This is a genomic window from Microvirga splendida (assembly GCF_016427565.1).
Taxonomy (GTDB): Bacteria; Pseudomonadota; Alphaproteobacteria; order Rhizobiales; family Beijerinckiaceae; genus Microvirga; species Microvirga splendida.
On record NZ_JAELXT010000025.1, the window covers coordinates 1 to 57,671 of the forward strand.

48 protein-coding genes and 1 pseudogene (1 of these 49 running past the window's edge) are annotated in these 57,671 nt (G+C 61.6%); 21 read left to right on the forward strand and 28 right to left on the reverse strand.

Annotated elements, in window-relative coordinates:
• Nucleotides 1–221: 221 nt before the first annotated feature.
• From JAO75_RS18615 to JAO75_RS18630, 4 genes and pseudogenes are all read right to left on the reverse strand, one after another.
• Nucleotides 222–470: pseudogene (locus tag JAO75_RS18615) on the reverse strand (aldehyde dehydrogenase family protein); the annotation flags it as partial.
• Between the two features lie 486 nt (nt 471–956).
• Nucleotides 957–2,138, reverse strand: a complete 1,182-nt coding sequence (locus tag JAO75_RS18620; RefSeq protein ID WP_199050643.1) for an NnrS family protein — start codon at nt 2,136–2,138, stop codon at nt 957–959.
• Nucleotides 2,138–3,583, reverse strand: a complete 1,446-nt coding sequence (gene ccoG / locus JAO75_RS18625) for a cytochrome c oxidase accessory protein CcoG (protein WP_199050644.1) — start codon at nt 3,581–3,583, stop codon at nt 2,138–2,140. Before ccoG ends, JAO75_RS18620 begins: the two co-directional genes overlap by 1 nt.
• Nucleotides 3,584–3,652: 69 nt before the next feature.
• Nucleotides 3,653–4,108, reverse strand: coding sequence for a pseudoazurin (locus tag JAO75_RS18630; protein WP_199050645.1), 456 nt, complete (start codon nt 4,106–4,108; stop codon nt 3,653–3,655).
• Between the two features lie 274 nt (nt 4,109–4,382).
• Here JAO75_RS18630 and JAO75_RS18635 point away from each other — a divergent pair, with 274 nt between their 5' ends.
• The gene (locus tag JAO75_RS18635; RefSeq protein WP_199050646.1) at nt 4,383–5,081 is read left to right on the forward strand and encodes a Crp/Fnr family transcriptional regulator; all 699 of its coding nucleotides are present in this window, start codon (nt 4,383–4,385) and stop codon (nt 5,079–5,081) included.
• An 8-nt stretch (nt 5,082–5,089) separates the two neighbouring features.
• On the opposite strand, the gene JAO75_RS18640 is transcribed toward JAO75_RS18635, so the two are convergent.
• Nucleotides 5,090–5,341: a DUF1858 domain-containing protein gene (locus JAO75_RS18640; RefSeq protein WP_199050695.1), complete on the reverse strand. Its 252-nt coding sequence runs from the start codon at nt 5,339–5,341 to the stop codon at nt 5,090–5,092.
• Between the two features lie 275 nt (nt 5,342–5,616).
• On the opposite strand from JAO75_RS18640, the gene JAO75_RS18645 reads away from it, so the two are divergent.
• Nucleotides 5,617–5,865: a DUF2249 domain-containing protein gene (locus JAO75_RS18645; protein ID WP_199050647.1), complete on the forward strand. Its 249-nt coding sequence runs from the start codon at nt 5,617–5,619 to the stop codon at nt 5,863–5,865.
• A gap of 84 nt (nt 5,866–5,949) precedes the next feature.
• Here the strand turns inward: JAO75_RS18645 and JAO75_RS18650 are convergent, their stop codons facing one another.
• Nucleotides 5,950–6,105, reverse strand: coding sequence for a hypothetical protein (locus tag JAO75_RS18650; protein ID WP_199050648.1), 156 nt, complete (start codon nt 6,103–6,105; stop codon nt 5,950–5,952).
• A 538-nt stretch (nt 6,106–6,643) separates the two neighbouring features.
• Between JAO75_RS18650 and JAO75_RS18655 the strand changes: the two genes are divergently transcribed.
• The 5 genes from JAO75_RS18655 (at nt 6,644) to nirK (ending at nt 12,589) form a co-directional block, all read left to right on the forward strand.
• On the forward strand, nt 6,644–7,096 hold the full coding sequence (locus JAO75_RS18655; RefSeq protein ID WP_199050649.1) for a c-type cytochrome: 453 nt from the start codon (nt 6,644–6,646) through the stop codon (nt 7,094–7,096).
• Nucleotides 7,097–7,111: 15 nt separating this feature from the next.
• Nucleotides 7,112–8,458 (forward strand): cbb3-type cytochrome c oxidase subunit I, encoded by a 1,347-nt coding sequence (locus JAO75_RS18660; protein ID WP_199050650.1) that lies wholly within the window; start codon nt 7,112–7,114, stop codon nt 8,456–8,458.
• Between the two features lie 69 nt (nt 8,459–8,527).
• Nucleotides 8,528–9,340 (forward strand): CbbQ/NirQ/NorQ/GpvN family protein, encoded by an 813-nt coding sequence (locus JAO75_RS18665; protein ID WP_199050651.1) that lies wholly within the window; start codon nt 8,528–8,530, stop codon nt 9,338–9,340.
• Between the two features lie 14 nt (nt 9,341–9,354).
• Nucleotides 9,355–11,268, forward strand: a complete 1,914-nt coding sequence (locus JAO75_RS18670) for a nitric oxide reductase activation protein NorD (protein ID WP_199050652.1) — start codon at nt 9,355–9,357, stop codon at nt 11,266–11,268.
• A 217-nt stretch (nt 11,269–11,485) separates the two neighbouring features.
• Nucleotides 11,486–12,589, forward strand: coding sequence for a copper-containing nitrite reductase (nirK, locus tag JAO75_RS18675; RefSeq protein ID WP_246742597.1), 1,104 nt, complete (start codon nt 11,486–11,488; stop codon nt 12,587–12,589).
• A gap of 65 nt (nt 12,590–12,654) precedes the next feature.
• Here nirK and JAO75_RS18680 read toward each other — a convergent pair whose 3' ends face one another.
• From JAO75_RS18680 to JAO75_RS18715, 8 genes are read right to left on the reverse strand one after another with little or no spacing between them, the layout of a single operon-like run.
• On the reverse strand, nt 12,655–13,914 hold the full coding sequence (locus tag JAO75_RS18680; protein ID WP_199050654.1) for a molybdopterin molybdotransferase MoeA: 1,260 nt from the start codon (nt 13,912–13,914) through the stop codon (nt 12,655–12,657).
• A gap of 5 nt (nt 13,915–13,919) precedes the next feature.
• Nucleotides 13,920–14,468 carry a DUF4142 domain-containing protein gene (locus JAO75_RS18685; RefSeq protein ID WP_199050655.1) on the reverse strand — a complete coding sequence of 183 codons (549 nt, stop codon included), beginning with the start codon at nt 14,466–14,468 and terminating at the stop codon, nt 13,920–13,922.
• Nucleotides 14,469–14,472: 4 nt separating this feature from the next.
• Nucleotides 14,473–15,090: a NapC/NirT family cytochrome c gene (locus tag JAO75_RS18690; RefSeq protein WP_199050656.1), complete on the reverse strand. Its 618-nt coding sequence runs from the start codon at nt 15,088–15,090 to the stop codon at nt 14,473–14,475.
• Nucleotides 15,090–15,563, reverse strand: coding sequence for a nitrate reductase cytochrome c-type subunit (locus JAO75_RS18695; protein ID WP_199050657.1), 474 nt, complete (start codon nt 15,561–15,563; stop codon nt 15,090–15,092). Before JAO75_RS18695 ends, JAO75_RS18690 begins: the two co-directional genes overlap by 1 nt.
• Entirely contained in the window at nt 15,560–18,079 is a 2,520-nt protein-coding gene (gene napA / locus JAO75_RS18700; RefSeq protein WP_199050658.1) for a periplasmic nitrate reductase subunit alpha, read from the reverse strand. The genes JAO75_RS18695 and napA overlap by 4 nt, the downstream gene beginning before the upstream one ends.
• A 4-nt stretch (nt 18,080–18,083) precedes the next feature.
• Nucleotides 18,084–18,341, reverse strand: coding sequence for a chaperone NapD (locus tag JAO75_RS18705; protein ID WP_199050659.1), 258 nt, complete (start codon nt 18,339–18,341; stop codon nt 18,084–18,086).
• The gene (locus tag JAO75_RS25395; RefSeq protein ID WP_199050660.1) at nt 18,338–18,637 is read right to left on the reverse strand and encodes a 4Fe-4S dicluster domain-containing protein; all 300 of its coding nucleotides are present in this window, start codon (nt 18,635–18,637) and stop codon (nt 18,338–18,340) included. The genes JAO75_RS18705 and JAO75_RS25395 overlap by 4 nt, the downstream gene beginning before the upstream one ends.
• 13 nt (nt 18,638–18,650) lie before the next feature.
• The gene (locus JAO75_RS18715) at nt 18,651–18,815 is read right to left on the reverse strand and encodes a periplasmic nitrate reductase, NapE protein (protein ID WP_036350881.1); all 165 of its coding nucleotides are present in this window, start codon (nt 18,813–18,815) and stop codon (nt 18,651–18,653) included.
• A gap of 256 nt (nt 18,816–19,071) precedes the next feature.
• On the opposite strand from JAO75_RS18715, the gene JAO75_RS18720 reads away from it, so the two are divergent.
• From JAO75_RS18720 to JAO75_RS18740, 5 genes are all read left to right on the forward strand, one after another.
• Nucleotides 19,072–19,473, forward strand: coding sequence for a hypothetical protein (locus JAO75_RS18720; RefSeq protein WP_199050661.1), 402 nt, complete (start codon nt 19,072–19,074; stop codon nt 19,471–19,473).
• Nucleotides 19,474–20,466: 993 nt separating this feature from the next.
• A complete protein-coding gene (locus JAO75_RS18725) occupies nt 20,467–21,993 on the forward strand; it encodes a DUF4153 domain-containing protein (RefSeq protein WP_199050662.1) in 1,527 nt (508 codons plus the stop codon).
• Between the two features lie 9 nt (nt 21,994–22,002).
• Nucleotides 22,003–22,704: a response regulator gene (locus JAO75_RS18730; protein ID WP_199050663.1), complete on the forward strand. Its 702-nt coding sequence runs from the start codon at nt 22,003–22,005 to the stop codon at nt 22,702–22,704.
• On the forward strand, nt 22,701–24,287 hold the full coding sequence (locus JAO75_RS18735) for an ATP-binding protein (protein WP_199050664.1): 1,587 nt from the start codon (nt 22,701–22,703) through the stop codon (nt 24,285–24,287). The genes JAO75_RS18730 and JAO75_RS18735 overlap by 4 nt, the downstream gene beginning before the upstream one ends.
• 1,651 nt (nt 24,288–25,938) lie before the next feature.
• Nucleotides 25,939–27,528, forward strand: coding sequence for an ABC transporter substrate-binding protein (locus JAO75_RS18740; protein ID WP_199050665.1), 1,590 nt, complete (start codon nt 25,939–25,941; stop codon nt 27,526–27,528).
• A gap of 457 nt (nt 27,529–27,985) precedes the next feature.
• Here JAO75_RS18740 and JAO75_RS18745 read toward each other — a convergent pair whose 3' ends face one another.
• A complete protein-coding gene (locus tag JAO75_RS18745) occupies nt 27,986–28,912 on the reverse strand; it encodes a nucleoside hydrolase (protein WP_246742598.1) in 927 nt (308 codons plus the stop codon).
• Between the two features lie 101 nt (nt 28,913–29,013).
• On the opposite strand from JAO75_RS18745, the gene JAO75_RS18750 reads away from it, so the two are divergent.
• Entirely contained in the window at nt 29,014–30,888 is a 1,875-nt protein-coding gene (locus JAO75_RS18750) for an adenine deaminase C-terminal domain-containing protein (RefSeq protein ID WP_199050667.1), read from the forward strand.
• A gap of 3 nt (nt 30,889–30,891) precedes the next feature.
• Here JAO75_RS18750 and JAO75_RS18755 read toward each other — a convergent pair whose 3' ends face one another.
• The 6 genes from JAO75_RS18755 to JAO75_RS18780 all read right to left on the reverse strand — a co-directional run bounded on the left by JAO75_RS18755 (nt 30,892) and on the right by JAO75_RS18780 (nt 36,852).
• Nucleotides 30,892–32,217 (reverse strand): amidohydrolase family protein, encoded by a 1,326-nt coding sequence (locus tag JAO75_RS18755; protein WP_199050668.1) that lies wholly within the window; start codon nt 32,215–32,217, stop codon nt 30,892–30,894.
• Complete coding sequence (locus JAO75_RS18760; RefSeq protein WP_199050669.1) at nt 32,217–33,284, reverse strand: ATP-binding cassette domain-containing protein; 1,068 nt, start codon at nt 33,282–33,284, stop codon at nt 32,217–32,219. The genes JAO75_RS18755 and JAO75_RS18760 overlap by 1 nt, the downstream gene beginning before the upstream one ends.
• 6 nt (nt 33,285–33,290) lie before the next feature.
• The gene (locus JAO75_RS18765; RefSeq protein WP_425523204.1) at nt 33,291–34,082 is read right to left on the reverse strand and encodes an ABC transporter permease; all 792 of its coding nucleotides are present in this window, start codon (nt 34,080–34,082) and stop codon (nt 33,291–33,293) included.
• Nucleotides 34,079–34,927 (reverse strand): ABC transporter permease, encoded by an 849-nt coding sequence (locus JAO75_RS18770; RefSeq protein WP_199050671.1) that lies wholly within the window; start codon nt 34,925–34,927, stop codon nt 34,079–34,081. Before JAO75_RS18770 ends, JAO75_RS18765 begins: the two co-directional genes overlap by 4 nt.
• A 10-nt stretch (nt 34,928–34,937) precedes the next feature.
• On the reverse strand, nt 34,938–35,978 hold the full coding sequence (locus JAO75_RS18775) for an ABC transporter substrate-binding protein (RefSeq protein WP_199050672.1): 1,041 nt from the start codon (nt 35,976–35,978) through the stop codon (nt 34,938–34,940).
• 160 nt (nt 35,979–36,138) lie between these two features.
• Nucleotides 36,139–36,852 carry a phosphoribosyltransferase gene (locus tag JAO75_RS18780; RefSeq protein ID WP_199050673.1) on the reverse strand — a complete coding sequence of 238 codons (714 nt, stop codon included), beginning with the start codon at nt 36,850–36,852 and terminating at the stop codon, nt 36,139–36,141.
• Between the two features lie 98 nt (nt 36,853–36,950).
• Between JAO75_RS18780 and JAO75_RS18785 the strand changes: the two genes are divergently transcribed.
• Nucleotides 36,951–38,120 carry a M20 aminoacylase family protein gene (locus JAO75_RS18785; protein ID WP_199050674.1) on the forward strand — a complete coding sequence of 390 codons (1,170 nt, stop codon included), beginning with the start codon at nt 36,951–36,953 and terminating at the stop codon, nt 38,118–38,120.
• A 195-nt stretch (nt 38,121–38,315) separates the two neighbouring features.
• Here JAO75_RS18785 and JAO75_RS18790 read toward each other — a convergent pair whose 3' ends face one another.
• Genes JAO75_RS18790 through JAO75_RS18800 form a run of 3 tightly spaced genes read right to left on the reverse strand, consistent with a single transcriptional unit; the run spans nt 38,316 to nt 42,877 of the window.
• Nucleotides 38,316–39,233, reverse strand: coding sequence for a DMT family transporter (locus JAO75_RS18790; protein WP_199050675.1), 918 nt, complete (start codon nt 39,231–39,233; stop codon nt 38,316–38,318).
• Between the two features lie 4 nt (nt 39,234–39,237).
• On the reverse strand, nt 39,238–41,634 hold the full coding sequence (locus JAO75_RS18795) for a PIG-L family deacetylase (protein ID WP_425523205.1): 2,397 nt from the start codon (nt 41,632–41,634) through the stop codon (nt 39,238–39,240).
• Nucleotides 41,624–42,877 (reverse strand): ROK family transcriptional regulator, encoded by a 1,254-nt coding sequence (locus tag JAO75_RS18800; RefSeq protein ID WP_199050676.1) that lies wholly within the window; start codon nt 42,875–42,877, stop codon nt 41,624–41,626. Before JAO75_RS18800 ends, JAO75_RS18795 begins: the two co-directional genes overlap by 11 nt.
• Before the next feature lie 164 nt (nt 42,878–43,041).
• Here JAO75_RS18800 and JAO75_RS18805 point away from each other — a divergent pair, with 164 nt between their 5' ends.
• From JAO75_RS18805 to JAO75_RS18830, 6 genes are read left to right on the forward strand one after another with little or no spacing between them, the layout of a single operon-like run.
• Nucleotides 43,042–44,295, forward strand: a complete 1,254-nt coding sequence (locus tag JAO75_RS18805; protein WP_199050677.1) for a sugar ABC transporter substrate-binding protein — start codon at nt 43,042–43,044, stop codon at nt 44,293–44,295.
• Nucleotides 44,296–44,319: 24 nt separating this feature from the next.
• Complete coding sequence (locus JAO75_RS18810; protein WP_036352394.1) at nt 44,320–45,246, forward strand: carbohydrate ABC transporter permease; 927 nt, start codon at nt 44,320–44,322, stop codon at nt 45,244–45,246.
• Entirely contained in the window at nt 45,246–46,097 is an 852-nt protein-coding gene (locus JAO75_RS18815) for a carbohydrate ABC transporter permease (RefSeq protein ID WP_199050678.1), read from the forward strand. Before JAO75_RS18810 ends, JAO75_RS18815 begins: the two co-directional genes overlap by 1 nt.
• Before the next feature lie 4 nt (nt 46,098–46,101).
• Nucleotides 46,102–47,610, forward strand: a complete 1,509-nt coding sequence (gene argH / locus JAO75_RS18820; RefSeq protein WP_199050679.1) for an argininosuccinate lyase — start codon at nt 46,102–46,104, stop codon at nt 47,608–47,610.
• The gene (locus JAO75_RS18825) at nt 47,610–48,680 is read left to right on the forward strand and encodes an ABC transporter ATP-binding protein (RefSeq protein ID WP_199050680.1); all 1,071 of its coding nucleotides are present in this window, start codon (nt 47,610–47,612) and stop codon (nt 48,678–48,680) included. The genes argH and JAO75_RS18825 overlap by 1 nt, the downstream gene beginning before the upstream one ends.
• A complete protein-coding gene (locus JAO75_RS18830; RefSeq protein ID WP_199050681.1) occupies nt 48,677–49,573 on the forward strand; it encodes a carbohydrate kinase family protein in 897 nt (298 codons plus the stop codon). The genes JAO75_RS18825 and JAO75_RS18830 overlap by 4 nt, the downstream gene beginning before the upstream one ends.
• Nucleotides 49,574–49,953: 380 nt before the next feature.
• Here JAO75_RS18830 and JAO75_RS18835 read toward each other — a convergent pair whose 3' ends face one another.
• From JAO75_RS18835 to JAO75_RS18845, 3 genes are all read right to left on the reverse strand, one after another.
• Complete coding sequence (locus tag JAO75_RS18835; protein ID WP_199050682.1) at nt 49,954–52,140, reverse strand: CHASE2 domain-containing protein; 2,187 nt, start codon at nt 52,138–52,140, stop codon at nt 49,954–49,956.
• Nucleotides 52,141–52,277: 137 nt separating this feature from the next.
• A complete protein-coding gene (locus JAO75_RS18840; RefSeq protein ID WP_210340322.1) occupies nt 52,278–54,992 on the reverse strand; it encodes an Ig-like domain-containing protein in 2,715 nt (904 codons plus the stop codon).
• A 708-nt stretch (nt 54,993–55,700) separates the two neighbouring features.
• Nucleotides 55,701–56,006, reverse strand: coding sequence for an ArsR/SmtB family transcription factor (locus JAO75_RS18845; RefSeq protein ID WP_246742599.1), 306 nt, complete (start codon nt 56,004–56,006; stop codon nt 55,701–55,703).
• 295 nt (nt 56,007–56,301) lie between these two features.
• On the opposite strand from JAO75_RS18845, the gene JAO75_RS18850 reads away from it, so the two are divergent.
• Nucleotides 56,302–57,318, forward strand: coding sequence for an LLM class flavin-dependent oxidoreductase (locus tag JAO75_RS18850; RefSeq protein WP_199050684.1), 1,017 nt, complete (start codon nt 56,302–56,304; stop codon nt 57,316–57,318).
• A 19-nt stretch (nt 57,319–57,337) separates the two neighbouring features.
• Here the strand turns inward: JAO75_RS18850 and JAO75_RS18855 are convergent, their stop codons facing one another.
• A protein-coding gene (locus tag JAO75_RS18855) for a 1-phosphofructokinase family hexose kinase (RefSeq protein ID WP_199050685.1) crosses the window boundary here: on the reverse strand, nt 57,338–57,671 show its end. The gene runs 596 nt beyond the window's last position; the window shows 334 of its 930 coding nt (coding positions 597–930); its start codon lies beyond the right edge, outside the window; it ends in the stop codon at nt 57,338–57,340.

Below are 57,671 nucleotides of genomic sequence, written 5' to 3' on the forward strand. Positions count from 1 at the left end.
TGGGCTGCTCCTGTGCCGCTGGCTGCTCGAAGCAGCCATGCTACCTCACCGCTGGGTGGGAGCCGTCCACAGCATCAGGAGCTGACCTTGCGAGCCAACCTGAGTGGCATCCCTGCTGTAGTAGATCTGCACGGAATTATTCGCCCTCTCCAAGTCACCATCCTCTGATCCAGAGCCATTAGAATACATCCCGGAGGGATTCGGCAGGGTCTACCTCATCCTTCCTGCGTCGCCCGCATCCGGTTGCTCACATCCGTGAACAGGGCCGGGGCCAGGTAGAACCTCGGCGCATCATGCTTCAGCAGTTCGCCGCCCGCTACCAGCTTGGCGCCCTCCTCCTGGCCGATGCGGATGTATTTCAGGCCTTGATCGAGCTGGCCTTGGTCCACCACCGGGCCGATGTGAGTGCCGCTCTTGAGGGCATCGTCCACCACCAGCCCCTGCATAGCGGCCACGAGGCGGTCGTGGAGGCTCTTCCGTTACGACAAGCCGTGGGTCTAGGAACATCCCCAGTTCCAGCAATACATCGGCATTGGGACAGTACAAGCCGCAGAGCAAACGGGCATACTCATGATCGAGATGCAGCCGGCAGGGGACGGTGGTCGGACGGCGTAGCAAGGTGATCGTGAAGATCTGCATCACCGCCGATTGGGCGCGTCCAACCCATGCCATATCGAGCGAGAGCATCTCCATGAGGCGCCGCAACTCCGTCGCAGCATCTGGGCCGTAAGCTGCCAAGCCGGATAGCGTACTTCCGCAATTCCGACATCACAGGCGAGTGCTTGCCGCTGCTCCATACCAAGGGCATTCAGTTCATGCGCCTGTGCCCACTTCGAACGTCATCGTCTGGCGTCTACCGCTAAACCCATGGTGACCTCCATGCTACTGGACCAACATGACGAATACCCCTGCGCATGATCTTGCTTCAGCGCAAGTTGGTGACACTCTCCTCTATGTCAGGCGGCCACCCGTGGGCAGGTGAACACGTTCCAGTAGGCGAGCGCGAAGCCCACGAAAGCACCAGCCCATGCTATCCCGGCCGCATGCAGGAGCGCATCGCTCCAGCTCGGATGGATGGCCGCGCAAATGCGAGCCAGAGCAGCCGCAACCGCCAGCCCGTAGAGAACCTGCACAGACGCATTTGCAGTGAGCGCCCTGCCTGTATGACCGAGACTTGCCCGGGACATGACCGCCAAGGTCATCACGCCCATCGCACCGCCCGTCCAGGCATGAATCCCTCCAGCGGCCGAGAGAAGGCCAAGAGAGGCAAGTCCGGTCAGCAAGAACCCCAGCGGTACGAACATGTAGGCGACGTGCAGGATCAGGACGAGCCGATCCCGCCAAGTGCGTTCGCCTGCCCAACGGGCCATTCGCATTACCTGGAGCAGTCCGGCGGCAATCAAGGCTACTCCAGTTAAGCCGTGGTCCGGTACAGCAACCCACGCAAGCAGGGCGACACCGGCGGTGACAATAGAAACGACATCGAAGCGTCCGAACGGTGCCGGCAGGCGGCCCGGGTTCTCCCGGGCGAGCCAGTTGCGCGTGAAGCTTGGGATGATGCGGCCGCCGATCAGCATGATCAGCATCATGATGGCTGCGATCCCGAGGCGGGTGCCGTAATCTGCAACCCCGAGAAGATGCGCCTCGACATGGAAGAGGATGTTGCCGGCAACGATGAACCCCAATGCGATCAGCACCTTGAGGTTGCGCCAGTTCCTTCCCTTCACGATCTCGCGGGCCATCGCCGCGCCGACAAGCAGCAGGAATGCGTTATCAATGAGCGCTGCGGCCTCCCAGCCGATCAAATCGGAAATGGTCACAGCCACACGCCCGGCCGCCCAGACGAGCACCAGGGCGAGCAGCGGCCGCCCCTGGAGCGGCATGCGTCCAGTCCAGTTCGGGACAGCCGTCAGAAGGAAGCCCGTGATAATGGCGGGCAGGTATCCATAGAGCATCTCGTGGATGTGCCAATCGCGTGGTGCGAAGGCAGTCGAGAACTCCAGTTCCCCGTAGAACGCTGGCACCCAGGCCAGAATCGCAAGGCCGGCATAGAGGGAGCCCAAGAGAAAGAACGGCCGAAAACCGTATGAGAGCAGCGCTGGACCGTTGTAGTCCCGCAGGCGTGGGATCGGAGCCATCATTGGCCTCCTTCGACTGGAATGAACACATCCTGCGTCGACACGGCGCCACCCGATGCGACGTCGGTTGCAGTGAAAGCAATAGGCTGCCTGTCGCCCGCAGGAGCCGTCACGAGCACACGTAATTCGCGCGTCGTGTCGGAGGCGACGCTTACCAGACCATCCTCGCCGACCACCTCGACGCTTGCGGATTGCAACCCGGTCACGACGAGGATGAACGACCGCTCCCTGTCCGCCTTGTTGTAGAGCCGGACTGCGTAGCCGTTCCGAGTCCGTCCGTCTGAGAGCCTCACGGCAACCGGATTGCGGTCGTGGATGACAGTGACCTTGGCATCGCTCCTCATCGACAGGCTGATGCCCATGACGCCGACGAGCGCCACCACAGATAGTCCGAGACCAATCGTCTTCGGCCTGATCACGCGATTGCGTGCAGGTTCCTTCTGGCGTTCCCGCTCGATGTTGGACCACGCCACGTAGTCGATGAGCCCACGCGGGCGGCCGAGCTTCTCCATGGTCGCGTCGCAAGCATCCACGCACAAGCCGCAGTTGATGCAGGCGAAATTGGGCCCCTCGCGGATGTCGATCCCGATCGGGCAGACGTTCACGCATTGCATGCAATCAACGCAATCTCCGGCAGGTTCGCCCTTCGCCCTCAGCTCCAATGCCTTCTTGGCGGAGGCACGGGGCTCACCTCGATGGTCGCGATAGTTGACGGTCAATGCCTCGGGATCCCAGATCGCGCCTTGGAGGCGTGGCCACGGACACATCCAAGTGCAGACCTGCTCGCGGGCGAAGCCGGCCAGGGTGTAGGTAGTGCAGGTCAGGATGCCCACCCACGCATAGGCGAGCATGGAGGCACGTCCAGTCGCGAGATCTACCAGAAGTGCCGGCGCGTCCGTGAAGTAGAGCACAAAGGCTCCCCCGGTGAGCATGGCAATGAGGAGCCAGATCGCGTGCTTGAGGCCGATCTCGAGGATGCGCCTCGGCGTGAGCGGCGCGCCATGCTTCTTCAGGCGTTCCCTGCGGTCACCCTCGACGAGGCGCTCGACGAGCAGGAACAGGTCGGTCCAGACGGTCTGCGGGCAGAAGTAGCCGCACCAGACACGGCCCGCAACGGCATTGAGCCAGATAAGGATCAGGGTCGCCAGGATCAGCAGGCCAGTGAGGTAGTAGACCTCCTGCGGCCAGATTTCGACGAAAAAGAAATAAAGACGCCCGCGCTCGAAATCGAGGAGCACGGCTTGGTCGGGCTGGCCGGGGCCGCGTGACCACCGGATGAACGGCAATACGTAGTAGATGGCCAGACAGCAGGCCAGCGCAATCCACTTTAGGCGGCGATAGCGGCCAGCGACGGATTGAGGGACGACCCGCTCCGCGATGACGCCGCGCTTCGGCTTGCGCAGATGGGCGCGCTCGGGCTTGAAGCTGATGTCAAGAGTGGCCATCGGATGTCCCGGGACATGGGCACCGCCGCAACAGGAGCATCGCGGCGGCGCAAAGCTGGAGGCCGGGTGTTACTTGGCGGCGGTCTTGGTCGCAGCAAGCTTGTCGAAGAGATTTGCGAAGACCTGCTTGGCCTTGCCGGGGTGCGTGGCTGCCTTGGCCTGGTCCGCGTTGGCCGCATCGCCGACCACGATCATCCCGACCATGCCCATGCCATAGTGCGGCTTGCACTTGTAGCCATACACACCGGGCTTATCGAAGGTGACCGAGACCTCCTCGTTCATCTTGCCGACGAAGGTCTTTCCGCCTTCAGGCACCATCGTGTCGATCGTTTCGACATTGTGCCCTTTGTCCGATGCCAAGAACTTGACCGTATCCCCAGGATTGATCTTTACGAACGCAGGCTCGAACACCATGACACCCTCGGTGCCCTTGTTGAGCATCTTCACCTCAATCTCGGCAGCTCCGGCGACACCTGCAAATCCGAGGACTGCCACGAGAGCTCCAAGTACGATAACCTTCCGCATGATACTTCTCCTGATGTGATATCCGGGAGCCTCACCGGCTCTTGAAGAGGAGTCATACGCCCGGTCGGACACGACTTGTTTGATCCAACACAAACTGGCGGGCGTTCTTCGTCCGAGCGTCAGGATCTGTGTTCGATTCTGCTGGATGGACAGGATTGCTTGAGGCATATCAATTCAATTCCACCGTCCTCCCTGTAGAGGTATCGTGCTCCGAAACCGCCGATGGCCGGAATGCCGTCGAGGGGATTCTTAGGCAAGAGATGGAACCCGCAGGATGCCGAACCTCGATAAGTCACTGGTGGCCGATCTCCCGATATTCGAGGGGATGAATCCGGATGATCTCAGCGACATTATCCGGGAAGCTCAATCCATCCGCTATCCGAAGGGTTCGAGCGTCTTCCAGCAGGACGAAGAAGCGAACTCGTTCTTCATCCTTCTCCACGGACACCTGCGGGTCATGAAGGTCACGCCGGATGGGCAGCAGGTCGTGGTCCGCTTCGTGGCACCAGGGGAGATCTTCGGGATTGCCATGGCCATGGGACGAAAGACCTACCCGGCAACCGCTCTCGCGGTGGTCGACAGCGTTGCTCTTGTTTGGTCTGCTGCGGCTTGGCCCCGCCTCGTCGCGAAGCACCCATCTCTCGCCGTGAACACGATCCAGACCGTCGGAAGCCGCCTTCAGGACGCACACACCCGTGTCGTCGAGATGTCGACCGAGCAGGTCGAGAGACGCGTTGCCCATGCTCTCCTGCGTCTTGCCCAACAGGCGGGTCGAAAGGGCGAGGACGGAATCAAGATCGACTTTCCGATCTCCCGACAGGACGTCGCTGAAATGACGGGGACAACCCTGCACACGGTCAGCCGCCTGCTGAGCGCGTGGGAGGACCAGGGACTGGTCGAGAGCGGACGCCAGAGGATCTCGATCCGAAACCCCCACAAGCTGTTCATGCTTGCCGAAGCTCCATCCCACTGACGTCCAGTTCAGACGGGCCAGCGGGCCGCAACGGCCTTCTCGCATTCTGTCAAGGGAGCGGCTTGCTCCCTGATAATGGCGTCCAGCTCCCTGAGGAACTGCGCCTGATCAACGCCATGTTCACGGCAGGCATCTGCAACGGTATGGAAGCAGGTGATCGGGCACCCCACGCAGTGCATCCGGTGGTTCAAGAAGGCCCGAATCGTCATGGGCCAGCGCCGCATTACATCGTCGACAAGTTGGCTTGATTCAACGGGCATCATGGTATCCACGCTGGTGGCTCGATTGAACATGTGCCCATCCTGTCGGTTTTCCGCGGCGCTTCTTTGCGCGGCATCAACTAGGTGAACAATACCGACATGTCGGCGATTTAATTTGAGATGGGGCAAAGAAGCTGCACCGGCGATACGCGATGGTCCCAGCCGTCGAGAACGTGCGGGGCTTTCCCTGTACTCATGCCGGGTCGCGGTGGTCCCGGAGCCTATCACGCACCGCGGCCGGCACCTGCCCTGCCGACTAATGGAGTGCTAACCCGATGTGCGACTGCAACGTCACCGAGACCGTCATCGATCTCCGCCATATCATGCCGCGGATGCGCCATGGCTTGATCTTCAGCACCTTCGATCAATTGGACGAGGGCGAAAGCTTCGTTCTCGTGAACGATCATGATCCGCGACCGCTCCTCTACCAGTTCGGCACCAACTATCCGGGTGCGTTCGATTGGGACTATATCATGAAAGGGCCTGATCTCTGGCGGATACGCATCAGCCGTGAGGCAGCCTGAGACATCCTGAATTGCAGCGACACGAGCGAGGGGACCTCCCCCCTCGCCGCCCAAACTTCAATTGTTCTTTTTTTTGTGCACTCACTACTGCGTCAGGAATAGGGTGAGCGCGATGGCCACTGACACGGTCACGGCAGCGATCGCCCCGCTCAGGCGCAAGACGCCCATCCTGTGAAGCATCACCGCGAAGATCACGATGAGCGGCGTCGCCATCACCAGTCCGACCTGTGCATCCGTCATGATCGAATTCTCCTGTCCATAAGCCTCACCTCTCTATTCTCTATGGACCGGAATGCAGATGGCTTGTTTGCGGCAGCGCAACGAGAATGCGTGACCTTGGCATAATGATCGTCTCGTTAAGTATGGAAAGGAAGCCACGTCCGCAGCGGAATCGTGCTGGTGGCGGCAGTCGCCAAGGGATGGTGGACGCTGATGGACTTTTTCAAGCTCCGCGATGCTCCGCCCGGCTGGCGGATCGCGCTGTCGTTGTGGCTCATCCTGATCGCCGTCTCGACTTGAATCGCCACGGCCGTCCCTCTGTTGCACGGCTGACGGAGGCACTCCCCTCAGGAGCTTGTGCCAGAGCAAAGAACGCTCCGTCCGGTCCGGTACGTTGCTGACTGTCCGCTCCGCGCGGCCTGCGACTTCACTGCGAGGCGTCAGCCATGTTCACCCTCAGCGATCAAACGGCCCGTTCCCGGAGCCCGCCACGGCACTTCCGATATCGCGGCTCGAACCGCATCTCCTCCCTCTCTGACCGATCAAGAAGGATCGCGTGATGGCTGAAGTCCTCACCAAATCGGCGGCAAGAAACGTGTTCTACGGAGGCTCGTTCTTCTTCTTCGCCATCTTTGTGGGCCTGACCGCCCACAGCCACTACTACATGAACACCACGTCGACGGACACGTCGACGCTCAATGACTCCGTCGCCCGCGGCAAGCACGTGTGGGAGAGGAACTCCTGCATCAACTGTCACTCCATCCTTGGCGAAGGAGCCTACTTTGCCCCTGAGCTCGGCAACGTCTGGGTTCGCTACGGCGGCAAGGAAGATCCGGCCGGAGCGCGGGAAACGCTCAAGGCCTGGATGGCCGCGCAACCGACGGGCATCGAGGGCAGACGGCAGATGCCGCAGTTCAACCTGACCGATCAGGAACTCAACGACCTTGCCGACTTCCTGGAATGGACCAGCCGCATCAAGACCCAAAGCTGGCCGCCGAACAACGCCGGCTGAGAGGGGAATGTCATCATGAAATACCAAACGCAAAAAGTGGCCCTGCTCTATTTCTATGGAGCACTGGCCCTGTTCATCGCCCAGGTTCTGTTCGGCGTTCTTGCCGGCACGATCTACGTCCTGCCCAACACCCTTTCCGAGCTTCTGCCCTTCAACGTGGTCAGGATGATCCACACGAACGCGCTGATCGTGTGGCTGCTGATCGGGTTCATGGGAGCAACCTACTACCTGGTCCCGGAGGAAACCGAAACGGAGCTCTTCAGCCCTTTCCTCGCCAAGCTCCAGTTCTGGATGTTCTTCATCGCGGCCGCAATTGCGGTGGTCGGATACATGTTCAAGATCCATGAGGGCCGCGAATTCTTGGAGCAGCCCTTCATCATCAAGGTTGGCATTGTCGTCGTCTGCCTGATGTTCCTGTTCAACATCACCATGACGGTGCTCAGGGGCCGCAAGACGGTTGTCACCAACATCCTGCTCTTCGGGCTGTGGGGCGTGGCGATCTTCTTCCTGTTCTCCTTCTACAACCCGTCGAACCTGGCTGTGGACAAGATGTACTGGTGGTACATCGTGCATCTCTGGGTCGAGGGAGTGTGGGAACTGATCATGGCATCCGTCCTCGCCTTCCTGATGATCAAGCTCAACGGCATTGACCGTGAAGTCGTGGAGAAGTGGCTCTATGTCATCGTCGGCATGGCGCTGTTCTCCGGCATCCTCGGCACGGGCCATCACTTCTACTGGATCGGTGCGCCCGGCTACTGGCAGTGGATCGGCTCCCTCTTCTCCACCCTCGAAGTCGCTCCATTCTTCACCATGGTGATCTTCACCGTCCAGATGACCTGGAAGGCCGGCCGCAAGCATCCGAACCGCGCGGCTCTGCTGTGGTCCATCGGCTGCTCCGTGATGGCCTTTTTCGGCGCGGGCGTCTGGGGCTTCCTGCACACTCTGTCGTCGGTGAACTACTACACCCACGGCACGCAGGTGACCGCCGCTCATGGGCACCTCGCCTTCTTCGGTGCCTATGTGATGCTCAACCTCGCCATGATGGCCTATGCCATGCCGCAGATCCTCGGCCGTGCCCCGTACAACCAGATGCTCAGCATCGTCAGTTTCTGGATCATGTGCACGGCCATGTCCGTCATGACCTTCGCGCTCACCTTCGCGGGCGTCATCCAGGTCCATCTGCAGCGCGTGCTCGGGGAGTCGTACATGGACGTTCAGGATCAGCTTGCACTGTTCTACTGGGTCCGCCTCGGTTCGGGCGTGTTCGTGCTGATCTCCGCGATCATGTTCGTCTACGCGGTCTTCGTTCCCGGACGCGAGAAGTCCCTGCGCCTCACGCAAGGTCTCCAACCAGCAGAGTGATCCATTCCGGGGGCGGCCCCGTTGGGTCGCCCCAATCTTCCAATGACTCCACTTCGAAAGATTGAACCAATGAAACCTCTTCTCCAAGCAGTTCCCGATCCCACTGTCGAAATTCCATACTACGTTCCGGCCGGGAACGAGTGTGCCCTTTTTGAGCTGGCTTGGCGCAAGCGACTGCCGCTGCTCCTGAAAGGCCCGACCGGCTGCGGCAAGACCAGATTCGTGGCTCATATGGCCTCAAGGCTCGGCCTGCCGCTTCATACCGTCTCCTGTCATGACGATCTCACCGCTGCCGACCTTACCGGCCGCTACCTCCTGAAGGGCGGCGATACGGTGTGGGCGGATGGTCCCCTCACCCGTGCCGTCCGTGAGGGCGGCATCTGCTATCTCGACGAGATCGTAGAGGCCCGTAAGGACGTGACCGTCGTGCTGCACCCTCTCACCGACGACCGGCGCATCCTGCCGCTCGACCGCACTGGCGAGGAGTTGCAGGCGCCCGACAGCTTCATGCTCGTCGTCTCCTATAATCCCGGCTACCAGACCCTTCTCAAATCCCTGAAGCCGTCGACACGCCAACGTTTCGTGGCGATCGAGTTCGACTTCCTGCCCATCGAGCATGAGATCGCCGTGGTCACGGCGGAAAGCGGGCTACCTGCGGACCGCGTTCGTCCGCTTCTCCTGCTGGCTCGTCGCCTCCGGGCGCTCAAAGGCCAGGATCTGGAGGAAGGCGTTTCCACCAGGCTGCTGGTTTACTGTGCCGCACTGATCGTTGCCGGAGTATCGCCAGAAGAGGCCATCACCGCAACGATGATTGAACCGCTGACCGACGATCTAGACGTCAAGCAGGCCCTCATCGAGGTTGCCCGCGCGACGCTTGCCTGAACCGGAGACCCGCCATGCTCGACTTCCTCGAACTCGAAGAGACCGTCGGCCAGCTATGGCATCGGCTCGTCGGACGCGCGGTGACCTACCCGCACCACCCCGAGCATGGCGTTTCGCTCGACGATGTCCGCAACTCGCTTGCCGTCTTCTTTCGCGGCCTCGGCGGTGAGGTTGGGGTGCAGTTGGCCGGCACGGCGGCACGTGCCTCATCCCACCGTCTGAATCTGCGTCAGCGGATCGGTCTCGCCGAGGAGCGACTGGAGCAGCCGGGGCGCGACACCGCCACCCTGTTCCTGCCGCCTCGGATCGATCTCTTCCCATCGAGCGTGCTCAATCGCTCCCTGTACTTATGGCTAGTGGCCTATCTCGCCCATGTCTCGCTAGAGCCAATCGCAGAGCAGGACCCTCTGCGCCGGGACCTTCTGGTCCTCAGGCGTGTGCAGGAGACCGTCAATGCCGTTCTGACGACGTGCCCCGGGCTAGTCGCCCCCTACAGAGAGCTTTGCACCGCAATGCGCGACGTGCGGCCGCAACGCCCGCTGCCCACGATCGAAAGCAAGGTTGAAAGCGTCGTTCTATCGCTTCTCGGAGATGTCACGGCGGTGCCACCTCCCCTTTGGAACTCGGCTGCAGGCGACGCGGCTCTGCCCCGGCGAGCCCCGGCAGGCTACCAGCCTTTCCTGCCCATCCCGCTCTGGGGCGACACCTGGACCCGGGAGACAGGAGCGCCGAACCGTAACAGCGACGAGCCGGCAGGGCCCAGCGACCTCGCCGCATCTGACACGCGCAAGCGCTTCGCCGGGCGGCGTGAGGCGGATCAGGCCCAACGCAGCGATCCGTTCATCCTGAACCGCTTCGAGAAGATCCTGGCGATGGCGGAGATGGTCAACGTCAACCGACCCTCCGACGACGAGGAGGACGAGAACGCCGAGAAGGCCCTGGACGAGATGGAGGAGATCCCTCTCTCCAAGCACAAGGGAAAGCCAGCCACAAAGCTCAAGTTCGACCTCGACCTTCCACCGGAGGCGGTGGATACGACCGCGCTCACCGCCGACCTGACCTATCCGGAGTGGGACTACACCCGAAAGGCCTATCTCCCGAACCACTGCCGGGTGCTAGCCGCACGTGCCTCGGAACAGGGAGAGACCTGGGAGCGTGACGATGAGGCTCGTCGGATGATCCGGCGCGTCCGCCGCCAGTTCGAAGCCTTGCGGCCCAAACATGAGATCCTGCGGGCACAGCCGGATGGTGAGGAACTCGACATTGACGCCTTGGTGCGTGCGCGCAGTGATCTGCTCGCCGGCGGCTCAGGCTCTGATCGCGTTCACCTCGCCAGCAAGCGTCAGGCCCACGATCTTGCTGTGACTCTGCTGGTCGACGTCTCGCTTTCGACAGATGCATGGATCGACAACCGGCGGGTTCTCGACGTGGAGAAGGAGGCTCTTCTGGTGCTGGCGCACGGACTGGCGGCCTGCGGCGATTCCCATTCCATTCTAACCTTCACGTCGCGGCGCCGCTCCTGGGTGCGTGTGGAGACCGTAAAGGAGTTCGAAGAACCAATGGGTGAGACGGTGGTTCGGCGCATATCGGCGCTGAAACCCGGCTACTACACCCGCATCGGTACAGGGGTCCGCTATGCCGTAGCGAAACTCTGCGAGCGTCCGAACCGCCAGAAGCTTCTTCTGGTGCTCACTGACGGCAAACCCAATGACATCGACTACTACGAGGGCCGCTACGGCATTGAGGATACCCGGCGCGCCGTGATGGAGGCGCGCCGTGCAGGCGTCACGGTTTTCGGTGTAACGGTCGACCGTGAGGCGCAGTCCTATTTCCCCACTATCTTTGGCTGCGGTGGATACGCCATAGTCGGACAGGTCGCGAAGCTGCCCACCGCCCTCCCTGCGATCTACCGCCAGCTCGTTCGTTGATGATCAGTCTCCGAAAATATTCAAGGCAAGCTCAGGAGATATGAGCTTGCCTTTATGCGCTTTGCTGGGCCTAGACCTCTCGCCACCTACGTACTTCTCCGTATCAGTACTCTTGTTTGCGCCGCAGCAAATAAGCCAAGCGGGATCCGCCGTACAACATCTTCATCCGATGACGGACCACAACGATCCGCCAGGCGGTCCCAAACAGGAGATGACGATGAAGACCATGACACTCTCGGGACGCCGGCCGCTGCTCGCGACCGCTGCCGTTCTTGCGCTTGGCGCAGCGGCCCTGCTGTCTCAGCCCCTGCCTGCCAATGCCGGTGACAAGCTCGCTGCAGCCACCCCGCATGTCCATACGAAGACGGATGCGACCGCAGGCCCTGTAAACATCGTGCGTCTGCCTACCGACCTTCCTGGCCCCATCGGAAAGCGTGGCCCACAGCGGGTCAAGGTCGATCTGGAAACCACAGAGGTGACAGGTCAGCTGGCTGATGGCACGACCTATCATTACTGGACCTTCAACAACAAAGTTCCAGGCCCCTTCGTCCGCGTCCGCGTCGGCGACACGGTTGAAGTCACGATGAAGAATGCCGAAGACAGCCTGATGATGCACAACGTTGACTTCCATGCGGTCACCGGCCCGGGTGGTGGCGCGAAGGCTACTGAGGCGGCTCCCGGTGAGACACGCGGCTTCGAGTTCAAGGCCTTGAACCCTGGCCTCTATGTGTACCACTGCGCCACTCCCACGGTCGCTCAGCACATTGCCAACGGCATGTATGGCATGATCCTGGTGGAGCCGGAGGAAGGGCTGCCGAAGGTCGATCACGAGTTCTACGTCATGCAGGGCGAGATCTACACCGAGCAGGCCTATGGCACCCCCGGCCATGTGGAGGAAAGCATCGATAAGCTCCTCAGCGAGCGCCCTGAGTACTTCATCTTCAACGGCAGCACCGATGCTCTGAAGAAGAACCCGCTCAAGGCCAAAGTTGGCGAGACCGTCCGAATCTACTTCGGCGTGGGCGGCCCGAACTACACCTCGTCCTTCCACGTGATCGGCGAGATCTTCGACAAGGCCTATCCCATGGCATCGCTCAGCTCGCCGATGAAGGACGTCCAGACGATCACCACTCCTCCCGGTGGTGCCAGCGTGGTGGACTTCAAGGTCGAGGTGCCCGGCAACTACATCCTGGTCGATCATGCCCTGAGCCGCGTTGAGCGCGGACTGGCCGGCATCCTCCAGGTCGAGGGCCCGCAGAACGAGGCGATCTTCAAGGACTACAACCCGCAGAAGTCGGCTCAGTCGACGAGTGGCCACTAAAACAGATAACAATAGCGGCCACATCCCTGGCCCGGGCGCAAGCCCGGGCCACAGCTTTATCGGCATTAGACGGAAAAGCCATCCCGGAAGGGATGGAACATCAATTCGTCCCCCTCGGCCACGGGTGCATGAAGCGGTTCGATGCGCACGAGCCCATCTGCGGCGGCAAGCGGTTTGAGCCGAGCCGACCCACCGCGACCAAGGATCTCGACCGCTGTTCCACGATCGGTTTGAACAACGCGGGCGGGTGCGAACTCGGTCCGTCCAAGTCGCCGATTGAAGGCATGCATCAGCGGAAGCCGCATGCCCGAGAGAGGACGTGCCTGCCGCCCGTCCAAAATGGCCAATACGGCACTTCCGAGGAGCAGCCACGAGACAAGAGCAGCCACCGGGTTTCCAGGCAGGCCAAGATAGGTCGTCCGTTCAATAGCCCCGACCACACCAGGCTTGCCCGGCTTGAGGGCAATCCTGAGGGTTTCACCTCTGCCCCCAGCCGCTAGGAGCGCAGTCATCGAATGATCCTCGTCACCAACCGAGACGCCGCCGGTCGTGACGATGAGGTCGCAGCGGCGGGCAAGGTCCGACAGGGCTCCGGCAATCAGTTGCGGATCATCTCGTACGATTCCTCCATCCAGGACATCGGCCCCTGACTGACGCGCAAGAGCGATAATCATCGGGCGGTTGGAGTCGAAGAACGAGGCTTCGGTCAGCCGCTCCCCTTGGGAGCGAAGCTCGTTGCCGGTCGAGAGGATCCCGATCCGCACCCTGCGGCGAACGCAAGTCCGCTCGTAGCCTTGCGCGGCGAGCAGCGCGACATGACGTGCATCGATGCGCTCGCCCGGCTGAAGCAGCACCTCACCGGCTTGCACATCCTCACCGCACCGGCGGATGTTGTCCCCGGATCTGACCATCCGGGTCAGGACAATCCTGCCGCTGCCGCTGACGACATTCTCCTGCATCACCACGGCATCGGCACCTTGTGGGATCCTCGCGCCCGTCAGAATGCGCAAGGCATTTCCCTGTGGCAGGGGCTGTTCCTCGTCGCCGGCGGCCATGCGCCCGGCAATGGCCAGGGTGGCGCCTGACGGCAACCCGTCACCTGCCGTCAGGGCGTACCCGTCCATAGCTGATTGATGGAATGGCGGCAGCGGCAGGACCGACTTCACCGGCAGCGCCAACGTCCGGCCGAGGGCATGGCTGAGGGAAACCTCTTCATGCTCCTGAATGGCGGAGGCATATGCCGCCGCTCGGGAGCAGGCCTGCTCGATCGAGATCAGACCATCGGGGGAGTCGCAGGAAAGGGCTCTGAGGGATTCAGTCACCATCCCGCTCAAGGCGCGACTGCCTCGTACATTCTCTGGGCTCCCTCACGCTGCCTCTGCAATTCGGGAAGCACCTGGTCGGCGAATGACCTGATCTCCTGGTGCGGGCTCTGGCTCGCGGCTCGGTAAATCGTCAGCTCCTGCTCGAGGGCTTGCACCTGGATTTCTGCGTAGCGTCGGCTCAGGGCGAGGTAGTCGAGCGGCTCCAGGTTCTCGATGATGACCTGATGCTCGAACTCCTTCACGGGAGGGAGCAGCATGCCGCGCTCCTTCGCGAAGGTCTCGATCCGCTGAAGAAGACCCTGGCGGAACTCGGTTGCCGCTGCTGCGTAGCTCTTGACCTCGGGTCTCGTCTCGCGACTGGCGGCCAGCTTGCCGGCCTGTCCCTGGAGGGTGGCCGAGCTGTAGGCGAGCCGCAGGAATTCTTCCGGTCCGATCGGGCGTGTTTCGGTTGGGCTGCCTCGGTCGCCCTGCACTTGTGCCAAACTGGATGTGGCTATTCCCGTGAGCAACGCCCCGAGAGCAAATGTCGCTATGAGAATTCTCCGAGTGCTCATGAGATTACTGCCATCCAGGGACGCCGGACATGTCCGGCAGGCGATGCGCAATGCCCTTGTGGCAGTCGATGCAGGTTCTCTCGCCGGAGAACAGGAAACGCTCGTGCGCCGACGCCGCGCGTGGGTTCTGCTTCGTGAGATCCATCGACTCATCACTGTGGCAATTGCGGCATTCCAAGGAGTCGTTCGCTTTCATGCGCTCCCATTCACGCTCGGCCAGATGCTTTCGCATGGACAGGAACTTCTCACGCGTGTCGATGGAGCCAAAGATGTGACCCCAAACTTCTTTGGATGCCTGCATCTTACGGGCGATCTTGTTCGTCCATTCGTGAGGAACGTGGCAATCGGGGCATGTAGCCCGTACTCCGGAACGGTTGGTGAAGTGAATGGTGCCCTTCAGTTCCTCGAAGACGTTTGCCTGCATCTCATGACAGCCTACGCAGAACTTCTCCGTGTTCGTGTACTCGAGTGCGGTGTTGAAGCCGCCCCAGAATATGACACCGGCGACAAATCCGCCAAGAGTGAGAAAGCCGAGGCTCAGGTAGGCCGGCGGACTCAGCGCCGTCTTAACCCAGCGGTTTCCCCGGAACCGGCCCCAGGTTCGCGTGATCCAAGCCGACATCAGTGCCTCCCCCGCGCGGGCTGCCGCTCCGGCTCGGTGATGGCATCCATGTCCCTGAAAACGTTATCGACAAGAGGCTTTGCGTTCGTCTGGGGCACGTGACAGGCGACGCAGACATAGCGCCGTGGCGCCAATCCTCCCAGGGTGTTGCCGGCCCGGTCCTGGTAGTGCGTCACGCTGATCATCGGAGCCTGACTCTGCTCTGTGAACTTACGCGCATGGCACGACATGCACTTGTTCGCGTTCAAGTCGACGGCGTAGCCCTCGATAGAATGCGGAATGACAGGGGGCTGGTCGGGATAATTGCGGCCCACGCGCATGTCATCGGTTACCTGCCGCTGCATCGGCGGGGCAGGCGTTTCCTTCGTGAACGGCTCCGGTCCTCGCAGGCGCGGGGCGTCCTGCGCAAGGATCGCACCTGCCGCCAAGAGCGGGCCGGCGCCGACCAGCACTGCAAATATCCCCCGCCTCATTGCTGACCTCCCACATCGGCGCTCGCGACCGCCAACACCTTGACGGCGCACTTCTTGAAATCGGTCTGCTTCGAGATCGGGTCCGTCGCGTCCAGCGTGACCTTGTTGATGAGCTGGCTGGCGTCGAAGAACGGGACGAAGATCAGTCCCGGCGGCACGCGGTTGCGCCCACGTGTCTCGATGCGGCTGCGGATTTCACCACGCCGTGAGACGACCTTGACCTCCTGCCCTCGCCTGAGACCGCGCTTGGCAGCATCGTCCGGATGCATGAACACGACGGCACCCGAGAAGGCCTTGTAGAGTTCGGGAACGCGCAAGGTCATGGAGCCTGAGTGCCAATGCTCGAGGACCCGCCCGGTCACGAGCCACATATCGTACTCGGGATCAGGAGATTCGGCCGGAGGTTCGTAGGGCGCCGCGACAAGGTTCGCCTTCTTGTCTGGATTGCCGTAGAATTGAACGCCTGTACCCTTCTCGACATAAGGATCGAAGCCCTCTCGGTAGCGCCAGCGCGTCTCCTTTCCGTCGACGACCGGCCAACGGAGCCCGCGCACCTCGTGGTAGACGTCGAACGGAGCGAGATCGTGCCCATGGCCACGTCCGAAAGCGGCGTACTCCTCGAACAAACCCTTCTGAACGTAGAAGCCGAAATGCCTTGCCTCCCGGTTCTCGTAATCGGGGTCAATCTCCGCAAGAGGGAACTGGTTGACCTGTCCGTTAGCGAAGAGAACGTCGAAAAGGGTCTTGCCGCGGTACTCGGGAGCCTTGGCGAGAAGATCGGCTGGCCACACCTCATCCGTGGTAAAGCGCTTGGAGAACTCCATCAGTTGCCAGAGGTCTGAGCGAGCATCGCCCGGTGCATTCACCAGTTGGTGCCAGAAGTGCGTGCGCCGCTCGGCATTGCCATAGGCGCCTTCCTTTTCTACCCACATGGCAGCCGGAAGAATGAGGTCCGCGGCCATTGCTGTGACGGTGGGGTAGGCATCGGTAACAACGATGAAATTGGCCGGGTTCCGGTATCCCGGATAGGTTTCATGCTCTGTGTTCGGCGCCGTCTGGAGATTGTTGTTGCACATGATCCAGTAGGCGTTGAGCTTTCCGTCATTCAGCATGCGGTCCTGCTGTACGGCGTGATAGCCCGGCTTTGCCGGCAGAAGTCCTTCCGGGAGCTTCCAAATCTTCTCCGCGTATTTCCGGTGCTCCGGATTCGCCACCTGCATGTCCGCGGGAAGCCGATGAGAGAACGTCCCGACCTCTCGGGCCGTTCCGCAGGCGGAAGGTTGGCCGGTTAGGGAAAATGGACCATTGCCTGGCTCCGAGATCTTTCCCGTCATCAGATGCAGGTTGTAGATCATATTATTGGCCCACACGCCTCGGACGTGCTGGTTGAAGCCCATGGTCCACAGCGACATGACTTTGATCTTCGGGTCGGCATAGAGCTTGGCGAGGGCTTCCAGCTGTTCCTTAGAAACGCCGGACAGCTCCGACACCCGCTCGGCCGTGTACTCGCTCATGAGTTTCGCATAGGCCTCGAAGGTCGAAGGATGAGAGACCTGCGGATTCTGTGCATTCTGCGCCCGCTGCTCCAGCGTATGATCGGGCCGCAGGCCGTAGCCAATATCGGTGTTGGCCATACGAATGTTGACGTGCTTGTCTATGAACTCCCGGTTTACGGCCCCCGTCTGAATGAGATAGTTCGCGATATAGTTCATGATCGCGAGATCGGTCCCCGGCTTGAAGATAGAGACCATGTCGGACAGATCCGTAGTTCTGTGCTCATAGGTCGACAAGGTTGCGATCCGCACATGCGGATGGCTGAGACGCCGATCCGTCACGCGCGTCCACAGGATTGGATGCATCTCAGCCATGTTCGAGCCCCACAGCACAAAGGCGTCGGCGTGCTCGAAATCGTCGTAGCAGCCCATCGGCTCGTCCATGCCGAAGGTGCGGATGAATGCAACGGCGGCAGATGCCATGCAGTGGCGCGCATTCGGGTCGAGATTGTTGGAGCGCCACCCTGCACGCATAAGCTTGGATGCCGCGTAGCCTTCCCAGATGGTCCACTGGCCAGAGCCGAACATGCCCACAGCTTCGGGGCCTTTCTCCTTCAGCACCCGCTTCCACTGTTTGGCCATCTCGTCGAAGGCCCGGTCCCACGAAACCGGCTGGAACTCGCCATCCTTGGCGAATTCGCCGTTCTTCATCCGCAGAAGGGGCTGTGTAAGCCGATCGCCTCCATACATGATCTTGGACAGGAAGTAGCCCTTCACGCAGTTGAGGCCGCGGTTGACCTCCGCCTGCATATCGCCATGCGTGGCAACGACGCGCCCATCCTTCACGCCGACCATCACGCCACATCCGGTGCCGCAGAAGCGGCACGGCGCCTTGGACCACTGAAGCCGGATGTCCTCGCCCGTCGCAATGTTTTGAGCCTCGGCAGGAAGGGAGACGCCTGCTGCCGCGGCCGCGGCGGCCGCGGCCTGGGTTTTCAGGAGGGTACGGCGTGTGACGTCCATGGGTCTACTCCCGCTCTTGGACTGGCTCGAAGTGGTGGAAGACGAGGGTTGCGGCGAGGACGCCATCGAGAAGCTGGATAGTGTTGATGCGCTCAACGACCTGACCCTCAGTGTCGGTCTCGAGGGTGACGATCAGCTTGCCAGTATCGGCGCCGCCGTGAACCTCCGCACCCTCGAGCGAGCGTATGCCTTCGATGATCGCCTGGACCCGATCGGAACGGCTGTGAACGACCAGACTGGAGATGTGGCACTCGCCGCTCATGAGCCCCCCTCGATAGTGGATAGTTCGATGGCATTGGCAGGACAGGCCTGACAGCAGTCTCCGCAACCGGTGCATCCATCAGTCATGATCCTGGGACGAGCGCCGCCGATGACGAGTTCGAAACGCACGGCACCGGACGGGCATGCGTCGCGGCAGCTCATGCATGCTATTCCCTGAAAGGCGAAACAGGATTGCCCGATTACGGCCACGGGCGGGGACTCGGCTGACTCCGGCGGTTGGACGAACCTGCCGAGCAAGAAGCTGCGCCGCATGAGGTCAGGAGGGGTTTCGGCCATCGTCGGGCTCCCGTCAGACCGGACCGGGCGGTCCCGTGAACAGGTAGTACATCCAGACGATGAACCCCCATCCCGCGACGACGCCAACGGCGATGAAGGGCCAGATCAGGACGGCAAGAATGAGAAATGTGAGCGCCTCACGCCTCTTATTGCCCGCTTCCAATGGTTCTGATTTCATTCTTGGCGACTTCTCAGAAGGAAACCTGGATGATTTCTAAACTGTAAGAATACAGCGAAGTTCCCCTCCGGGATTTGATCCATGTCAAAGCCCATCCTCTTCCGGCAGGATCCAGCCGGAACCCGAGATGCGGGAAAATCCGGGCTGCGATTGCCGCCAAGATAACTTTGATGCACCGGATTTGGCATCCGCCAACACAAGCGTGCATCAATGCTCCTGAGGCGATTTGACATACAAAAGCCTGGCTACGGCCTTGATGTCCGCGACCACCAAGCGCAGCGGCGTCCGATCTGTCGTTGCGCCTCCCAGGCCCGAGCGCCCGGCTCACCATGTGCAGGGTGCAGCCGATCAGGTCGGTGAGACCCTAGCGGCTCATCGGAAACGGGACATCGACGGCTTCATCAGTCCTGCGCCCGAAAGTCTCGACGAGCCTCAGGATCGCGCGTGCGCGGCTCGACGAGCTCGCTCGACAGATCCCGCGAGCAATCCTCCATCTCACGCAGCCGCCTGGGTCCTCCTCGTCGAAGGGTACAACGAGATGGCGGTGGCCCAGGACTTCGCGACCCTGACACGGCAGAGCGGAGCCGGCCCGGCGATTGCGGGCGATCTCTACCTGCTCGGCCACGTCGGACAGCGGGAGGAGGCGGGCCCCACATGAAACGGGTCGCTGACCCGTCACCATGGTGCCGGGACACGCCGTGTGGCTTCCTCTGGGATAGCTCCGCGATAAACAATCTCTGGTGGTTGGCCCGTTGAAGCTACCCTACCCTAATCTGGATCAGGTCCCTTTACAGTCTCGCATCGTCTTCTGCCATGACGTTCGCGCCCTCAAAGATCGAACCCTCTTAGCTTCGTACGTTGGCGGAAAGAACACCGCCTTTATCAGATGACGTCCCAGCACGGCATGCAGCGCCATATATTTGTCCGCTAAGGGTCAGAGGGTGGCAAAGAGCAGCAGCACCAAAGGTCCGCTCTGCACTTCATTGCGGATGTAAATAAGCCCGGTGGAACTCCGCCTTGGCTGGTTAATCATCTGCCCTGCAGCCAGTCGGCTACGAATCATTCTCTGCCTGTAGACAGAGAATTATTTGCTGAATTATATAAATTACGTCGATAACTTAGCAGTCCATAAGTTTATCAACCGTACTGAAGTTTGTATCTCGCCCGTTCCGCCGATCGCTAAGTATCTGATAAAAAATAGACTTTCTTAGCTTCTGACACTCTTCACAAGTGCCGGTATTTATTAAGGCATTGCGATATACCTATTCTCTGTGCCGCCGATATAAAATGGTCGTAGAGGCAATTTCGCCTCCGATTTTGAGCCTCTTCTCCGCCCCAAAAGCACCCAGTCCGGTTGAGGGACTAGCGGCTCCTTCTGCACAGAATCTGCAGAACAATCCTTAAATCCTGCACGATGCTTGTGATCGCTGTGCAAAGTGGTCTGCCAGCTTTACCGCCATGAACTCACCCATCCAATCACCTCCCGGTTTGCCCACGCGCCTTCTTAACGATGGCTGGTGGCTCTCTCAAGAGGATAACAAACGACAGCCGTCATCCTTCTCTTTCCTGAAAGGCAGAAGGACCGGACTGAAGGAAACAGGAACCCGGATGGGATCGCAGTTCACTCCTCGCAAGAACAGGCTGATCTCCCATGACCGCTGTCTTTAGACCTCTGGCCATCCTGGCCCATTCCACATTCGGTACAAAGCTGGCTCTCGCCTTCACGATCACCGCATTCGGCGACTGGCTTTTCTACGATCACGACGTCGGCGTATCGCTGGCCATGTTCCTGGTCGTCCTTGCCGGGGGTGCATGCCTCATGAGCCCAGTTCGTAAACGTCGAACTCTGCTGGCAGCTGCCACCCTCCTGACCTTTGCGCTGCTGCCGCTCCTCGAAGACACGGGAACGATCTCCATCCTCTTCGGGATCTTGGGAACGGCTCTGGCCGCTATTGTCATGACGGGCGGAGCTTCCAGGGGATGGAACACTCTGGCAGCGTCGACCCAAAGGTTGCTCCTCACTGGTGCGTTCCAAATCATCCCCGATTTTGTCGAGGCAAGGCAGGAGGCCCAGCGCGAAGGACGACAATGGATGCGGCTGGATGCAATGGTGAGTTGGATCGTTCCTGTCCTATGCTGCGCCGTTTTCATTGCCCTGTTCGCTTCGGCCAACCCGCTGATCGAGCAATGGCTGGCCATCTTCGATGTGTCTCGGCAGAGTTGGGAATTCGATGTCGTACGGTTGGCCGCCTGGATTATTCTTCTTGCTGTCGCCTGGCCTTTCCTGTCCGTGCGTCTGTGCGAGAAGCCGCTGATCAAGCGAGGCCTGCTGAAGGTCGACGCTCCCAGTATCAAAGGCAGCAACCTCCTTTTCGGGCCGGCAGCCATTTTGCGGTCGCTGGTTATCTTCAATGTGCTCTTCGCCGTGCAATCCGGCCTCGACGCTGTGTACCTGTGGAGCGGAGCAGCACTGCCTGAAGGCATGACCTATGCCACATACGCCCATCGTGGGGCCTATCCCCTGATCATCACCGCGCTCCTGGCCGCCGGCTTCGTGCTGGCCGCCATGCGCCCCGGTGGATCGGGCGAGCAGTCGCCCATCATTCGGCAGCTGGTTTATCTCTGGGTTGCGCAGAACGTCCTGCTTGTGACCTCCTCCATCCTGCGCCTCGAATTGTATGTGGCCACCTACTCTTTGACCCTGCTCCGCATGGCGGCTTTCATTTGGATGCTGCTCGTGGCCGTAGGTCTCATCCTCATCATGGCCCGCATCGCCCTGCGGCGATCCAATGGCTGGCTCGTGGGCGCCAATGTGCTTTCCCTCGCTCTCACTCTCTATGTCTGCAGCTTCGTGAACTTCGCGGCCGTGATCGCAAATCACAATCTGTCCTACAGACGCGAGACGATGCCAGGCGCCACATCGATAGACGCTTACTACATCCGAACACTCGGCCCGCACGTCATCCCCGCGGTCGACCGCTACATCGCCCGCAAGCACCTCACAGCGTCGGACCACCTCGTTCAATGGCGCAACCGCATCGCCGTCGCTCATGGCGAGCAGATGAATGATTGGCGCGCCTGGACGTTCCGTGACCTGCGCCTGCAACACTATCTCGCCGGACGAATGGATGGTAAAGCAGCAACCTCTACGACGTTCGAACAGACCATCATCCCATAGGAGACAGGAGTGGCGCACCGGATCCTTGTCGTCGATGACGACCCGCACATCCGCGAGGTGATCTGCTTTGCTCTCGAAAAGGGCGGCATGGCAACCTCGATTGCCCGAGATGGCAGGGAAGCGGTCAACCGCTTTCGGGAGAGCAATCCCGACCTGATCGTCCTCGATATCGGCATGCCCGAGATGGACGGGCTGGAGGTCTGCCGCCAAATCCGGAAGACCTCCAATGTCCCGATCCTGTTTCTCTCCGCCCGCGATGAAGAGATTGACCGCATTCTCGGCCTGGAGATCGGGGGCGACGATTACGTTACAAAGCCTTTCAGCCCCAGGGAGCTCGTGACCCGCGTCAACGTCATCCTCAGGCGCAGGGTCGCGAGGGAAGCGCCGGCACCTGAAACCAAGCTCCTGGCTCAGGGAGTCTTATCGATGGACGCTCTTCGCCATGCCGTTACTTTCAACGGCTCCCCCGTTACGCTTACTGCAATCGAGTTCACGATCCTGAAGAGCTTCCTCACCCGGCCTGGAATCGTGCTGACCCGTGAGCAGATCATGAATGCTGCCTACGACACTCAGATTTATGTATCCAACCGGACAATCGACAGTCACATTCGCAATATCCGAGTGAAGTTCGCGGCAGCAGGGTGCGCGAGCATCATCGATACCGTTCACGGAGTCGGCTTCAGGTTGGGCCCATGCGAGGCTGCCATATGACGGACAAGGTCGTAGCCAAGTGGCGACCAACCCTCGGGATGATCGTGTTTGCCGTCCTTGTGACGGTGCTGGCGCTTCCCCTTGTCAGCCTGTTCTTCTTTCGGCTTTATGAGAACGAGCTCGTCCGTCAAACCGAAGCCGAGCTGATTGCCCAAAGTGCCGCGCTCGCCGCGATCTTCGCTCAGGAGGTTGAAAAGACACCTGACGCAAACCTGTTGCTTGGTGCATCCGCTCCCCCGGTGCGCTCAGAGCACAATGGATTCAACCGTTTCCTGCAGCCATCTCTCGATCTGACCAGCGATAATGTACTGGATCCAAGGCCGGATGCCGTTCCGGCGCTCAGACCGCCGGTGGCTCCTATAATGACGATCGGTGAACGCCTGCAGGGCATCGTGCAGCAGACGCAATCCATAACCTTGGCAGGCTTCCGTCTACTCGACCCACAAGGTGTGATCATTGCGGGCCGTGAAGAAGTAGGTTTGTCCCTAGGCCACGTCGAGGAGGTAAAGGAAGCTCTTCAGGGACGTTACAAGGCGGTTCTGCGCACACGCATCTCCAACGAGCCGCCTCCACCGCTTTACTCATTAAGCCGAGGCACGAGCGTGCGGATCTTCGCCGCCATGCCTGTTATCGTGCAGGATCGCGTGGCAGGCGTGATCTATGCGTCACGCACGCCGAACAACATCATCAAGCATATATACGATCAGCAACGGAAGCTGATCCTCGCAGGACTGTCGGTTCTGGGAGCAACATTGATCATCGGCCTGATTTTCTCCCGAGCCATCACAAGGCCACTCCATGCCTTGGTCGCACGGACGATTGAAGTGGGCCATGGCAGGCGTGAAGCATTGCAGCCGCTCGCTCATCATGGAACCCGGGAGATCGCGCTTTTGTCCCAGAGCTTCATCGACATGGCCCGGCGCCTTTATGATCGCTCGGATTATATCGCGACGTTTGCAGCTCATGTGACGCACGAACTCAAGACCCCCCTGACTTCGATCCAGGGTGCGGCGGAACTTCTGCGGGATGACGCAGCTGCTGTGGCAAGCTCAATGACGCCTTCTGAGCGAATCCGTTTCCTCGACAACATCATTGCCGATACCTCTCGCCTGACCCTTATGCTTCACCGTCTCCGTGAACTAGCCCGTGCCGAAACTCCGAGCATCGGTGGGCAATCAGATCTCACGTCAGTTATCCCTGAACTTAAGAGGCAGTCTCCTAATTTAAATATTGAGGTTGGTGGATATATTGACTACTGCGTTCCAATATCTGCCGAGAACCTACTCATCATTTTCTCCCATCTTGTGGATAATTCCATTTGCCATCATGCAGGCACAATCAAGATATCTGCATTCGCAGATAACGATGAGGTTGCGATTACTGTAAGTGACGATGGCGATGGAATATCTACAGCCAATCGGGCAATGATTTTTGAGGCATTTTTTACGACGCGCCGTGAATCAGGAGGAACAGGGATGGGGCTTGGCATTGTCCAAGCCATGTTAGAGGCACACCACGGCGCAATCAGGCTCTTGCCTTCCGAAAAAGGAGCTACATTTGAAATCCGGCTGCCGGAAGCATAAGCCTGCGGATGTCTCCCGAGTACAAATTCATTCACTGCTTCCCGGACCAGTATCCAGTTTCTCAAACTATAGTCGAGATAGTGCGCTATAGACTATCCATCCCGCCCATACTGACGGGCGCTTTCAACTTTTTTGACCCGCCTGACTGCTGCCGAGCTCCTCGTGCAGGAGGTTGGCATTGACGATCCGGCCTACATTGACCTTGAGGCGATCGCATACTAACGCAACGCAACCGTGAAGATCCGCCGGCTCGACAGCTGCGGGGCGCAGATCTTAGGTTTCCGGGATCGGGCTGTCATCTCGGCCGATGATCGCTTGGGGCTGCGCCGGCACGGTTCTCGCTGGCCCATGAACTGGGGTATTGGCAGCACCATCGGGGGCGCAGCTTTCTCTGCCGTCCGGAGGGTATCGGCCAGAAACGAGAGCGGAATGCGCTCGATCCCGGGTGGGTCGCCGACCAGTACGCTGCTAACCTTTTAATGCCTCATTACCTGTTCTGGCCTCGCGTCCGGTAGCTGAAGCGCATCAGCTTCGAGACAGCAGAGACCTTGGCTGATGAGTTCAACGTCAGCCTCACTGCAATCGCTATCTGTCTTATTGAAACAGGCCTTGAACCTGCAATCCTGGTTTGCCACAGAGGACCGAGATGGGCGTGGTTCGTGAGCGCGCCGGACGTGGAACGTAAGTGGTTTCCTAAGGACGAACTGGATTCTGCCTCCTGTGCTCTTACTGCCCTCTTAGGCAAGCCGGTCCAGAGTCAGATGAGTTTAGTTCCTGCGGACACCTGGTTCGAGGGCTGGCACGCTGAGCGCGGCAACGTCCATGAGCAGTAGATCAGAACGGCGGAAGGTCAGGTGCTCTCCCGATCGTCTTTCTCGATCACCGGCCTCTGAAAGAGCCGGAGCGTACACGGTCGCGATGGTAATGCACAGGCTTTACCTCTTCGGAATCTGACCAGCTCCGACTCGCCGGGGCAACGTTCAAATCCACCGCAGGCATCCACTCGATCCGACCTAAGCGTTGAGTAGTTCAGGGTTCATCCAAACTGCTCAGCTGGGTTCAGTGCGCTTTATCCCAAGTACACTATGGCCTCTATTCTGAGAGAACCATACGGTAGACGATCTTGCTTCAAATCCAAAGATGGGGCGTCCGGGAAAGATCCTGAAGCAGACCTTCGAAAGAAGTCCGCTAAGTGTCAATCTGAGATCTTCAGGGCGTGGAGGCTGTTGCGCGCTCTATTCCGTCAATCGCTTGCGGCACGCCCTTGGGCAGGGCCGCGGTTGAAGCAAGTTGCAGAGCGCAGACGCAACAGCTCTCGATTCAACTCATGACTCCCGCGTCCGAGCGCTTTTCGGTACTTTGAATTGCTCGCAGCTCGGTGCGGCGGGTACTGATAACCACCCCTTACCGTTGCCAGCGGGCGTTTCTCCGCTTTGGCCCTTTATGTAACGTAGTTCAGCCTATTCTCCGTCTTGATCCTGCTACGGGTGCTTGCGTGTGTTTGGGAGCCGATCCTGTTCCGGGCTCGAACTCCCCTCCCCTGCTGGACGCTGCCCGGAATTCCTGCCACGCTGACCCGTCCGGCTCCGGGCCGGACCGAACGAGAGCGCCGCCATCACATCAGGCGGAGCCGCCAGTGGAGAACAGCCTTATGATCCGAAACACCGTCCTCATCCCCGTCTCGATCATCTTTGCAGCCCTATCTACGCCCGCCTTGGCCGCTTCCCTGCGCTACGCCAACCAAGGCGATCTGAAGTCCCTGGACCCCTATACGCTCAACGAGACCACCACCAACGCCCACCTGGGGCATGTCTATGAGGGTCTGACGCGGCGCGGGAAGGACCTCGCGGTTCAGCCGAGCCTCGCCGAGCGTTGGGAGATTAGCGACGACGGCCTGACTTGGCGCTTCTTCCTGCGCAAAGGCGTCAAGTTCCACAACGGCAACGATTTCACCGCGGACGACGTGATCTTCTCGGCCACCCGGGTGCGGGCGCAGGGCTCGAACTTCACGACCCGCGTGCCGACCAGTGCCGAGCTTGTGAAGATCGATGACCATACGGTTGACGTGAAGCTCAAGTCTCCGAACCCGATCCTGAACTCCCAGTGGGACACCTGGTACATCATGGACAAGGAATGGGCGGAGGCGAACAACGCCACCGCTCCGACGCCGGCGGCTGCCACAACGCCGAGCTTTGCGGCGCTGAACGCCAACGGTACGGGGCCGTTCAAGATCGAAAGCCATCAGGCTGGCGTGAAGACGGTCTTCAAGCCGAACCCGAACTGGTGGGACAAGCCGGAGCACAACCTGGATGAGATCGTCTTCACGCCCATCGCAAGTGACGCCACCCGCGTCGCAGCGCTCCTGTCGGGCGAGGTTGATGTCATCGAACCGGTCCCGGTGCAGGATATCGCGCGCGTCAATTCTTCGCCCAATGCCCAGGTACTCACAGGGCCCGAACTCCGGACGATCTTTATCAACATGGACTCGGCCCGCGACGAGCTTCTGTTCTCGAACGTGAAGGGCAAGAACCCATTCAAGGACGTGCGGGTTCGGGAGGCGTTCTTCAAGGCGATTGATGTTGACCTGATCCGCGACCGCGTCATGCGGGGATTGTCGGCCCCTTCGGCACTAATGATCGCACCGGAGCTCTTCGTCCACGCAAAGGACTTCGAGCGCCCGAAATATGACCTTGAGGGTGCCAAGAAGCTTCTTTCCGACGCTGGCTACCCGAACGGGTTCGAGGTCGGCATGGACTGCCCCAACGACCGTTACGTCAATGACGAAGCGATCTGTCAGGCCGTCGTCAGCATGCTGGCTCGCGCAGGTGTCAAGGTGAACCTGACGGCACAGCCTAAGGCCCTCTACTTTGGGAAAGCCGGCAAGTCGGGCGGCTACACCACCTCGGTCTCTCTGCTCGGCTGGACCCCTGGCACCTTCGACAGCCACAATGTTCTTCATGACGTGATGGGCTGCCGAGACGTTCCTGGATCGAGCCGGGGCGAGACCAACTATGGCGGGTACTGCAACAAGGAACTTGATGCTGTGACCGACCAGATCCTGGTAGAAACGGATCCGGAGAAGCGCAATCAACTGATCAAGAAGGCTTTTGAAATCGCCACTAAAGACTACGGCCATATCCCGCTGCACCAGCAGGCGCTCGCCTGGGGCGTGTCGAAGAAGGTCAAGCTCGTTCAGCGGGCCGACAACCAGCTCCTGTTCTACTGGGCAAAGAAGGAATAACGATTCACGAATAGGGATCGTTGTTCCTGTAATTGCGGCGCGACGGGCTGGCCCATGCTAGTGCCGTCATGAGCATGCAGCCGTCCTTGGCCAATCCTAGGCCTAGGACGGTCCTTTTTCGTGGTACGGCTAACGTTCTGTCGTGACCTGTGCGAGTTCTCTCTCCCGCCGCTCGCTTGTTTTGTCGAACAGGTTCTGAACCGCAGCCATGCCTGTCAGCTTGAAGGACCGCTGATTTGGCAGTGAGTGCTCTGGCGCAGACCTGGGATCGGAGCGCTGTCCATCTTCGCGACAAAAGTCTGGTATGGGTCATTTTCTGAAGTTCCCTGCCCTGCGCGGACGTCCGCTTACGCCGCGCGAGCAGACATCGCCACATTTCTAAGGATGGACCAAGGATCGGACATCCTGACTCGACTACGGAAGGTATGCGGGCTCCAGGTCCATTCTTTCCGATGCCTTAAATCTTGAATTTGTCCCCGGCCTGAGCAGCAGTTAACTGTCTTTCTAGAAGTTCCAGGGCAGCTGGAGCATCGACTCTCAAAGCCACTCGAACAGAGGTACTCCCTGCCGCAACCGCCAGTTCTCCAGCGTGCTCATTGCCAGCGGTACTGACGCTTAGTTCCAGATTCTCGCAGTGGAAGAGTTCCGGCGAGAGTGCAAAGAGCATTACGCATGGATCATGCAGCGGACGGCTCTCCCGGTTAGTAGTGGACTCGAAATAGGACTCGATGAGCTTGCCGGCCATGGAGGCAAAGGACTTCTCGCTGGACGCCAGGATTCCCGAGAACTCGCGCGTGGCGCGTACGCGCCGGGTGACATCGAGGGGGATCAGCACAAGCGGCAGACCGGATGTGACAACCACTGCCGCCGCTTCGGGGTCCGCCCAAAGGTTGAATTCAGAGCGCGGCCCGACATTGCCCCGCTCATAAATGGCTCCCCCCATGGCAATGACGCGCCCGACGCGCTTCGCCGCCTCCGGTGATGCCAGGATGAGACGGGCAATGTTCGTTAGCGGCCCCAGGGCTAGCACGTCCACGGTTCCAACTGGCTGGTCGAGCAGGAACTCAGCCAGCCATTCCACTGCATTCCGGCCTTCAGGGGGGCGTGCAGGGTCAGGCAAGGCAACCCCGCCGATGCCGTCTTCACCGTGAAGGTTCAGCGGCTCGGGTCCAACCCGCGACAGTGGCGCGGCTGCCCCTTGAAACACCGAAATATCCTCGCGGCCTGCAAACGCAAGAAGGCGGCCCGCATTGCGCGTTGTGGCTTCGATACCGATGTTACCCGCCACGGTCGTGACCCCGGCGATGGTGAATTCTGGCGAAGAGAGCGCCAGGAGAATGCCGATGGCATCGTCGATGCCGGGATCGGTGTCGATGACGGTCATGCGGGGTTTTGCGAGGGGCATGATGGGGGTAAAAACCTTGTGAGTCCGAGCATCCGGTTATCGGACAGAGCGCTCCATTTGACCATAGCCGCAGGTGCCTCGTGACACATTCAGCCCCGCTCCCGGACGATCTTCTGGTGAATGCTGCCGATGAGGTGAAGATCCGGCAGGACCTCCTTCTGGTACCCCTGGGCAGGCGGCCCGCGGACCTGCTCCTGCGCGTCGGGCGCCTGCTCGACGTTCACACCCGCACATGGCTTGACGATCAGGAGATCGCAATCCGCGGTCGGCGCATTGCCTGGACGGGACCTGCGGGCACGTTTCCCGGAGCGACGCTTGCGCGGGAAGATCGCTCGAACCTCGCGGCGGTCCCGGGCTTCGGCGAGGTGCACAAGCACATCGAAAGCTCTCACATTACGCCGGAATACGAGGCTGCCCTCGTTCTGCCGCACGGCAACACCTGGACCTGCGAGGCAAGCCACGAGTTCTCGAATGTGGATGGTACACACAATCTGGAGTTCTGGCTGACGGCCCGCCGCCACGGCTCGCCCATGAAGATCTTCCCGCTGCCCGGATCGGCCGTGCCGCCCACCGCCTATGAATGGGGCGGCGGCTATTATGGCTATGACGAGCAGGCGGATTTCCTCAAGCAGAGCCTCATGGTCGCTGGCCTCGACGAGGTGATGGACTGGCCTGCGGTCTGGAATCCAGAGAACCCCTCGCACCAACGGCTCTGGGGCATGATCCAGGCGACGTTCGAAAACCGCGGCGTCGTCGAAGGTCACGGTGCCGGTCTGCGAGACCTCGACTCGATCAACGCGTTCGCGGCGGCAGGTCTCGCCTCCGATCACGAAGGCTGGACCGCCGAGGAGGTGTGGGAGAAGCTGCGCCACGGCATCTTCATCGAGATCAGGCCCCATTCCATGCCGGAGATCATCGCGGGGCTCCTTGGGCACGGCCTGTCGGACTGGTCTCAAGTCGCCTTCGCCACAGACGACCGCAGCGCCTCGGACACGCTGAAGATGGGTGCGACCGACCACAATGTCCGCCTCGCTATCCAGTCCGGTCTCTCGCCGGAGATCGCGATCCAGTGCGTCACCATCAACCCGGCGCGTCACATGCGTCTCACTTCCTGGGTCGGCAGCATCGCCCCGGGGCGGTTCGCTGACCTCGTGCTGCTCGACGATGTAGAAACCCTCTCCATTGCCGAGGTCTGGGCCGATGGCCGGCAAGTCTCTCGGGGAAGGGAATATTGCGGCTCTCTGCCATCTATCAACTGGCCCGAATGGGCGTCCAAGACGGTCAATATCCAGCGCAGGATCGAGCCCTCGGATTTCGCCATAACGGCCGAACCCGGCCGAGTCACGATGAAGGCCGCTCTTCTGCGGCCCTTCCATTGGCATGACGAGTTCATCACGATGGAGTTGCCAGTCGATAACGGCGAGATCCAGCGCGACCCGGCCCGAAGCGTCACCAAGTTCGCCATTGTCGACCGATTCTCAGGCGAGGCGAAAATCTCCCGCATGTTCTGGCTCGGCTGCGGACCGAAAACACCGGACACGGCCGTTGGCTGCACGGTGGCCCACGACAAGCACAATCTCTGGATCGTCGGCTCGTCCGATGAAGCCATGGCGATGGTCGCCAACCGGGTGGCGGAGATCGGCGGTGGCTGGGTTCTCGTCAGCGGCGGCAAGGTTCTGGCCGAGGTGCGCTACGAAATCGGCGGGCTCATGACCCAAAGACCGGCGGAAGAGCTCGACGCCGACATGCAGAAGCTCTATGCGGCGGCCGATGAAATCGACTGGCTCTACGAACCGACCTTTTCGCCGCGTTGGTATCCAGGCTTTCCCGAGCGGCTGCAATTCGCGACCCTGACCTGCGCGCCTTGGCGCTGGGTTCTGGCCGCGCCCTGCGAGGCCGCTCCTCAGGGCTTCGTGAACGTGGCGACCGGGCAGACACACCCGGTCGTCTGGTGATGCTCAACCGGCCGCGTCGATCCGGGCCATTTCGGCCTTGAACGCAGCGGCGATCTGGCCTGCATCGCGCAGGATCTTCTTGCGCTCCAGGCTCTCCACGTTGCGGCCCCGCATGATCCAGCGGCCGCCGACCATCACATCCTGCACGTCCACCGGCATGGCGGAGAACACCAGGGTCGCGTAGATGTCATAGACGGGCTGCATGCGTGGCGCCGACAGGTCTATCCGGATGAGATCCGCCTGCTTGCCCGGCTCGAGCGAGCCGATGCGGCTGTCGAGACCCAGCACCTGCGCGCCTTCCAGCGTCGCCATGCGGATCACCTGGGCGGCCGGCATGGGCTTGCGGCTGTGGCCGAGGAGCTTCTGGAACATGGAGACAGGCCCAAACTGGCTGAACAGGTCCAGCGTGTTGCCGCTCATCGGGCCATCGGTGGCGATCCCCACCTTGATGCCTGCCGCCCGCATGGCCTCGATGGGTGCGATGCCGCGCCCGGCCTTGGCATTCGAGCGGGCATTGTGGGCGACGCGCACATCCGCCTTCGCCATACGCTCGATCTCGAAGGGGTCGATGTGCAGGCAATGGGCGGCGATCAAGCCAGGGATCAGCAGCCCCGCCTTTTCGACGACCTCAACGGGCCGCATGCCATGGTTCTTGCGGCACCATTCCATCTCGCTGTCCATCTCGGCGAGATGAAGTTGCACCGGGACCTGAGAGTGAGCCTCAGCCCAGCGAGCGACGCGTGCCATCACGTCGATATCGGTCGAGTAAGGCGCGTGGGGCGCAATCGAAGGAGTGATCCGGTCGTGTCCCGAAAACTCGGAGACAAGCTCCTCAACCAAGGCGAAGCCCTCATCGATCGTCTTGTGGTCAGGCGGATCGAAGGTGGCCAGCGTCTGGCCGACCACGCCGCGCAGGCCTGCCTGCTCGAGAGCCCGCCCCACTTCGGTCTCGTAATAGTACATGTCGGCGATGGTTGTGACGCCAGCCTCGATGGACTCCAGCGCGCCGAGGAGCGTGCCCACCCGCACCATCTCGGGCGTGACGAACTTGCGCTCCATCGGCAGCACATAACGGAACAGCCGGTCGTCCACGTCCTCGCCGAGGCCGCGGAACAGCGTCATGGCCAAATGGGCGTGGGGATTGACCATGCCGGGCATGATCACATCCCCGCCCGCATCGACGATCTCGGCCCCATCCACCTGCGGCGGCTCGCCGGCGCCGAGCGCCCGGATCGTGCCGCCCTCGACGTGGATCCACCCATTCTCGATGACGCTCATGCTCGCGTCGATGGGGAGCAGGCAGGCGTTCCTGATGAGGATTGATGCCATCACCGGGTTCCCTCACTGGCCAGAATGGTGCATTGCTCCGGCATGGGGACCAGCTTTACGCCCGTGCCGGCCTCAAGCGGATTCGTGAGGCTGCCGTTGGCGATGAGCTGACCGGCCGCCGTTTCGCACTGGTACTGATAAGCGCGGCCGAGATAGGTCCTGAGCCCCAGCCGGGCTGGAAGTCCTTCAGCGGCAGGATCCGTCGACACCATCAGGCCGTCCGGCCGCGTGGCGAGCAGGAAGGTGTCGGGGATCGCCCCGTAGGCGGCCTGCGACAGCCGCAGGGTCATTCCGGCGGTCTCGGCGGTGACCGTATCGCCTTCGCGTGCGACGACCTTGAACGGGATGATGTTCTCGAAGCCGACGAAGCGGGCCACGAAGGTGTTGGCAGGGCGCCGGTAGAGCACCTCGGGTCGGTCGAACTGCATGAGCCGCCCGGCATTCATGATGGCGACTCGATCCGAGATCGAGAAGGCCTCCTCCTGGTCGTGCGTGACATAGACCGAGGTGGTGCCGTTCGACCGCTGCAACTGGCGGATCTCCACTCGCATGTCGACCCGGAGCTTCGCATCGAGATTCGAGAGCGGCTCGTCGAACATCAGCAGCGGCGGCTCGATAACAAGCGCTCGCGCCAGGGCAACACGCTGCTTCTGGCCACCGGAGAGAGCGCCGGGCGCTCGATCCGCAAGAGCCGAAAGCCCCACGCGTTCCAGCATGGCCATGGCCCGCTTGCGGCGTTCGGAGGATCCAAGGCCCCTCTGCTTCAGCCCGAAGGCCACATTGTCGAGCACCGAGAGATGGGGAAACAGGGCGTAGTTCTGGAAAACGAGGCCGATGTCACGCTTGTGGGTCGGCAGGCGTGTGAGGTCGCGGCCGCCGAGCTGGATCGAGCCCGTGGTCGGCGTCAGAAAGCCTGCGATCAGGCGCAGAGTGGTGGTTTTCCCGCAGCCGCTGGCCCCGAGAAGCGAAACAAGCTCACCGGCCTGGACCGAGAGCGAGAGGTCTTCGAGAACCTTGGTCGTTCCGTAATGGGCGGAGACGGCTTGAAGATCGAGAGGCTGTGTCACGGAAAGCTACTTCGCAAGAAAGGTGAGGCCGAGGGTTCGCTCCACGACGGCCATGACGGCCACGGTGAGGAACATCAAAAGCACGGAGACGGACGCGACCGTCGGGTCGAAGAACTGCTCCACATGAGCGAGGATCTGGATCGGCAGGGTGCTGATCCCCGGCCCCGTCAGGAAGAGTGATACCGACACATCGTTGAGCGAGGTGATGAAGGCGAGGATGAAGGCCGCGATCACCCCTGCCCTGATATTCGGCAGCACAATGGTGAAGAACGTCTTCACAGGCGAACTGCCGAGGCTGATCGCGGCCTCCTCGACGGAGAAGTCGAACGAGGCGAGGCTCGCGCTGATCACACGGACGACATACGGCAGCACGATGAGCGTATGGCCGATGAGAAGGGACAGGAAGATCGGCGCACCGGTTCCGACCGTAAACGATTTGAGCAGGGCGAAACCGAATACGATCTCGGGCACAAGGATCGGCAGCACGAACAGCGTCCCGAGCCATTTCGGGAGCTCGATCCGGAAGCGGTTGAGCGCATAGGCTGCAGGAATCCCGATCAGGAGAGCAATCATCGTTCCAAGGAAGGCGATCTGAAGGCTCGTTATGATGGTCCGCCGGAAAGCGCTGATCTCGAAGATGTTTTCGAACCAGCGCAGGGACAGCCCCTGCGGTGGGAAGGTGAGATACGTGGTGTCGCTCAGTGCCGCGCCGACCACGATGACCAGCGGCAGCATCAGGAACAGATAGACCAGCGCCGTAACGACGATGAGGAAGGGATGAGGTCTGTCGGACATCACGTGGCCATGGGATTGATACGGCGGGCGATGTGGCTCATCGCGAGAACGATGGTGATGGTGATCACCGTCATGATGGCCGCGATGGTCGACGCACCAACCCAGTCGAAGGACACCATTGCGCGCTGATGGAGCAGCGTGGCGAGCACGGTCTGGCGCTCACCGCCGAGCAGCTGCGGCGTGGCATAGGCCGTGAAGCTGCCGGTAAAGACCAGCACGGCGCCGACGATCAGCCCGGGCACGGCCAGTGGGAGAAGCACCTGCCAGAAGGTGGCGAGCGGCGATGCCCCAAGCGACGAGGAGGCCTGCAGCACGTCCCTGGGGATGTTCTCCAGTACGCCGACGAGGGAGAGCACCATGAGCGGCACGAAAAGGTAGACCATGCCGACGATGACCGCGCCTTGCGTGTAGAGCATCTCGAGCGGCTCACTCGTGATGCCGAGCGCGAGCAGGGTCTGGTTCAGGATGCCGTTGCGGCCCAGGATGATGAGCCAGGCAAAGGCACGCACCACCACGCCGGTCAGCAGCGGGAACACGGCGGCGACGATGAGCAGGCTTTTCAGCTTGCCCGGTGCGCGTGACACCACATAGGCGGTCATGAAGCCGAAGATCAGGGAGGTGATCGTCGTCAGCGCGGCGATCTGGAGCGTCCGGAATAGGACAGTCGTGCGAAAGCCGCTGTTGAAATAGGAGATATATGGGGCAAAGACCCCGCGCGGATCCATGAAGGTGCCGGCGATCACGGCTCCAATCGGCACGAGCAGGAACCCGATGACCGCGAGAGTGGCGGGCGCGGAGAGCGCCCACCCGGTTGCGCCGTTGCGGCGCCGGAAAAGTCCTGAGGTCATGATGGCTAGATTACTTCCCGAAGACCTCGCTCCAGGCATCGATCCAGTCGCTCTTGGCCGCATTGAGCTTTTCGTAGTCGAGGCGTTTGAGCGACGAGATCATCTGGGGTCCGTAGGTCCAGCGGGCCGCCTCCTCGGGCTTCAGCTGCACCGCGGTGGCGACGGGAGCATCCACGCCCCGCTCGGCCAGCGTCTGCTGGATCTTGGGGTCGAGAATGAAGTTGATGAACTGATGCGCCAAGTCCGGATTCGCCGCGCCCTTGGCGATGTTCACCGTGTTGAGCGTGGCGTAGTCGCCCTCCTTCAGCTCGGCCCAGCGGGCGGTCGGCACAGCCGCCTGGATCTGAGCCAGAGTGAAGTCCTGCGCCATGGCGACCGAGACCTCGCCGGTCGAGAACAGGTTCACGAGCTCGGAACCGGTGTTGTAGTTCTTCACCACGTTGGGCTTCAGCTGCTCGAGGGCTTTGAAGGCTGCGCTCTCATCCTTGTAAGAGTCGACGCCTGCCTTGTTGGCTGCGACCAGAACGGTCATCGGCCCGGCCGTCGTGGTGATGCCGGGAAGCGAGACCTGACGCTTCAGGTCCTCGCGCCACAGGTCGTTCCAGGAGGTGATCGGCGGCTTGACCTTGGCGCTGTCGTAGATAATGCCGACGCGGCCGATGGTATAGGCCGGGCCGAACTGGCCCTGAGGCGCGCGGGCCAGCTCATAGATGCCGTTGAGGTTGGGAAGCTTGGAGCGGTCGACCGGCTGGAACAGGCCTTCCTGGATGCCGATCTGAGAATAGCTGTCGGTGAGATAGACCACATCGACGCCGCTGCCGCCGCGGATCTTGATCTTGTTCAGGCGGTCGGCGTTGTTGCCCGTCTCGAAGACCAGATCGCAGCCGCATTGGGCGCGAAACGGCTTAAGGACGATCTCTTCAAGCTTGTCGCCGTTGAAGCCCCACCAGGAGATCGTGAGGGTCTTGTTCTGAGCCATGGCCGGGGCCGCACTCAGCGCCGCCAGAACAAAGGCCATGCTCGCAACCGGTTTGTACCAACGCGCTACCATCTCGGGATCTCCTACGTTCCAATGTTTCGCCAACGAGGGGCCTGGTGCCGTTCCCATGACGCGGACGACTCCTCGCCCTGGCGCCATAGGCATTAACACAACCCTGCCCTCGGGAAAGCCCCGCTCTTCCGGGACAATGCCTACGTTACAGCCATTCTGCTCAAAAAGCTCGCAGATCGGGCGACAGCTCCACGGGTGCCCAGCCCCCGGCAGCATTCCGCTTGAGACGTGGCGTGCGCAGCACCCCGATGACGCGATCCGGCCAGCGCGGATCGACAGCCGCGAGCTTCTCCCGCCAGGCATCCGTCTGGAGCATCGCCGCGCCGATGACGACGGGCCTGATCCCACACGAGGCGAGGAGTTCCAGTGCTGCCACGATCGACCTTCCGCTGCTGATCACGTCGTCAACAAGCAGGACCCGCCTATTCTCGATGACAGGCAGCATGCGTGGATCGAGGTAGAGGCGCTTGACCTGCTCCGGGCTCGTGATGGAGGTCATGGGCACCGACAGGTCTTCTCGGTACCAGAACTTGCGGGAGGTCCCGAGCGGGACATAGCGGCTGTGCCCGAGCTTCCTGGCCGTGCCGCTTGCAAGGGTCAGACCCAATGTCGGAAGGCCCACGACCACCTCCGGTTCAAAGACGCGGACCTTTTCGGCGAGGCTGGCGCAGAGCGCCTCCTCCACGGCGAAACCTGCCTGGTTGATGATGAGGGAGGCCAGCGCATGCTCGCCATCGGCGAGTTCGCGGATCGGAAGGCGCAACTGCCTTCCGTCCTCGAACTCGGCCGGGAAGAAGCCGCAATGCCCCTCGGCGGGCTGACGCTCGAAGGTCTCGGGCGGATGGATCTCCTGCCAGAAATCGTGGGGCTGCATCGCTCGTCTCTGTCCGCCTGCTGGAAGAAGGGTGATTGTGACCTGATCGCCACCGCGCTATCGAACGAGCCGAAACGGCACTTCAGGACGACAGCGCGATGCCCCCTCATGACCTCATCCAGGCGGATCTATCATTCCTGCGCAACCTTCGCCAGGACTTACATGCGCATCCGGAGCTGGGTTTCGAGGAGGAAAGGACGAGCAGCATCGTCGCCACCCTGCTGGAGGAAGCCGGTCTTCGGGTGCATCGCGGCTTAGGGAAGACGGGAGTCGTCGGCACGCTCCGGATCGGCAACGGCACGCGTACCATCGGCCTGCGCGCGGACATGGATGCCCTGGCCATGCCGGAGCAGGCGGAGCGGCCCTATAAGTCGAAACTTGCCGGCAAGATGCATGCCTGCGGACATGACGGGCACACGACCCTGCTGCTCGGAGCGGCTCGCCACCTCGCGAAAACGCGCAACTTTTCCGGCACGGTGCATTTCATCTTCCAACCTGCGGAGGAAGGCCGGGGCGGCGCGAAGAAGATGATCGAGGACGGCTTGTTGGATCTTTTCCCCTGCGATGCGGTCTATGGGCTGCACAACATGCCGGGACTGGCCGTGGACGAGATGGCCGTCACCGCAGGTCCGCAGCTCGCTTCGTCGGACAGCTGGTTCGTGACCTTCAAGGGCGTCGGCACTCATGGCGCCAAGCCCCATCTCGGCAAGGACCCGATCACGGCAAGCGGTTACTTCCTCTCCGCCCTGCAGACGATCGTGGGGCGCGTGGTGAACCCGCTGCAGCCCGCGGTGGTGAGCGCCTGCTCGGTGCAGGCGGGCGATCCGCGGGCGCTCAACGTCATTCCGGATGTGGTTGAAATCGGCGGCACGGCGCGAGCCTATTCCGCCCAGGTGCGCGACCAGCTCGAAGCTGAAATCGAGCGGCTCGCCAGGGGCGTGGCTTCCATGTTCGGTATCGAGGTGACCTACGAATTCCGCCGGCGCATCCCGCCGGTGATCAATCACCCGGACGCGACGGCCCGAGCGCTGAAGGCGGCGCAGGCCGCCTGCGGCTCAAAGGTCGTGACGAACTTCGAGCCCTCGACGGCCGGCGACGATTTCGCCTTCTTCGCTGAGGCGGCTCCAGGAGCGTATGTGTGGCTCGGAAACGGCCCCGCCGTCGACGGAGCGCTCCACCACAACACGGCTTACGACTTCAACGACGAAGCCATTCCAACCGGCGTCGCCTTCTGGGTGGCCCTCGTCGAGCAGGAACTCGGAGCATGATTTCCAGGATTTAAGATAGCAGTTCAGTCAAACGGATTTTTGTGTCCAAAAGGTCATAATCACTGGAAGGTGCGGAGTGACCGCTTTGGATCAACCGAAGAAGAAGAGAGCACCAAATGAAGGTTCGCTCGCGCCATGGATGCGGAAATTCGATCTACTTCCGCCTCGTGCCAAAGGTGACATTGTGCTGGTGTCTTAGACGCCGGACCGGGCCTTCCCTCTACTTCTAATCTTAAGCCACTGCTCGACGGGTGTTGCGAGGATCGTGGTTAGGACGACGACGGCTGCGCCGAGACACAGCGACAATGATGGAACCTCGTCAAAGTAGACCCAGCCCGCAAAACCCGAGAAGATGATGGACAGGTATCCGATGGGCGCCAGAAGCCGCGCCTCCTGCTTCTGATAAGCCTGGAGCCAGCAATATTGCCCGACCTGGGCTAGGATCCCGATCAGGATGATGCTCGGTGCCTCGGTCCATGGAATTGGCACCCAGACGAGGGCTGCCGGAATCGATGTCAGGAGTGTGAGGCCCACCGTGTAGAAGAGCATCAGAACGACCGTGTCCTCGCCAGCGAGGCGACGTGTCTGCACCACGGAGAGCGCGCCGAAGAACACGGAGCCGAAAGCAGCGAGCAGGCCGATGTTCCATGGAATCTCGTCCGGCCGCAGCATGGCAACAACGCCGACGAAACCTAAGGCCGTGAGCGCGTAGCGGATTCGGCTCACCCTCTCCCCGAGCAGAACTGCCGCCATGGCCAGCAGGATCAGGGGGCGGGTATAGCCAATAGCGGTGACGAGGGCGAGCGGGAGCGCCGCGAAGGCCGCGAAGTTGCAGGTCAGCGCCGTGGAGTTGAAGGCGACGCGCACCAGATGGCCGCGGATGTTCGACAGGTTCGCCAGCTTAGCACGATGGTGCCACATGAGCGGAGCCACGGCTAGGAACCCAACAAGAGAACGCAGGAAGACGAGCTGAACCGCCGGATAGGTGTCGCCCTTCGCCTTGACCATGGCCTGCATGATCGTGACCAGGCTCATGTCGAGCAGCAGCCACCCCGCGCTGCTCCACAGGGAGACTGCGGAGCCGGCGGATCGGCTTTCGGCTTCGACCGCCATAGGCTCAGGCAGGCTGAACGAGGTTTGCGAGCAGGCGGAACGCGCCGGGAACCAGCTTGTCCAGCTGATGGTGCAGCACGAGCGATACGTGCGTGTGTCGCCCGCCCCCGATCCGGGCGGAGATCAGGGAGCCCCTGAGCGGGTTCTCGCCCGGATCGTTCAGGGCCAGCAGTTCCTCGTAGACGGCATCGTACTCCGCCGCGAAGTAGAGGCCCCTCTCCTTGTCCCAGCCCTGCCAGTCACCAGCTTCGATACGGTTCGGGGAGGTCAGCAGCGGATGCTCCGGCTTCAGAACAGTGACGGGAGCGGCGGGATCGGTCACGCGCCAGCGCAGCGAGGGCGATCCGATGACGAGGCGGCGCGGCGGCGTCGTGGCAGGGTCCCACGCATCGGTGGGGCGGTGGTAGAGCGTCACCAGATGCCCTCCCTCTTCCACGAAGCGGTGCAGCCGCGCGGTCGCACTCTGAAGGTCGCGCCTGAGGCCGAAGGCGAAGATGCCGACGACGATGGTCGTGAAGGCGGAAAGCGAGCCCGCCTTCAGTTCGGCCTCCCCGAGATCCGTCACGTCGAGGCCGAGACGGCGCAGATGGGCGCCGACATTGTCGCTCCCGCCGCCCACATAGCCGATCCGGGCTCCCGCCGGGAGGGCAACGTCGAGCGAGAGGACCTTCAGCTCCGCCGGCGCGGCGATCGATGTCGGCCGAATGTGCGGATAGGCAATGGTCCGCACCGAACTCGCCGGCCTGCCGTTCACGATAGGAACGAGCGTTGCAATACCAGCGCCGCCCTCACGGGGTGGCACGGCAACCCAGTCGCTTCCCTCCTGGCGAACTGTCCAGCCCGCCGGTACCTGCCAATCCATCGGCTCGACTCCCACCGCTCTCACCCGGATACCGGAGGCAGGTTCTCCCGTCTTGATGAGTGCCACCGCAGGATCGAGAGAAAGGGAGTGACACGGTCTGATCTTCAGGGGCTCTTCCGGATCGAGATCGACCTCGATCCTGCGTTCTCCGACCTTTCCCGAGATGCGAAGGCCTGCCTCGCCGTTGCCGCCCAGCGGATCGAAGGACTCGGGATAGTTCCCGGTATGAGGCGCCGCTTCAGCAATCGCAATCTCATAATGCACGAGCCCTGGCTGGTCGTGCGTCGCGGTGGCGTCGACACCTGCCGGAAGGCGGGGCGCCGCCGTGACGTCGGAAAGCTCGCGCGTATCGATATGCACCTGCATGGCCAGACGCGCGCCTGGATGCGCCGATCCGGTGAACACGGCCCGGGCCGTGTTGACGCTGGCTTCGAACAGAGCCACATCGATTTTCCGCAGCTTCCGGTCCAGGCGATGGCCCACTTGGCGCAGCGCCTCCTCGCCCAATCCTTTTCGAGCCTCTTCGATCCGACGCGCCGCACCGTTCAACGCTTCGACAATTCGGGAGCGGTTCGGGAAGGCCGCGATGGCGGCCTCGATCTGCGCCTGCGCGTCCCGCAGGGCCGTGGCCTCTGATCCAGTCACGCCCGGCATAGCCGCGATGTCAGCCAGCGTTGCGGGCATGTGATCGCGAATGTCATTCTCGGGCCCGGCTCCGCCGCCGGCCCGGACCTTCAGGTGCAGGCTCCACCGATCAACCGGCTTGTCCCGCCACACCCCCATGCCCTGGGAGGCGTGCGCGGCCCGCGACCATTCGCCGAGCTGCTTATAGGCAAGGCCCGTAACCTCGTCGGGGCCGGCAGCCTCAAGGCTCAGCGTCGCAGGCGGCGGGGGCACCTCGTCGTCATAGGCGTAACCTGCGCCCGACCATGCCGGGAGGTAATACTTGGACACCTGCCAGGGCCGAAGGCCCGACGCGGCATGCTCCGGAAAGGCTGACGGATCGGCCGCGAGAGCAAGCGCCGTCTCAGCTGCGCGGGTCATGGCGCGGTGGTGACCGTGCTGGCCCGGCACGTCCAGGAAGGTCGGGATGACGATGTCCGGACGGTAGCGGCGGTAAGCGCGCACGAGGCGCTCGACGATGCGCTCCTCGCCCCAGCGACGGAGCGTGTCGTCTCCGTTCTTCGAGAATCCGAAATCGTGAACCGGGTCGTCGGGACCATGGCCGAGCCACGCCACATCCGCATCCATGCGGCGCGCGGCCTCCTCCATCTCAGCCGTACGCAGCACGCCGAGAACGCCGCCCCGCTCGGGTCCGAGCGCATTCTGCCCTCCCTCACCCCGGGTGGAGCAGGCCACCACGACCCGCATGCCGTAGGCGAAGCGCAAGGCTGCCAGCATCCCGTTGATCTCGTCATCCGGATGCGCACCGGTGTTCATGACCGTCAGAACGGAAGACAGCCGGCTGAGGGCTCGATGCAGGCGCACGAGAGCCGGCTGATGGACAGCGTGGGCCAAACGGCTGTGATCATCCAGCAAATGCGATCTCCTCGTTTGTCGTTTCGCGGGCGGCTGCCTGAGCGGTGTCGAGCCGAGGCGTCATGGCTTCGAGGATCGGCAGCGCTGCGGCGCCGAGTGCCGCCGTGAACCGCCCCGTGCGGCCGTGGATCAGGCGTGCTTCGTTCCGGTTCCTGCGGCGCGCAACGGACAGGGGCAGCGGCTGCATGGCTTTCGTGAGATCCTCCAGCAGACCTGGTGGCAAAGCACCGCCAATGACGACGGCCTCGGGGTCGAAGAGATTTTCGAGCATCGCAACCTGAGGCGCGAGATAACCGGCCGCCTCAGCGACCCATTCCGCGATGATCGGGTGCCGCTCGCGGTGTAACTGCTCCAGGCGCGTGTAGTCGACCCCCAGAATTCCTGCCGCGGAGAGTTTTTCGGCAAGAGCCTGCACGGAGGCATAGGCCTCAAGACAGCCGTGCTGGCCGCACGAGCAAAGGCGTCCGCCTCTTTCGATCAGCACATGCCCGATCTCGCCGGCATTGCCGTTAGCGCCCCGGTAAGGGCGCCCGTCGATCAGGATGCCGAGGCCGAGCCCTTGCCCGAAATAGATCAGGCAGAAGTTCTTGAGATCCTTGGCTGCACCGTGAAGGCGCTCCCCAACGGCTGCGGCGGTGGCATCGTTCTCGAGAGTGACGGGCGCTGCGAGCATTTGGCCGATGGTGGCCACTGCATCGAACTCTGCCCACCCTGACAGGGTCGTGGGGCCGACGGAGGTCATCCCCTCCACGTTGAACGGACCCGGCATCACCACTCCGACCCCGAGAAGCTGCGGCACGGGGGATTTCAGCTGAGCCTGTGCTGCGGCGATCTCGGCCTTGATGACGGGCAGCACCGTATCAGGATCGTTGCGCGGGATTGAGACCGTGCGCTGCGCCCGGACGCGCCCCCCGATGTCAACCAGGAGCGTAGAGATATGGTCGGCCGCGATCTCGATGCCAGCCGTCATCCCGCCGTTCGGATTGACCGCGAACTGGATCGGCGGCAGTCCGCGCCCCGCCCTGAGCCGCCCGGTCTTGATGAGAAGGCCATCGGCGACGAGGTCATCGACGATGTTCGAGACGGCTTGAGTGCTCAGATGCGCATGGCGCGAGATTTCGGTGCGCCCGACTGGACCAAGCTGGCGAACGACATCGAGCACCACGCGGCGGTTATGGGAGCGGTTGCGCTCCGGATTGCTGCCGATCGTCGAGCGTACCCCGGCCTTGGATTTTCTCGGCATCTCCAAACTCCAGGCGGCAACAATGACCCGCAGAATGGAATAACTCAAGTGAATTATCTTATTGACAGCTCGCAAACTCTAAGGGAGCCTTGAGGTTGGATCGGCCACGAAGGCCGGCACCAGAGATGGATCGGCGCCCAGCGCCAGCAAGAACGGAGAGGGACATGCGTTTAGGTCATATGCTCGCGAGCGTTGCCTTGGGCTTCGCCACCCTGGCCTCCACCGGCGCCAAGGCGGTCGAGATCGAGTACTGGCAATATGTGTTCGACACCCGCGTCAAGGCGATGAACCAGCTCATTGCCAAGTTCCAGGAGGCGAACCCGGACATCAAGGTCAAGCAGACCACTTTCCCCTATGCCGATTACCAGACCAAGGTGGCGGCCGCGATTCTGGCGGGCCAGGGACCCGACGTCGTGCAGCTGTTCTATGGCTGGACCGACAATTTCATCGCCGGCAAGATGATCCGCCCCTTGCGCGCAGAAGCCTTCCCGGCCGCTGAGATCGAGCGCGATTTCTTCCCGATCGTGAGCGCCATGAAGCGCGGCAACGACTATTACGGCCTGCCGACCGCCGTGCGCTCGCTGGCCCTCTTCTACAACAAGAAGGCTTTCAAGGACGCGGGCCTCGATCCCAACAACCCACCGAAGACGCTCGAAGAGCTCGTGGCCGCCGCTGAAAAAACCGTGAAGCGCGACGGCAGTGGCAACATCATCTCCGCCGGCATGACGCTCGACATGGGCGGGCAGGACCATCAATGGTGGCGCGAGGTGCTGATCCGTCAGTTCGGCGGCGTTCCTTACACGGAGAACGACACCAAGGTTGCCTATAACGATGAGGCTGGTCTGAAGGCGCTCACCTTCTACACGGACCTGCAGAAGAAGCACAAGGTCGGCCAAGCCGGATTCATGGATGAGGGACAGGCCGCCTTCCGCGCAGGCCTTGCCGCCATGACCATTGACGGCACCTTCCGCCTCGGCTCCTTCGGCACGATCAAGGCCTTCGATTGGGGCGTGACCGAGCTCCCCGCCAACGCCCAAGGCGTACGAAGCAACTATGCGAGCTACTTCGCCAACGCCATCACCACGAAGGCGGAAGGCGAGAAGCTGGCGGCGGCAGAGAAGTTCCTGAAATACGTCTCCTCCCCCGAGGCCATGAAAGTCTGGATGGAGGTCGTGGGCGAGCTCCCGGCCCGCCGTGAAGTGGCCCTGACGCCTGAGAATATTGCGCATCCGGTCTACGGCCCATTCCTCAAAGGCCTGGAATATGCGCATACCACTCTGTTCAAGGACGAGGCGGCCCAGCGTCAGGTGGCCATCGACATGGCCAATCGCGTCCTGATCGGCGGCGAGGATCCCAAGACCTCCCTGGCCAAGGCCGCGGAGGCCGAACAGGCGATCATCGACCGCGCCAAGCGCTAATCCACGCTCGCGAGGAAGCAGCGCATGTCCGCCGTCTCACATCGGGAGGCCGCCTCCGGCGGCCTCTGGTCGAGGATGAGCCTCGGCCAGAAGCAGGTGATCTGGGCGTGGAGCTTTCTCGCGGTTCCCCTCGTCTTCTATGTGGTCATCCGCTTCTGGCCGACGTTCCAGGCCTTCTACCTGTCGGCGACGGACTGGACCATCACCAAGCCCGCCGCCTTCGTCGGATTGGAGAACTACTGGAGGCTGTTTGAGGATCCGCTGTTCTGGCAGGTATTCCGCAACACCTTCATGTATTTGATCCTCGGCACCCCGATCAGCCTGCTGATCTCCTTCGTGGTGGCCTATTACCTCGACCGCGTGCGGTTCATGCACTCCTTCATCCGCGCGCTCTACTTCCTGCCCTTCCTCACCACCGCGGCGGCGATGGCTTGGGTCTGGCGCTGGTTCTACCAGCCCGTTCCCATCGGGGTGATCAACGATGTTCTCTCCAGCTTCGGCATCCCACAGCAGCCGTTCCTGCGCTCCACCTCTCAGGCACTGCCGGCCGTACTTGCGCCCGCGGTCTGGGCAGGCCTCGGCTTCCAGATCATCATCTTCCTCGCGGGGCTCAGGGCTATTCCCGTCACCTATTACGAAGCCGCGCGCATCGACGGCCTTTCGGAAGGCGCGATCCTGCGCAGGATCACGCTGCCGCTGCTCAAGCCGACCCTGGTGTTCCTGGTTGTTTTCTCGTCCATCGGCTTCCTGCGCATCTTCGATCAAGTCTACAACATCAACACGAACGATCCCGGCGGGCCGCTGAACTCCACAAAGCCCCTGGTGCTGATGATCTATCAAACCGCCTTCAGCTCCTACGAGATGGGATATGCGGCTGCGCAGACCGTGGTGCTGTTCGTGATCCTTCTCGTGATCTCCCTCGTCCAGTTGCGCCTCATGAGAGACCGCTGATGAAAGCCGCCGCATCCTCACAGGGCCTTGCGATGCCACATATCCGGCCAGGCCGGATCCTTGCCTGGACGCTCCTGTTCATCGGCGGCGTCGTCATGGTGACGCCCCTGCTCTTCATGCTCTCGACCTCACTAAAGGACGCCTCGCAGGTCTATGACCTGCGCGTGATCCCCGAGGCGCCGACTCTCGACAACTACATCGAGATCCTCGGGGACGGGCGCTTCACCCGCTGGCTCATCAACTCGACCATCGTGGCGGTGATCGTCACCCTGTCGAACGTGTTTTTCGACAGCCTCGTCGGCTACACGTTGGCGAAGTTCCGCTTCCGCGGCCGTTACGTCGTCTTCATCGCGATCCTGTCCACCTTGATGATCCCGACCGAGATGCTGGTCCTGCCCTGGTATCTCATGGCAAGCCAGTTCGGCTGGCTCGACAGCTACTGGGGAATCATGTTCCCCGGCATGATGACGGCGTTCGGCACATTTCTGATGAAGCAGTTTTTCGAAGGCGTGCCGGACGACTTCTTGGAGGCGGCGAGGATCGACGGGCTCAACGAGTTCACCATCTGGTGGAAGATCGCCATGCCGCTCGTCACCCCTGCCCTCTCGGCGCTCGCCATCTTCACCTTCCTCGGCAATTGGACGGCGTTCTTCTGGCCTCTCATCGTGACCACGAGCGCCGAACTCTACACTCTGCCCGTCGGGCTCTCCAGCTTCGCGGTCGAGCAGTCGATTCAATGGGAGAAGATCATGACGGGCGCGAGCATCGCAACCCTTCCCACCCTTATCATCTTCCTGTTCCTCCAGCGTTACATCGTCCGCGGCGTCATGCTCGCCGGGCTGAAAGGCTGAGCCGATGACTGCGGGCCCCCACAACGACAGCTCCGTGTTTCCGAATCCGGTCTATAAGGAAACCGTTCTGCGCCCACTCTTCGACGGTGCGAAGGCTCATCACGTCGAAGGCTTCCGCCTGATCGACAGAGCTCATCTCGTGATGCTGCACGAGACCGGCATCCTGACGCTCGAGCAGGCCCGTCCGATTGCCCAGGCGCTTGAGGCGATCGACCGTGAGGTGGACGTCAGCACCCTCACCTACACAGGAGAAGTCGAGGACTTTTTCTTCCTGATCGAGAAGGAATTGCGTGCGCGGCTCGGACCCGATCTGGCAGGTCGCCTGCACACGGCGCGCTCGCGCAATGACATCGATCACACTCTGTTCAAGCTCGGTCTCAAGCATCGGATAGATCCCCTGCTGGAGCGCCTCGTCCGCCTTGCCGAGACCCTGGCGTCTGTCGCCGAGCGGGAGAGCGGTACGATCATCGTCGCCTATACCCACGGCCAGCCAGCGCAGCCGACCGTCTTTGGACATTATCTTGCGGCGGTACTGGAAACCCTGCTGCGCGACATTGCGCGGCTGGAGGCGGCTCGTGACATTGTGGACCGCAGCCCCATGGGAGCCGCCGCCATCACCACGAGCGGCTTTCCCATCGACAGAGACCTGATGGCGCGGCTTCTCGGCTTCAGCCGGCCTCTGCAGAACTCCTATGGCTGTATCGCGTCGATCGACTATATTACCTCGACCTATTCGGCCATCGAGCTAGCCTTCCTGCATCTCGGCCGCTTCATTCAGGACCTCCAGTTCTGGACAAGCTTCGAGGTCGGCCAAGTGTATGTGCCCAACGCCTTCGTGCAGATCAGCTCGATCATGCCGCAGAAGCGCAATCCGGTCCCTATCGAGCACATGCGCCACCTTGCCTCCCAGACGGTCGGGCGGGCGCAGGCCATGCTCACGATCATGCACAACACGCCTTTCACCGACATGAACGACAGCGAGGGCGAAAGCCAAGGCTTCGGATACGGCGCCTTCGAGAGCGGCGGGCGCGTGCTCGACCTGCTCACGACGCTGGTCCCGGCGCTGCGCATCAATCCCGACCGGGTGCGTCAGAACATCCGCCGCAGCTGCATCACGGTGACCGAACTCGCCGACAGCCTCGTCCGGCGTGAGGGGCTTTCGTTCCGTGAGGCGCACGAGATTGCCGCGGAGGTCTCCCGTGCCGTCGCGGCCATCGGAGGCGACATCGCAGCCGACGGTCATGAGGCCTTTCAGGAGGCTTTCGAGCGTAGTACAAAGCGCCCTTCGGCAATCGACAGGGCTCAATTCGCCGAGATTGTCTCGCCGGAGAACTTCGTCGCCGTGCGCGACCGTTTCGGCGGTCCGGCCCCAAGGGCGCTCTCACAGGCAATCGCTGGATATAACCAAGAGATCTCCGATATTCGCAGCCGCATGCAGGAAGCCGCATACCGGGCCGATGCTGCCGGCCAGGATCTCCAGTTCCGTTTCAACGCACTTCTCGGAGCCCGCTGATGGCGACCGTCGAAATTGATCGTCTCGTGAAGCGCTATGGGCAGACGACCGTCGTCCATGGAATCGACCTCTCGATCCAGGACGGCGAGTTCGTCGTGCTGGTCGGCCCATCCGGCTGCGGCAAGTCGACGACCCTGAGGATGATCGCAGGGCTTGAGGAGATCAGCGGCGGCGAGATCCGGATCGACGGACGCGTCGTCAACGACCTCCAGCCCAGGGACCGGAACATCGCCATGGTGTTCCAGAACTATGCCATCTATCCGCACATGAGCGTCGCCGACAACATTGCCTTCGGCCTCTACCGCTCCAAGCTTTCAAAGAGCGAGAAGCGTCAGCGCGTCGAGCAGGCTGCCGAGACACTCGGCCTATCGCAGCTCCTGGATCGCCGCCCCTCGGCGCTGTCAGGCGGCCAACGCCAGCGCGTCGCCATAGGCCGGGCGATGGTTCGTGATCCGGCCGCGTTCCTGTTTGACGAGCCCCTTTCCAATCTCGATGCTCAACTGCGCACCCAGATGCGCATCGAGATCAAGCGGCTCCACCACAGGCTCGGCACGACCTCGGTGTTCGTCACGCATGATCAGGTCGAGGCCATGACGATGGCCGACAGGATCGTGGTGATGCGCGACGGCAGGATCCTGCAGGTGGGCACACCCCTCGAGCTTTACGAGAATCCGGTCGATATATTCACCGCCCGGTTCATCGGCAGCCCGACGATGAACCTGCTGCCAGCCTCTCTCAAGAATGGTGGAGCGGATCTGACGCTCGGTGGGTCCGTTCAGGTTCCGCCGGCAGCCGCGACCAGCGCGGACATCCTGGTTGGCGCACGACCGCAGGATCTCGTCCCGAGCAGCCCCGGCGTGCCGGGACTGACTGTGTCAGGCACGGTGGCGGTTGTGGAAACCCTTGGCTCGGAGACCCTCGTGCACATCGAGAGCGCGGGCCAAACCATCATCGGCTCCGCGCCGGGTCGGCAGATCCCGCAGATCGGCGAGCATCTGACACTCCATGCCCCGGCAGAGCGCCTCTATTATTTCGACAAGGCCACCGAGAAAGCACTGGCAGCCCGATGACCGGAACGCTCACCGAGCGCGGCAAGGTCCTATGCCTTGGGCGGACCTATTGCGACATCATCTTCACGGGCCTGAGCGGGATGCCGGTGCTAGGGCGCGAACGGTTTGCCGGTAACGTGACCATCGCAGCGGGCGGCGGCGCCTATATCACGGCAGCGCATCTCGCCTCGCTCGGGCGGCCGGCCGCCCTCCTCACCCGCCTTGGATCGGACCCACTGTCCCAGAGCCTCACTCCCGAGCTCGAATCCAGCGGGATCGATCTGTCGTTCGTCGAGCGGTCCCCAGACGCCGGACCTCAGCCGACGGTGGCCCTGGTCAGAGACGGGGAAAGAGCCTTCGTGTCCCGACGTGCCGGGGGCTCACGTCCGGCGACGCTGGAGCAGGCTCTCTCGGCCCCTGATGTCGCCCACCTGCACATCGCGGAATTTGCCACCCTAAAGGACACTCCGGAGGTGATCGCTTTGGCTCGCCGCTTCGGCCTGACGATCTCTCTTGACCCGAGTTGGGACGATGAACTGATCCGCCGCGACTCGGACTTCTTCGAGATCTGCGCAGGTATCGACCTGCTGCTTCCGAACGTCGAAGAGGGAAAGGCGCTGACAGGAGAAAGCACGGACGAAGCCATTCTGCGAAGCCTGCGTGAGCGGTTTCCCTTGGTGGTGCTGAAGCGCGGCGAGCACGGTGCCATAGCCTCCTGCGGGTCGACCTGTGTTTCTGCCGAAGCCATTCGGGTGAATGTGGTCGACACGACAGGAGCGGGAGATGCCTTCAATGCCGGCTTTCTGCACTCCTGGCTCGGCACCTCGGATCTGGGGAAAAGCTTGGCGGCTGGGATCGAAGCGGGAGGGCTCTCAGTCCAGTCTGCAGGCGGAGCCCCACCGCGCGCCCCTTGATAGGCCTACGCAAACGATTGCCGGATGTGACGCAGCCTGCTAGGCGACTGACTACAAGCCGGGCGTTGGACATATGTAGGCACCGTCAGAACGTAGGTATGGCGCAGGACAATGCCGGCAGGACAGAACCTTATCGCGGAATGGTTGCGGTTCCGAGGGCACTGTAGGTCCGGCTTGGGTCAAACAGAGAAATCTGCTCCCCACTAGGAACGTCCGGTATTCCCTGCCAGAGCTGGAATTCGGTTTGCTTCCGGGAGGTGTCAAGACGCGACATTCGTGCTCTTGCATAGCCAGCGATGCCCATCGGCAGAATGGGATCCCTGCATGAGTGCAACTTCTCCCGTTATGTCTTCTGCAAACATGACGAAGCCGCGGCCACCTCATCCCGAAGATGTTGAAGCGTCAGCCCTGTGGCGGATCCGCTGGATGTAGAGCTCGTAGTAATCGTCCAGGCCAAACTTCCTGCCTAGCTCCCTGCACAGGAGAATTGTCTCGAGAGCTCGCGGCCAGTCGCATCCCCGATAGGCTGCGAGCATGGTACCGTTTCGTTCGACCAACTCCACGAAGTCAGGACTCTCAACAAGATCAGCATGTCCCAGGATCGTGAAGATCCGCTCCGGATCGCGCTTTCCCCTTACCTGCAGATGATCGACCTCGAGCACGGCGAAATGAGAACGCACAGCCTGGGCGGTTTTCTCGCCGATGAGAATAGGAACCCCATACTGCTTGGTGAGCTCCTCGAGACGGGATGCGAGATTGACCGTGTCGCCCAGGACCGAGTAGTTGAAGTGGAGATCGGATCCGAAGTTGCCGACAACGCAGAGGCCGGTGTTCAACCCTATCCCGACTCTGAGCGGCGGGATCGCCTGATCACCATCGACGTTCCTCCGATGCTGTTCATTGAGGTCCCTAAGGCTGGCCAGCATGGCAAGTGCTGCCTCGCATGCGTTCACCTCATGATCGGGGTCGGCGAGCGGAGCGTTCCAGAAGGCCATGATCGCGTCGCCCATGTATTTGTCGATCGTCCCACGACGTCTCATGATATCCCGTGTCAGCGGCGTAAAGAGCCGATTGATCAGCGCTGTCAGTCCCTGCGGATCATCCTTGTAGACTTCGGAAATGGCCGTAAAGCCGCGCACGTCCGAGAAGAGGACGGTGAGCTCTCGCTGTTCTCCGCCGAGGGTTAGCCTCTCCGGCGATTGTGCCAGCTGCTCGACCAGATCGGGCGAGAGATACTGGTTGAAGGCCGATCTGATCCGATAGCGATCTGCGGAAACGCTCACATAATTGGTGCACACGAGAACGGCATAGATCAAGAAGCTCGAGAGCAAGGGGAAGGTGTAATCGATGAGAAGATCGAGACCTGTGAAGCAGTACCACGACACCCCCAATGTCACCGCGGCAGTGATGCCTCCGAGGGCGAAGAGAGTTCCGGCATTCACTTTTGGAGCCAGGACGATCAGTAGCACGCTCATCAGCGCCGTGAGCACAAGCTCGATGAAGGCTGTGTAGCTCGGCCGACTCAAGGTCGATCCCGTCAGGGCGCTCTCCAGGAGCTGGGCATGCAACTCTACGCCTGGCAGCGCCGGGTGTACGGGGGTGACCTTAAGATCGAGAAGACCGGCGGCCGAAGTTCCGATGAGCACCATTTTTCCTGCCAAGGCGTCGGTGGGTGCTCTGCCGCGTAGAAGATCGATCGCAGGGATGTATCTGCTCAGGTTGAGGGAGGAGTAATGAAGCCATACCCGGCCCTTTCCATCCGTTGGGATCTCGAAAGTGCCGACACCGACGCTTCGAACCCCGCTCGGGTCCGTTTTGACGAGAATGGCGTCCGATCCGGTGGCGACCCTCAACATCTCGAGGGACAGGGATGGAACGATAGTTCCGCCAGCCAGTGCGATGATCGGGACTCGACGTACGACACCATCCCGGTCGGGAGCAACCGAGAACATGCCATGTCCTCGGGCGGCTTCGTCGAGAACAGGAAGGTTCTGCAGCAGGTGCGGAAACTCGACTAGGAAGAGACGCGGGTCAGGCCCGAGGGCTGCGATTCCCGTCTGGCCCCCTGCCTGACCGGTGGGCACCGCCCCTGAGACGCGATAGCCCGAACGTCCGAGCACAACTGTGGACGCGCGGATGGCATCGGCAAAGGTGGTGTCGTTGCTGGGCAGGTGCCGGAGCTTCTCGCGTGTGGCGTCATCCAGGCCTTGAAATGCCTCGGCCGCGACCTCCGGCGAGCTGCGATCGGGCTCCGGAAAGAGCACATCGAAGCCGATAACCGTTCCACCCCCTTCGGCGATCTTCGCAACCATCTCGGCCATGATCGTGCGCGGCCATGGCCATTGCCCCAGAGCCCGCAGACTCTGCTCGTCGATATCTACGATCGCCACGCGGCCCTGCCGCTCGACGCGCGGATAGACGAGTTGATAGATATCGAGCGACTTCAGACGAATAGCCTCAACGGGCCCCGGATCCAGGACCCGGAGCACCAGCAGGCCCACGAGAAGCAGGAGACCGACGACCCGGCCGGTCCCGAAGCGCTGCGTTCTATTCAGAATGGAGGCCATGATCGTCCTTCCGCGAGAACAGGGTCTCGGGCCAGCGCAGGATCGTGGCAGAACCAATCGAATCTCGACCTTGTGCTCCGCTTGACGAAACTGTCATGGAGCGGGCTCAAGAGAGACGGCGGTCGCAGCATGCTTCCTCACAGGATGCCATCTGTGGAACGGGGCAGAGCGCCTGCGACGACCAGATCGGTCGCAAGCACTTCGCCGCTGGCGAACGTGACCGTCGCCGTCACCGCGTTCTGATCGCCGGCGAGCCGCCGCAAACCGTCGACGGATGCGTTCAGAATCCATCCTTGCGGCGTCAGAACGAGATCCTCCCGTCCTATCTCGACAATATCCCTGCCGTTCACGAACACGTCGATATCGGTGATCGTCCCGCTTTGCACGGGCGATCCCAGGACGGAGATATCGATCTGCCCCGGCTCGGTCAGCAGAGAGGCTCCTCCCGTGTTGTCGATGTCATTCAATTGCGAAAGGCTTGCATTCTCACCGACGCCAATAGCGGTGATCCTCGCGCCGTAGCGATCGTTCAGGATGGCGATCTCAGTATCGATGGGACCCTGCCCCCTGCCGTCAGAGAGGAAATACACGAAGTTTTCCTCGCCTCCCTGGTCCAGATTCTGCAGGCGATCATTGGCTGCCCGCAGGGCGCTGGCGAAGCTCGTCTCGCCGTCTGCATCAAGGCCGCTGAGATAGGCAGCGATTGCTCCGTCCCCGGCCTGCCCCAGGTTGAAGGTCGCGGCATTCACGCCACTCTGATCCGGTTCCCTGGGATCGGCGGGGTCTGCGCTCCCGTTGAAGGGGATGATCGTCACCGTGACGTCGGCAGAGGAAAAACCGAGGCTCCTCACCCGCTCGGTCAGTGCGGTCAGGCCCGCGATCTCCGCATCGAGGACAGTGTTCGCGCGGCCATCGCTGTTGAGATCGCCAACCGCCGTTCCCTCGAACCTGTCCGAGGTGCTGCCCGAGATGTCGATCAGATAGAGAATATTCATCTGTGGCTGCAGGACCGGGCCAAGGCTGATGAGCAGTTTCAGATCCGCCGTTGCAGCCGTCGTGGCTGTCGGCGCGTCGACCGAAAGGGAGACGGACTGGCGATTGAACGCGAGAGTGTCAGTGTCGCGAAGGACCTGACGCGAGGATGAGAACGTCCCTTCCCCGCGGACCTGCAGGGTCACCGTTGCCGTATCGGATCCTCCGTTGCCGTCGGACACCGTGTAGGCGAACTGCACCGTTGCGGTTTCACCCGCACTGAGAGCCTGAAAGCCGCTGCCAGGGTCGAAGACGAGGTTGCCCCTTGCTCCCAGGCTCACGGATCCTTCAGATGGAGTAGTCCAGCGGACCGGCCGGAGAGTGTCGCCATCGATGTCACGATCGTTGGCAAGCACAGCGACGATCGTCGGCTCGTTCTCTTCAACAACCACGATGCGATCGTCTCTTGCAACGGGAGCGTCATTTCGGCCATCGACAATCCAGGTTACCGAAGCCGGCACAGCGGTACCGCCGTTGACGATCAGGTTATAGTCGACCGTGACCGACTCTGTCTCTCCCACGCCGAGGTGCTGGTAAGCCGGATGCTTTGGGTCTAGGCGAAAGCTTCGCGTGCCCAGGAGATACGTCACGCCGGGAGGCAGTGTTTCCGACACGACGACGCGCGGGAGAGTTTCCGGGTCGGATGGGTCGGAAGCCGGAAGCGCGCCAAGCTGCTCAACCGGTCCATCCTCCACCGCGGCGCCCCGGATCGGCGCAGGTGCTGCTACGAGGGACGGAAGGATTATATCGCGGGATGTGGTGCTCTCAGAAGGAGGGAGCGCGACGGCGAACTCTGAAGGATCGGGCGGATCAACAGGCTGGGGCAAGTTCACGGGCACGATGGGAGCATCATCAGGATCGCTGCTGCCCCTCCTCTGTCGAGGCTCGGGGGAGAAGAACCGATACAGGTCCCTCACGAAATCGCTTTCATCCCTGATGTCATCGTTCGTCTTGGCTATCTGCGTGACCCGTGGTTCGGATCCGGATACCGGCGTCAGCAGGGTCGCGACGCGAGCATCCGACATGAGCGCAATCACGCGGGATGGATTGTTCCTGTCCAGGAGAACGATCGAACCGACGCTTCCGTCCGGTTCGGCGAGCAAGGAAAATCGCGTCGTTCCGCTGGCAGCCGTGATCTCTGTCTGAACAGCCGTTCCCCTGATCGCCATCGTGGCGACTGGCGTATCGATCTTGAGATCACCGGTCTTGGCAATACGGCCCGCTACGAACCCGATCACGCCCTGAACCAGCGTCAACAGCGCCGAATTTGCGTTGGAATCCGCAGCATAGACCATATCATTCAGCACCATCCGAGCGCTGGAGGACAGGCTAAAGACCGTTCCATCGTTGAACTTGATCGTCAGCGCCGAGTTGGGGCCGGTTTGCACCACGTCGCCCTTCACGACCGGGTCGCCAAGTCGAAGCGCGATCGAGACGCCATTCCGCAGAACCGTGACGGATCCTGACGCTTTTTCGACGCGGCCGATCGGGGCCAGGGCCGCCGCTGCCGCACCCGCCTGCGCGTACTGCCCTGATGTATCCGGACCTGCCAAGGCCTCGACAGTCGCGCCCGTAAGGCCTGCTCCTTCCGGCGTTACAATGCTGAGGCGCCGTTCGTCCTTGAAGAACCCTAGGAGAGCAGCAGTTGTCTCTGGCCCTGTGAGCAGGAGATCGGCCCCCGATCTTCTGAAACTGGCGTTGAACAGAAGATCCTGATCGGGAAACAAAATTGCGTATTCTGAGTCAGCAGCACGGCTCGACGCGTGGGCAGCGTCGATAAGAACGTCAAAAACAGTGGCGCCGTCCCCAGATCGGTACACAGCAACCCCCTTTGGGCTTCTGTGATCATAGTCTCTTTAGAGACCTACTCCTATCGGAAGCAAATCCTAGATAGCGGAAGGTTCTCCACTAGCAGCGGCTTGTTACGCCAAAGATCATCCAAGTGGTCCCGACGCTCAAAGGGACTAGGTTGTCGGCGGCGTTCACGATGATGCCGCAGAGTTTGACCGAGCAACTGACGCGTTCTCTTAAGGCAGCTAGGGTGGGGTAGGCTCCGGCTTCTCTAGCAAGGCATGAAGCCCTGAGCGGCAGGGCTGTCCGAGCGGAGTTCAAGGTTTGAACCGATCTTCTAATTTCGTCCGAACTCAAGCTAATACGAAATCCTAGTGGAGTGGAATGTCGCGTTTGGATCAAAGTGTAACGTAGAGCGGTCCCAATGAAAGTCCGCCTATCGCGAAATTGCTGACCTTTGGAAGAACAATCCATTGTTAGCAACGGCCCGAAGTTTAGGAGGAGACGCGCCCGAAGAGGGCGCACCGCCTCAACGCGACAGCGACGACCAGCATGCCGCCAACCCAGGTGACGATGGCAACGATGCGCAGGGCTTTCAGCTAGAGATAGCCCATCGCCTGTTCCCTCAGACAGATGTCGCAAGCGACGCTTGCCGACGGGCCAGCTCTCGCTCGTTCACGAAGGGGATGAAGGCTGCAAGAACATCCAAACCGCTGCGGCACGCGCCCATCCGCCCATCAGGTGTCTGATGCCTTGGAGGCTGGGCTCAACGAATGTGCCGCATCCGCTACGTCCGAGGGTGTGAGCACAATTTCAAAGGGCGCTGTTTGGAAGAAGTTGAGTGCCTTGCCATCGCTGGAAAGCTCAAGCTGGCTCATGACTAGCCCGGCTTCCTCGAGCTTCTTCAAATGCAGGTGGAGAAGCGGGCGGCTGATGCCGATCTCGCGGGCGAGCTGGCTCACATAGGTCCTGCCGTTATTCTGGAGAGCCTCGACGATCCGCAACCGGTGCGGATTGGCCAAGGCGGCCAGCGCCTCCAGCAACCAGTCTCCGTGCCTCTTCAAAAAGACCCCGCACAGCCTTACTTTCATATGTGAGTTTTGTCCAACAGGTAGCTCGAACGCCGTCAATCGGCAGCACGGCGCGCCTGATTTCCTATCGAGAGATTGAGGGAGTGAGGGTCACTCAGGCCCAAACCGGGGAAGACCTGGGAAGCCCTTGTGCTTTGGAATTATCCTGCATGACTTGTTGAAGCGCTCATAAAAATCTTAGGCGCGTTCAACCGATCCGCCTGCTATCGTGTTCAATCGACTGACAGCGCTTGCTGAGGACCGCCCCATGAAGAAGATCGGCTTTCTCTCGTTCGGCCACTGGTCGCCTTCGCCCGGATCGCAGACACGGTCCGTCCGCGACACTCTTCTCCAGTCCATCGACCTTGCGGTGGCGGCCGAGGAGCTCGGCGCGGACGGCGCTTACTTTCGCGTCCATCACTTTGCGCGCCAGCTCGCCTCGCCGTTCCCGCTGCTCGCAGCGATCGGCGCGAGGACGAGCCGCATCGAGATCGGCACCGCCGTCATCGACATGCGCTACGAGAATCCGCTCTACATGGCCGAGGATGCGGGCGCGGCCGACCTGATCGGCGGCGGCCGTCTCCAGCTCGGAATCAGCCGCGGCTCGCCCGAGCAGGTGATCGATGGCTGGCGCTATTTCGGCTATGCACCGGAGGAGGGCCAGAGCGATGCCGACATGGCTCGCCAGCACACGGACGTGTTTCTCCGTGTGCTCAGCGGCGAAGGCTTCGCCCAGCCGAACCCGCGCCCGATGTTCCCGAACCCGCCGGGCCTGCTGCGCCTTGAGCCGCACTCGGAGGGCCTGCGCGAACGCATCTGGTGGGGTTCCGCGTCCAACGCGACAGCCATATGGGCTGCGCAGCAGGGCATGAACCTTCAGAGCTCGACTCTGAAGGAGGACGAGACGGGCGAGCCCTTCCATGTGCAGCAGGCCAAGCAGATCCGCCGCTATCGGGAAGCCTGGAAAGAGGCGGGGCACACCCGCCAACCGCGCATCTCTGTCTCGCGCTCTATCTTCGCCCTCGTGGACGACCGCGACCGCGCCTATTTCGGCCGCGGCAAGGACGGCGACCAGATCGGCATCATCGACAACATGCGGGCGATCTTCGGCCGCTCCTATGCGGCGGAGCCGGACAAGCTCGTGGAGGAACTCAAGGCCGATGAGGCGATTGCGGAAGCCGATACGCTGCTCTTAACGGTGCCGAACCAGCTCGGGGTCGATTACAACGCCCATGTCATCGAGGCGATCCTGAAGCATGTGGCTCCAGCCCTGGGCTGGCGGTGACATCAGGCCTGCGAGATCTTCACCAATCGGCCACAAGGCTGAAGAGGCGCTCGACATCCTCACGCCTGCACAGCCCGGTGCCGGGCGTCAGGACCGCCGCCGTTCCCGCGGCGATTCCCCATCTGAACGCGTCCTCCGGCGGCACGCCGCGCGCCAGGGCAAACGTCATGCCGGCAACGAAGCTGTCGCCCGCCCCCACGGCACTGCGAACCTCCACCTCCAGGGCCGGAAGCCTCATGGACCCGCCAGCCTGGGCGAGCAGAGCGCCCTCGTGGCCCATGGTGACAGCGAGAAGCTCGACGCGGCCCGACCGGACCAGCTCCATCGCGGCGTCTTCCAACGCCCCCGGTTCC

Coding starts and splice junctions, on each gene's coding strand:
- JAO75_RS18825 (WP_199050680.1), top strand. CDS start 47,610: ATGGCGACCGTCGAAATTGATCGTCTCGTGAAGCGCTATGGGCAGACG.
- argH (WP_199050679.1), top strand. CDS start 46,102: ATGACTGCGGGCCCCCACAACGACAGCTCCGTGTTTCCGAATCCGGTC.
- JAO75_RS18655 (WP_199050649.1), top strand. CDS start 6,644: ATGGCTGAAGTCCTCACCAAATCGGCGGCAAGAAACGTGTTCTACGGA.
- JAO75_RS18685 (WP_199050655.1), bottom strand. CDS start 14,468: ATGAGCACTCGGAGAATTCTCATAGCGACATTTGCTCTCGGGGCGTTG.
- JAO75_RS18665 (WP_199050651.1), top strand. CDS start 8,528: ATGAAACCTCTTCTCCAAGCAGTTCCCGATCCCACTGTCGAAATTCCA.
- ccoG (WP_199050644.1), bottom strand. CDS start 3,583: ATGGCCACTCTTGACATCAGCTTCAAGCCCGAGCGCGCCCATCTGCGC.
- JAO75_RS18635 (WP_199050646.1), top strand. CDS start 4,383: ATGCCGAACCTCGATAAGTCACTGGTGGCCGATCTCCCGATATTCGAG.
- JAO75_RS18770 (WP_199050671.1), bottom strand. CDS start 34,927: ATGACCTCAGGACTTTTCCGGCGCCGCAACGGCGCAACCGGGTGGGCG.
- JAO75_RS18775 (WP_199050672.1), bottom strand. CDS start 35,978: ATGGTAGCGCGTTGGTACAAACCGGTTGCGAGCATGGCCTTTGTTCTG.
- JAO75_RS18650 (WP_199050648.1), bottom strand. CDS start 6,105: ATGACGGATGCACAGGTCGGACTGGTGATGGCGACGCCGCTCATCGTG.
- JAO75_RS18810 (WP_036352394.1), top strand. CDS start 44,320: ATGTCCGCCGTCTCACATCGGGAGGCCGCCTCCGGCGGCCTCTGGTCG.
- JAO75_RS18740 (WP_199050665.1), top strand. CDS start 25,939: ATGATCCGAAACACCGTCCTCATCCCCGTCTCGATCATCTTTGCAGCC.
- JAO75_RS18670 (WP_199050652.1), top strand. CDS start 9,355: ATGCTCGACTTCCTCGAACTCGAAGAGACCGTCGGCCAGCTATGGCAT.
- JAO75_RS18695 (WP_199050657.1), bottom strand. CDS start 15,563: ATGAGGCGGGGGATATTTGCAGTGCTGGTCGGCGCCGGCCCGCTCTTG.
- JAO75_RS25395 (WP_199050660.1), bottom strand. CDS start 18,637: ATGGCCGAAACCCCTCCTGACCTCATGCGGCGCAGCTTCTTGCTCGGC.
- nirK (WP_246742597.1), top strand. CDS start 11,486: ATGAAGACCATGACACTCTCGGGACGCCGGCCGCTGCTCGCGACCGCT.
- JAO75_RS18785 (WP_199050674.1), top strand. CDS start 36,951: ATGCCCCCTCATGACCTCATCCAGGCGGATCTATCATTCCTGCGCAAC.
- JAO75_RS18640 (WP_199050695.1), bottom strand. CDS start 5,341: ATGCCCGTTGAATCAAGCCAACTTGTCGACGATGTAATGCGGCGCTGG.
- JAO75_RS18645 (WP_199050647.1), top strand. CDS start 5,617: ATGTGCGACTGCAACGTCACCGAGACCGTCATCGATCTCCGCCATATC.
- JAO75_RS18835 (WP_199050682.1), bottom strand. CDS start 52,140: ATGGCCTCCATTCTGAATAGAACGCAGCGCTTCGGGACCGGCCGGGTC.
- JAO75_RS18815 (WP_199050678.1), top strand. CDS start 45,246: ATGAAAGCCGCCGCATCCTCACAGGGCCTTGCGATGCCACATATCCGG.
- JAO75_RS18830 (WP_199050681.1), top strand. CDS start 48,677: ATGACCGGAACGCTCACCGAGCGCGGCAAGGTCCTATGCCTTGGGCGG.
- JAO75_RS18680 (WP_199050654.1), bottom strand. CDS start 13,914: ATGGTGACTGAATCCCTCAGAGCCCTTTCCTGCGACTCCCCCGATGGT.
- JAO75_RS18805 (WP_199050677.1), top strand. CDS start 43,042: ATGCGTTTAGGTCATATGCTCGCGAGCGTTGCCTTGGGCTTCGCCACC.
- JAO75_RS18745 (WP_246742598.1), bottom strand. CDS start 28,912: ATGACCGTCATCGACACCGATCCCGGCATCGACGATGCCATCGGCATT.
- JAO75_RS18620 (WP_199050643.1), bottom strand. CDS start 2,138: ATGGCTCCGATCCCACGCCTGCGGGACTACAACGGTCCAGCGCTGCTC.
- JAO75_RS18705 (WP_199050659.1), bottom strand. CDS start 18,341: ATGAGCGGCGAGTGCCACATCTCCAGTCTGGTCGTTCACAGCCGTTCC.
- JAO75_RS18660 (WP_199050650.1), top strand. CDS start 7,112: ATGAAATACCAAACGCAAAAAGTGGCCCTGCTCTATTTCTATGGAGCA.
- JAO75_RS18790 (WP_199050675.1), bottom strand. CDS start 39,233: ATGGCGGTCGAAGCCGAAAGCCGATCCGCCGGCTCCGCAGTCTCCCTG.
- napA (WP_199050658.1), bottom strand. CDS start 18,079: ATGGACGTCACACGCCGTACCCTCCTGAAAACCCAGGCCGCGGCCGCC.
- JAO75_RS18715 (WP_036350881.1), bottom strand. CDS start 18,815: ATGAAATCAGAACCATTGGAAGCGGGCAATAAGAGGCGTGAGGCGCTC.
- JAO75_RS18720 (WP_199050661.1), top strand. CDS start 19,072: ATGTCCGCGACCACCAAGCGCAGCGGCGTCCGATCTGTCGTTGCGCCT.
- JAO75_RS18780 (WP_199050673.1), bottom strand. CDS start 36,852: ATGCAGCCCCACGATTTCTGGCAGGAGATCCATCCGCCCGAGACCTTC.
- JAO75_RS18755 (WP_199050668.1), bottom strand. CDS start 32,217: ATGGCATCAATCCTCATCAGGAACGCCTGCCTGCTCCCCATCGACGCG.
- JAO75_RS18690 (WP_199050656.1), bottom strand. CDS start 15,090: ATGTCGGCTTGGATCACGCGAACCTGGGGCCGGTTCCGGGGAAACCGC.
- JAO75_RS18630 (WP_199050645.1), bottom strand. CDS start 4,108: ATGCGGAAGGTTATCGTACTTGGAGCTCTCGTGGCAGTCCTCGGATTT.
- JAO75_RS18735 (WP_199050664.1), top strand. CDS start 22,701: ATGACGGACAAGGTCGTAGCCAAGTGGCGACCAACCCTCGGGATGATC.
- JAO75_RS18850 (WP_199050684.1), top strand. CDS start 56,302: ATGAAGAAGATCGGCTTTCTCTCGTTCGGCCACTGGTCGCCTTCGCCC.
- JAO75_RS18725 (WP_199050662.1), top strand. CDS start 20,467: ATGACCGCTGTCTTTAGACCTCTGGCCATCCTGGCCCATTCCACATTC.
- JAO75_RS18800 (WP_199050676.1), bottom strand. CDS start 42,877: ATGCCGAGAAAATCCAAGGCCGGGGTACGCTCGACGATCGGCAGCAAT.